Source organism: Brevundimonas sp. KM4 (assembly GCF_000964075.1).
GTDB lineage: Bacteria > Pseudomonadota > Alphaproteobacteria > Caulobacterales > Caulobacteraceae > Brevundimonas > Brevundimonas huaxiensis.
The window spans coordinates 55210-110118 of record NZ_JZRG01000014.1 but is presented as its reverse complement, the minus strand read 5'-3'; the positions used below and the strand labels follow the sequence as shown (position 1 = coordinate 110118).

Genomic DNA, 54909 nt, shown 5'->3' with positions numbered 1-54909 from the left:
TTGTCGCGCCGTCGCGGCCAAAGGTCCAGAGGACGGTTTGTCCATCGCCAAGGCCAAGCTGGTAAACAGCCCCTTAACCCTGTGAGTGCGACAAAGGGTACCGAACGTCAGCCGCCGGAAGGTTCGACCCTTCATGTCCACCGCCCTCGTCATCGGCCGTCAGGCCTGGATCAGCGCCCGCATCCTGTGGGACGCGCCCTTCGTGGTGCGGTTCAGAGGCGTCTTGCAGGCCCTGCTGGCGACCCTGCTGCTGATCGCCCTGATGTCGTGGAATCCGGCGGACGCCAGTCTGAATGCCGCCTCCAGCCTGCCGACGACCAACTGGCTGGGGGCGAACGGCGCCCTGTTCGCCGACCTGTTCATGCAATCGCTGGGCCTTGCGGCCTGGCCCGCCGCCCTGCTGCTGGTCGCCTTCGGCCTGGCGCGCGCGGTCGGCGATGCGATCCAGCAAAGGCTCAAGCCCACGCCGTTGAAAGCCCTGGCCGCGACGGGCGGGGTGCTGCTGCTGTCCAGCGCGCTCGCCGCCCTGGCCGCGCCCGCCGCCTGGCCGCTCGCCGCCGGTCTGGGCGGTCTGTGGGGAGATGCGGTGACGGGGCTGGCGGCGCGCGGCCTCGGAGCCCTGCACATTCCCGGTAGCCGCATAATAGCGGGCCTCGTGTTCCTGATCGCCGGGCTGTGGCTGGTCGGTTTCGCCATCGGCCTGCGCGCCATGGATTTCCTGGACGCCCTGCACTGGGGCAAGTCGTTGCGCGCGCCCGCGTCGGCTCAGCCGAAGCCCCAGGCCGCCCGCGAAAAGGCGCCCGCCAAGGCCCGAGCGCCCCGCGCCGCCCCACCGGAAGAGACGCCGCTGGCCCCGACCTATGCCGAAGAGCCGCCTCAGACCGCCTATGACGACCTGCCGCCGTGGGAGGACGACGCCGTCCAGCCCGCGCCCCGCCCCTCGGCCGCCCGCCCGGCCGAGCCGCGCGTCGCCGCGGTCAAGGCACCCAAGGCCCGCAAGGACGATGTGGACCAGCAGGCCTTCGACTTCACTCGACCCGAGGGTGATTTCGACCTGCCGCCGCTGGGCATATTGAGCAAACCCGGTCAGCGCACCGCTTCGGTCGACGAGGAGTCTCTGAAGCAGAACGCCAAGATGCTGGAAGGCGTGCTGCAGGAGTTCGGCGTGCGCGGCGTGATCGACCAGATCCGCCCCGGCCCTGTCGTGACGCTCTATGAACTGGTGCCCGCGCCGGGCGTGAAGCACGGCCGCGTGGTCGCCCTGGCCGACGACATCGCCCGGTCGATGTCCGCCCGCGCCTGCCGCATTTCCGTGGTCCAGGGCCGCAACGCCATCGGCATCGAACTGCCGAACGCCAAGCGCGAGACCGTCTATCTGCGCGACCTTCTGGCCAGCGCCGAATACGACAAGAAGGGGCATCTGCTGCCCTTGGCGCTTGGTGAGACCATCGGCGGAGAACCCTACGTCGCCGACCTGGCGCGCATGCCGCACCTGCTGATCGCAGGCACCACCGGCTCGGGCAAGTCGGTGGGTGTCAACGCCATGATCTTGTCGATCCTGTATCGCCACAGCCCGGCCGAATGCCGCTTCATCATGATCGACCCCAAGATGCTGGAGCTGTCGGTCTATGACGGCATCCCGCACCTGCTGGCGCCGGTCGTGACCGATCCGAAGAAGGCCGTCGTCGCCCTGAAATGGACGGTGCGCGAGATGGAGGATCGTTATCGCCGCATGTCCAAGCTGGGGGTGCGCAACATCGCCAGCTACAACGAGCGCGCCCGTGAAGCCCAGGCCAAGGGCGAGCATTTCGAACGCACCGTCCAGACCGGCTTCGACGACCAGGGCCGCCCGGTCTATGAGTCCGAGAAGATCCGCCCCGAGCCCCTGCCTTTCCTGGTCGTGGTCATGGACGAAATGGCCGATCTGATGCTGGTCGCCGGCAAGGACGTCGAGGGCGCGGTTCAGCGTCTGGCCCAGATGGCCCGCGCCGCCGGCATCCACCTCATCATGGCGACCCAGCGCCCGTCGGTGGACGTCATCACCGGCACCATCAAGGCCAACTTCCCGACGCGCATCTCCTTCCAGGTCACGTCCAAGATCGACAGCCGCACCATCCTGGGCGAACAGGGCGGCGAACAGCTGCTGGGCCAGGGCGACATGCTCTACATGGCCGGCGGCGGGCGCATCACCCGTTTGCACGGCCCGTTCGTCGACGACAAGGAAGTCGAGGACGTCTGCAAACATCTGAAGGCCCAGGCCGAGCCCGACTATCTGGATCTGATCACCGACGAACCGGACGGCGACGGCGACAACGGCTATGACGAGGGCGGCGGCGGCGGATTCGGCGACGACCTGTACGACCGCGCCGTCGCCGTGGTCACCCGCGACCGCAAGGCCTCGACCAGCTATGTCCAGCGCCGTCTCCAGATCGGCTATAACCGCGCCGCCTCCCTGATCGAGCGGATGGAGCAGGAAGGCGTGGTCAGCCCCGCCAACCACGCCGGCAAGCGCGACGTCCTGGCCGGCCCGCCGCCGATGGTGTGACGACAATCGAGGAACGGCTGCGGCTCGGAGCCGTTGTCTGACCCGCTATCGCGTCCAAGCTTCAGCATTTCGATGAACAGGGCTTCATCGCAGCGCCGGAATATGGTCAGGCTCGCGTCATTCCGACGCCAAGCCGACCGGGCAAGACGGCAGGATCGACAACCATCCCGAACGGGAGACGAACTTCATGACCTCGCGCGCCAAGACCGTGGCTATGGCCACCCCCGACCTGCACCGCCGCAGCCTGCTGCTGGGCGCCGGCCTGACGACCGGCCTGATCGCGTTGGGCGCCTTCGACGCCGCCCGCGCCCAGTCCAACCTGTCGGCCGAGGACCGCGCCGTGGTGCAACAGGCGCAGGGCTATCTGCAGGCCCTGACCTCGGCGCAGGGGACCTTCACCGAAACGGGCCCGAACGGACAGACGCGCCAGGGCCGCTTCTATCTGCAGCGTCCGGGCAAGATGCGGTTCGAATACACCAACCCGGCCGGTCTGCTGGTGGTGTCGGACGGCTATAACGTCAAACGCTACGACCCGCGTCTGAACAGCTTCCAGCAGGTGCCGCTGGGCCGCACCCCGCTGTCGACCTTCCTGGCGCGCAATGTGCGGCTGGACCAGGGCGTGCGCATCGAGCGCGTGACCCGGATGGCGTCCGGCGCCTTCGCCATCACGGCGCGGGATTCCAACCGCCCGAACGACGGTCAGGTCGTGCTGGCCTTCGCCGGCAATCCGATGCGTCTGCAAGAATGGACCATCACCGATCCGCAAGGCGCCCGCACCCGGACCCAGCTGACCTCGCTGCAACCGGCGTCCGGCCTGTCGGCGCGCCTGTTCCAGCTCAGCGATCCGACCCGCCGGCCCGGCCGCAACTAGGGGCTTTCGGGGGCGGGTGACCATTCCTCAACCCCTGTTCCCCTAGACTGGCCGCATGAGCGCGACCGCCCCGCCGTCCGGCGTCCCATCGCTGAAATGGATCGCGGCGGTCGGCGCGGGCGCCTTTGCTCTGTTCATGCTGGGCGCCCTGGTGGTCGAACCGGCCCTGGACCGCCTGATCGCGCCGACCGACGCCCCTGTTAGACCTCGCGCGTCCGGACAGGTCGAGGTCGGGGAGGTCGTGCTGTCCGGGCGCTACGTCGCGGCCGCTTCCGACATGGTGCTGGACGTGGACGGCGGCGCGCTGAGCACGACCACGGGCGGCCGCCTGACCTCGGCGCCGCATCGGCTGGTTCAGGCGGATCAGCCGGCCAGCGTCTCCAAAAGTTTCACCGACGCCATGGCCGTGCCGCCGATGGTCCAGATCGAGGTGCGGCGCGTCACGGCTGACGAAGACACGCGGCTGTGCGCCGGTCATCCCGTCGGATGGCTGGCCCTGGCGGTGCGGCGCGACGGTTTTGTCCTGATGCCGGTGCGACAAGGCCCCCCGCCGGGCGCCCTGTTGGCCGACGACCGCCTGTGCGCCGTCCTGGACCTCAGCCGATGATGCGAGCCCTGATGCTGGCGGCGCTGGTCGGATTGGCGGCGGCGCTTCTGACCTGGACCCGGCCGGGCGCGGAGGATCGTGAAGCGACGGATACTGTCGCCATTCTTGTGCTCGACAACGGCTTTCACACCGATATCGCCGTCCCGCGCGCCGCGCTGGAACGCCGCGGCGGTCCTCTAGCCCATGCGGTCCGATCCTTGGCGCCCGGCGACTGGATCCTGATCGGATGGGGCGATGCGAAATTCTACGTCGATCAGCGGCCGATTTCGGATCGATTGCCGGACGGGGCGCGCGCCTTCCTGCATCCCGGCAATCGATCGGTGCTGATGCTGGCCCCTAGACGCGACGATCCGCGCCTGACCTATGGCGAAGACAGCGCCGCCCTGACCCTGAGCCGCGCCCGGTTCGAGCGTCTGGCCGCGCGAGTCGAGGCCTCGCTCGATCTGTCGAACGGCCGGCCGCGCATCGCAGCCCTGCGGCCCGGCGACGACGCGCGCTTCTTCGCCAGTGGCGAGACCTTCTCCATCCTGCATCTGTGCAATCACTGGACAGCCGGCGTTCTGAACGCCGGCGGCGTCGCCATTCGTCCTGTGCCGGCGATCACCTCGGGCGAGGTGATGCGCTCTGTTCGCACGGCCGAACGGGCGCGAAAACTGGACAGACCCCCGCTGCGGGACTAGACCGCCCGACTTTCGCCTATCCGGCCGGGTCCGATCCCCAGCGGGCGAACAAGAAGGAGAGGCCGATGGCCCACAAGCAACACACCCGCAACGCCTCCGGTCCCGCCGGACCCAGCCAGCGCCAGTTGCGCGCCGGCGAGCTGATCCGTCACGCCCTGGTCGACATCCTGCGCGAAGAGGATATCCACGACCCGGCCCTGGTCGGCGTCTCCGTGACCGTGACCGAGGTGCGCCTGTCGCCCGACCTGAAGCACGCCACCTGTTTCGTCGAGCCGCTGGGGGCCGGCGTGGAGACCGCGCCGACGGCTGGACACGAAAGCGAGATCATCAAGGCGCTGAACGCCCACGCCAAGTTCCTCCGCGGCCAGCTGGGTCGTCGGCTGGACATGAAGTTCACCCCCGATCTGCGCTTCCGCCACGACGAAAGCTTCGACGCCGCCAGCCACATCGACCGCCTGTTCGACGACCCCCGCGTCCGCGCCGACCTGGAGCGCCGCGACGAAGACGAGGGCGAAGATTGATGCTGGCGATCCTCTCCCGTCCTTCACGGGGGAGGGGGACCGCGCGCAGCGTGGTGGAGGGGGCGACCCCAGACACCGGCCTTGCGTCCGCCCCCTCCACCACTTCGTGGTCCCCTTCCCCCGCTTCGCAGGGGAGGATCTGAGTATGGCCCGCAAGAAGAAGGGCGACATCGTCGACGGCTGGGTTTGCCTGGACAAGCCGTTCGAGATGGGATCGACCGAGGCCGTCAGCCGCATCCGTCGCCTGTTCAACGCCCAGAAGGCCGGTCACGCCGGGACGCTGGACCCCCTGGCCAGCGGCATCCTGCCCATCGCGCTGGGCGAGGCGACCAAGACCGTGCCGATGATGATGGAGGCGCAGAAGGTCTATCGCTTCACCATCAACTGGGGCGTCTCGACCGACAGCGTGGACCGCGAGGGCGAGATCATCGGCCGCTCCGACGTGCGCCCCACGGTCGATCAGGTGAAGACCGCCCTGCCCGCCTTCGTCGGCGAGATCGACCAGACGCCGCCCCGCTTTTCCGCGATCAAGGTGGACGGCGCCCGCGCCTATGACCTGGCCCGCGACGGGGTGGAGTTCGAGCTTCAGGCCCGCCGCGTCACCATCCATTCGGCCGAGGTGACCGATGCGCCCGACGCCGACCACGTGGAGCTGACCATCCGCACCGGCAAGGGCGTCTATGTCCGCTCGCTGGCCCGCGACCTGGCCGCCGCTCTCGGCGCCGAGGGTCATGTCAGCGCCCTGCGACGCGAGCGCGTCGGGCCGTTCAGCACGCAAAACGCCGTCACTCTGGATTCTCTGGAGGAAATGGTGCATAGGGGCGCCGCCTCGGAAGGCTTGCTTGCCGTCGCGACCGCTCTGGACGACATCCCGGAACTGGCCGTGAACGAACAGGACGCCTTCTCGCTTCGGCAGGGACGCCCGATCGTTCTGCTCCCCCGTCAGGTGGAAACCCTCAAGGATCGTCTCACCGGCGGTTCGCGCACGGTTTCAGCCTTTCAGGGCCAGACCCTCGTCGCGCTCTGTCAGTTGCGGGCCGGCCGGTTAGAACCCGACCGCGTTTTCAACCTCTAGGCCCGCGCCATCCGGCAAGGGCCGAGATTCCACGGCCTCAAGTCGCGCGAAAGCGCGATAGGCCAAGAAAGGACTCTTACGATGTCGGTTACTGCTGAACGCAAGCACGAGATCATCGCCGATAACGCCCGCTCCGCCGGCGACACCGGCTCGGCCGAGGTTCAGGTCGCGATCCTGTCGGAACGCATCGCCAACCTCACCGAACACTTCAAGACCCACAAGAAGGACAACCACTCGCGTCGTGGCCTTCTGAAGATGGTGTCGCAACGTCGCCGCCTGCTCGACCACCTGAACAAGGTCGACGCCGGTCGCTACCAGGCGCTCATCTCCAAACTGGGCCTGCGCCGCTAAGGCGTCGGATCAGTGTAGAATACGCTTTCGAGGCGCGGGCGGTCACGTCCGCGCCTCGTTGTGCAACTAAGCGCTTCCAGGCCAAGTGGCTGCCGGTTGGCCGCCCGGGAAGCGCGACTACAAGACACGACCTGTGCGCCGCAGGACTTACCGGCGCAGCTGCGAGGGCCATGATGGTCCTCTCCCGGTCGTCGCGATGGCGCGGCGGCCTCTGGATCGAAGGACTGAACGCCGACGCATCCGCCCCATGATGGGACCCCGCACGGAATACGCCGTCCGGGATACGAAAGACGAAATATGTTCGACATCAAACGCAAGACGATCGACTGGGCCGGCCGCCCGCTGACCCTGGAAACGGGCCGCATCGCCCGCCAGGCCGACGGCGCCGTGCTGGCGACCTACGGCGAGACCGTGGTTCTGGCCACCGTCGTCTATGGCCGCGCGCCCAAGCCCGGCCTGGATTTCTTCCCCCTGACGGTCAACTATCAGGAAAAGACCTTCGCCGCCGGCAAGATCCCGGGCGGCTACTTCAAGCGTGAAGGCCGTCCGTCCGAGAAGGAAACCCTGGTTTCCCGCCTGATCGACCGTCCGATCCGCCCGCTGTTCGTCAAGGGCTTCAAGAACGAGACCCAGGTCGTCGTGACCGTGCTGCAGCACGACATGGAAAACGACCCCGACGTTCTGGGCATGGTCGCCGCCTCGGCCGCCCTGACCATTTCGGGCGTGCCCTTCATGGGCCCCATCGGCGCCGCGCGCGTCGGTCTGATCGACGGCGAGCTGGTTCTGAACCCGGCCATCGACCAGATCCCGTCCTCGGACCTCGACCTGGTGGTCGCCGGTACGCAAGACGCCCTGATGATGGTCGAATCCGAAGCCAAGGAGCTGTCGGAAGAGAAGATGCTCGAGGCCCTGATGTTCGCGCATGCGGGCATGCAGCCGGTGATCGACGCCATCATCGAACTGGCTGAACACGCCGCCAAGGAGCCCTTCGACTTCCAAGCCGAAGACCACTCCGACGTCGTCGCCTCGATCAAGTCGCTGGTCGGCGAAGACATCAAGAGCGCCTACACCCACGCCGGCAAATACGAGCGCCGTTCGGGCGTCGACGCCGCCAAGAAGGCCGCCGCCGCCAAGCTGGTGAAGACCGACGAGAACCCCGACGGCGTCGACGGTTCCAAGTTCTCGGCCGCCTTCAAGGAGTGCGAAGCCGAGGTCCTGCGTCGCGACATCATCGAGAACGCGCACCGCGTCGACGGCCGCGCCCTCGACAAGGTCCGCGCCATCGTGTCGGAAGTCGGCGTCCTGCCGCGCACCCACGGTTCGGCCCTGTTCACGCGTGGGGAAACCCAGGCCCTGGTCGTCGCCACCCTCGGCACCGGCGAGGACGAACAGTACATCGACAGCCTGCAGGGCACCTACAAAGAGAACTTCCTGCTGCACTACAACTTCCCTCCCTATTCTGTGGGTGAAGCAGGCCGCATGGGTTCGCCCGGCCGTCGCGAAATCGGTCACGGCAAGCTGGCCTGGCGCGCGATCCGTCCGATGCTGCCGACCAAGGAAGACTTCCCCTACACCATCCGTCTGGTCTCTGAGATCACCGAGTCGAACGGCTCGTCCTCGATGGCCACGGTCTGCGGTTCGTCGCTGGCCCTGATGGACGCCGGCGTGCCGCTGGTCCGTCCGGTCTCGGGCATCGCCATGGGCCTGATCCTGGAGCCGTCGGGCGAGTTCGCCATCCTGTCGGACATCCTGGGTGACGAAGATCACCTGGGCGACATGGACTTCAAGGTCGCCGGCACGTCGGAAGGCATCACCAGCCTTCAGATGGACATCAAGGTCGCCGGCATCACCAAGGAGATCATGCAGCAGGCCCTGACGCAGGCTTCGGCCGGTCGCCTGCACATCCTGGACGAGATGTCCAAGGCCATGGATGCGCCGCGCGCCGAACTGGGCGAACACGCGCCCAAGATCGAAACGGTCAAGATCCCCGTCGACAAGATCCGTGAAGTCATCGGTTCGGGCGGCAAGGTCATCCGCGAGATCGTCGAGAAAACCGGCGCCAAGATCGACATCGGCGATGACGGCACCATCAAGGTCGCCGCCAACGACCAGGAGAAAATCGACGCCGCCAAGGCCTGGATCCAGTCCATCGCCTCCGAGCCGGAAGTCGGCACCATCTACTCCGGCAAGGTGGTCAAGGTCGTCGACTTCGGCGCCTTCGTAAACTTCTTCGGCGCCAAGGACGGCCTGGTCCACGTGTCCCAGATCGCTCTGGAACGCGTCGCCAATCCGGCCGACGTCCTGTCGGAAGGCCAGGAGGTCAAGGTCAAGTTCCTGGGCTTCGACGATCGCGGCAAGACCAAGCTGTCGATGAAGGTCGTCGATCAGGAAACCGGCGAAGACCTGACGGACAAGATCAACGCCGAGCGCGCCGAGCGCGGCGAGGCCCCGCTGTCGGAAGACACCGGCGGTCGTCCCAAGCGTGACGGTGATCGCGGCGGCGATCGCGGACGTCGTCGTCGCGACTAAGCGACTCTGGTAGCGAGACTGAAAGAGGGCCCGGCGGAGCAATCCGCCGGGCCTTTTTCTTTGGGTCCGCGCAACGGCTGTCCGCGATTTCACTTGCCGCTTCGGCCCATGCGGTTTCCATTGCCGCATCCAGTTTCGAGGGGCCGCTCCATGTTCGATCGTCGTCGTCTTCTTCAGTCCGCCGCCTTGGGCGCCGGTCTCGTCGCTGTGGGCGGCCCCGCCTTCGCGCGTCAGGCCGGGGCGTCTCAGGGCGACGCCGCCGCCCAGCTGAAGACCTTCATGGACGCCACGTTCGAGCAGACGCTGGACAAGAGCCCGGAGGTCGTCACCATGTTCGGCTTGGACAGGGGCGACCGCGCCGCCGCCAAGTCCAGGCTGACGGTTCCGACCCGCGCCGAGGAAGAAGACCAGCGCGCCTTCACCCGCCGCCAGCGCGCCGAACTGGCCGGCATCGACCGCTCCAAACTCGATGCGCGCAACGCCAACTACTACGACAGCCTGACCCAGAATCTGGACGGGGTGATCGCCACCTACGACATCCCTTACGGCCAGGGCGGCTGGCCCAATCCGTACCGCGTCAGCCAGCAGGGCGGCGCCTATCAGTCCACGCCCGACTTCCTGGCCAACCAGCACACGATCGAGACGGCCGCCGACGCCGACGCCTATGTCGCACGCGTCAACGCCTTCGCCGACGTGCTGCTGGCCGAGACGGATCGATTGAAGGAAGACTATGCGCTGGGCGTCATCCCGCCCGACTTCATTCTGGCCAAGGCCATCCGCCAGCAGGACGGCGTCCTGGCGACGCCGGCGGCGACCTCGCCCCTGACCCAGTCGGTCGTCGACCGGGCCCGCGCCAAGGGCCTGACCGGCGACTGGGGCGTGCAGGTGGAACGGCTTGTGACCGAGCGGGTCTATCCGGCCCTGGCCGCCCAGAACGCCGTGCTGAAGGCGGTCCAGCCGAACGCCGTGCACGAGGCCTCGGTGCGCCGCCTGCCGCAGGGCGAGCAGTATTACGCCAACAGCCTGCGCTACATCACCACGACCCGGCTGACCGCCGACGAGATCCACCGCACCGGCGTGGAACAGATGGCGGATCTGACGGCGCGCGCCGATGTCCTGCTGAAGGCGCAAGGCCTGACGCAGGGTTCGGTCGCCGAGCGGATCAAGGCCCTGGGGGACGATCCCAAATACGTCTATGCCAACACCGACGCCGGCAAGGCCGAGCTGATCGCCAAGCTGAACGCCCAGATGGCCGACATGCAGGCCCGTTTGCCCAACGCCTTCGGCCGCCTGCCCAAGGCCAAGGTCGAGATCAAGCGCGTCCCGCCCGAGATCGAGGCTGGTGCGCCGATGGGCTATTACAACTCGCCCAGCCTGGATGGGACGCGGCCCGGCATCTACTGGATCAATCTGAAGGACACGGCGGAATGGCCGTCCTGGACCCTGCCGACCCTGACCTATCACGAGGCGACGCCAGGCCACCATCTACAGATCAGCCTGCAGCAGGAAAGCGAGTCCGCGCCGCTGCTGATGAACCTGCTGGGCTTCTCGTCCTACGTCGAGGGCTGGGGGCTATACGCCGAACAGCTGGCCGACGAACTGGGCGCCTATGAGAACGATCCGGTGGGCCAGATCGGCTACCTGCAATCGCTGATGTTCCGCGCCGCGCGCCTGGTCGTCGACACCGGCATCCATTCCAAGGGCTGGAGCCGCGAAGAGGGCATCCGCTACATGATGGAGGCCTATGGCGATCAGGAGGGCGCGGCGACGTCCGAGGTCGAACGCTATTGCGGCTGGCCGGGCCAGGCCTGCGCCTACAAGGTCGGCCACAACGAATGGGTCCGCCTGCGCGAAAAGGCCAAGACCAGCCTGGGGTCCAGGTTCGATATCAAGGGCTTCCATGACACCGCCCTCGCCGCCGGCGGCGTGCCCCTGTCGGTGCTGGAACGGATCGTCGACGGCTGGGTCGCGACCCAGGCCTAGTCGGCGACGGTCAGGCCGTCGGCTTGGCGCAGGCGGTTGTGGATGTCGGTGGCGGCGACGGCGGCTTCGGCGGTCGCGACGGCGATCTGGTTGAGGCCGCGAACCACGTCGCCGGCGGCATACAGGCCCGGCACGCTGGTGGCCTGGTGCAGATCGACCTCCAACCGGCCGTCGTCGGCCAGACGCGCGCCCAGCCCCCGGGCCAGGTCGGCGTTCGGCGATGTGCCCAGCGCTGAATAGACCAGATCGAAGGCGCGGCGCTGGCCGGCATAGCTCAGGGCCGTCACCCGGTCGTTCTCGATGTCGATCGCGTCCAGCGGCGCCAGGATCAGTTCGACGCCCAGCCGTTCCAGTTCGTCATGTCGGCTCAGCGCGTCAGGCGCGCCGATATGGATCAGGGTCACACGGTCGGAATAGGTGCGCATGAAGGCGGCCTCGCGCGCGCCCTTGTCGCTCTGCCCGATGATGGCGACAGCCTTATCGGTCGCCTCATAGCCGTCGCAGATGGGACAGATGCGGACCAGCGCCTTGCGCACCGCGTCCTCGACGCCCGGCAAGTCGGGATGGTGATCGACGACGCCGGTCGCCAGCAGGACGGCGCGGGCGCGAACGGCGCGGTCATCGATCACAGCGACGAAGCCGTCGCCGTCTTGGGTCAGCCGCCCGACGCGACCCGGTTCGACGACCGCGCCATATTCCTCGGCCTGTTCGCGCATCCGCTTGAGGATGTCCGCGCCGGTGACGCCGGCGGGAAAGCCCGGCATATTGTGGCTGAGCGGAATCCAGCAGGCGCGCGGCGCACCGCCATCCACCACAAGGGTCCGCCGACGAAAGCGACCCAAGTACGTCGCCGCCGTCAGGCCGGCCGGGCCCGCGCCGATGATCAGAACCTCCGGGTCGTTCACCGCGTGCGCCAGCTGACGGGCCACAGGTCGGACGGCACGCCGGCGCATTCGCCCATCACGCTTTCCTGCGTCAGGGTGAAGCCTTGCCCCGTCCAGGCCCAGGTCTGCGCCGCGCCGCAATCGCCGAGGCCACGCGCCTTGGCGAAAGCCGACAGGGTGCGGGTCTTGGGATCATAGGCGCCGTTGATGGTCGAATTGTCGGGCATGACCGGATCGGGCCCAGACCCTTCCGATCCTGCAAGGACCGCAGGTCGCGGGTCACGACCGCCCGGCCCCGTCAGATACCAGTTGTGCGTCAGGTTGTAGGCGCCGGCGCCGCAAGGCACGGCCCACAGCTCGGTGCGGGCGTCCAGACGCGCGGACATGACCATGTCGCTGATATCGGGCGTGGCGGATTCCTTGAGGCAGTCGCCGACCTCGGTGCGAGCGCGCAGCGCCGCGGGCAGGCGCTGGTTCTGATCGCCGAAACCGGCCTGATCGACGGCCGGAGCGGGCGTCACCGTCGGCAGCGACGGCGCGATCGGCACAAGGGCGGCCGGGCGGTCGCCGCGTCGGATCATGGCGGTGGGCGTATCCAGACGTCCCTGCTTCTCGTCGATCCACAACAGGGCGGCGGCGGCGCCGTGCAGCGACACCTCTTGGGTCGAGGCGCCGCGAATGATCATGACCTTGCCCTGGGCCAGGGCGTCGAGGGCGGTGCGGGCGCCGTCGCGGATTTCACCGACGGGCGCCTCGGCGTCGCTCGTTGCGCCCAACACGGCCGGATAGGCGCGGCCGTCGATGGTCAAGCTGAGGGGGCCGGCGCCCTTGGCCTCGCCGTCGGGCCAATAGCCGAAGAGGATTTGCGGCTGGGCGTCAGGGCCCGGCGCCAGGCTGATACGCACCCAACCGGCGGCGAACTCTGGCGCAAAGCCGAAGGCCCAGCACGTCCCGTCGTTGCCGCAGGTGGCGCTCCAGTCCCGGAAGGTCTTGGTTTCAGGACGGATCTGCAGCAACGGCGCAGCGGCGGCCGGTGCAGATGGGTTGGCGGCCTTGGTCGCGGCAGGCGTCTCGGCCGCATCCTTGTCTCCGCATCCACCGATGGACAGCGCAGACAGGACAAGGGCCGAAAAGGCGACGCCGCGCGACAGGCCGTTCAGGGTCATGCCTTCTTCAACTCCGACGGCTTGTGCGCCGCGCGCGCGCCGCTCTTGGCGCTCTCGACGATATACTCCGGATTGTCCTTGGAAGCCGCAACCTTGTGGCCCTTGATCTTGGTTTCCGAGGTGACCTTCTTGACCACCTTGCCGGTCGTGGTGCCCTGGCTGTGATCCCACTTCACCTTGTCGCCGGCCTTGAACGTCTTTTCTGACATGACTGTGCTTCCTGCTGTGTCGCTTCCTGTTCAGCGATCAGCCTGCGCATCAGTTCCGCATCGATCACGGGCGGCGCCTCGCAGAAGGTGACGATCCAGCGATCCACCAGCTGGCGCTCTTCCTCCGTCATCCTGCCGTCCGTCTCTGTTGCTGGGCTCAAGAGAAGTCCGGGGGGCGGCAAAGGGTTCAGGACCGATCTGCGTTATTCCAGGCGGCGACGACGGGCGGCGGGGTTTGCGCGGGCGCGCGGCCTCGCTATACCGCCGCCACGACATTCCCTTCCCCACAGTCACAGGCGGACAGCACGCATGGCCAAGATCAAGGTCGAAAACCCCATCGTCGACATCGACGGCGACGAAATGACCCGCATCATCTGGCAGATGATCAAGGACAAGCTGGTCTTCCCGTTCCTGGATCTCGAGCTGGACTACTACGACCTGGGCATGGAGCACCGCGACGCCACCGACGACCAGGTGACGATCGACGCGGCCCACGCGATCCAGAAGCACGGCGTCGGCGTGAAGTGCGCCACCATCACGCCGGACGAAGCCCGGGTTCAGGAGTTCGGCCTGAAGAAGATGTGGAAGTCGCCGAACGGCACCATCCGCAACATCCTGGGCGGCGTGGTCTTCCGCGAGCCGATCATCTGCTCGAACGTGCCGCGCCTGGTTCCGGGCTGGACCCAGCCGATCGTCGTCGGCCGTCACGCCTTCGGCGACCAGTACAAGGCCACCGACTTCCTGATGCCCGGTCCCGGCACCCTGACGATCAAGTTCGTCGGCGAGGACGGCGAAGTGATCGAGCACGAGGTCTACAAGGCGCCGGGCGCCGGCGTGGCCATGGCCATGTACAACCAGGACGCCTCGATCCGCGAGTTCGCCCACGCCAGCTTCGCCTATGGCCTGCAGCGCAACTACCCGGTCTATCTGTCGACCAAGAACACGATCCTGAAAGCCTATGACGGCCGCTTCAAGGACCTGTTCCAGGAAGTGTTCGACGAACACTACGCCGCCGAGTTCAAGGCGCGCGGCCTGACCTACGAGCACCGCCTGATCGACGACATGGTCGCGGCTGCGATGAAGTGGTCCGGCGGCTTCGTCTGGGCGTGCAAGAACTACGACGGCGACGTGCAGTCCGACGTGGTGGCGCAGGGCTTCGGCTCGCTGGGCCTGATGACTTCGGTCCTGATGACGCCGGACGGCAAGGTGCTGGAGACGGAAGCCGCCCACGGCACCGTGACCCGCCACTATCGCCAGCATCAGAAGGGCGAGGCCACCTCGACCAACTCGATCGCCTCGATCTTCGCCTGGACGCGCGGCTTCAAGCACCGCGCCAAGCTGGACGGCAACGCCGCCCTGGATCAGTTCGCCGACACCCTGGAGAAGGTGGTCGTGGACACCGTCGAGGCCGGCTTCATGACCAAGGACCTGGCGCTGCTGGTTGGCGATCAGCAGGGCTGGCTGACCACCGAGGGCTTCCTCGACAAGGTCGCCGAGAACCTGAAGACCGCCCTGCCGGACGTGGGCTGAGGACAAGGGTGGACGTCCGTGCGGCGTCCGCCCCCTCCACCACGCTGCGCGTGGCCCCCCTCCCCCGCTTCGCTGGGGAGGAATGTCCTCAAGCAGCGCGAAGCGCGGTAGGACAAGCAAGAATGAGCCCCGTCGGATCGCTCCGGCGGGGCTTTTCGTTGTGCGAAGGGCCGGGGCGTGCATGATCGGCGGTAATGAGGATGCGTTCGTGAAGCGGCTGTTCGGAAACCTGGTGCTGGCGGCGGTGGTCGTGGCGGTGCTGTCCTTCTTCGCGGCGCCCGCGGTGGCCTTCTTCGCCATTCGGTCGGCGGCTGAGGCGAACGACGTGGCGGGGCTGGCGCGGCTGATCGACTTCAACGCGGTGCGCCAGTCGTTGCGGCCGCAGCTGGCGGGACGGCCCGAGGCGATGGCGCCCGCGCCGTCCTTCCTGGAAGACCCCATCGGCGCCTTCCGGCGTCAGATCGAGCAGAACCCGATCCTGGGCCAGCCGGACGTGGACGCCTATCTGACGCCCGCCGCCCTCAACGCCTTGCTGAAGGGCGAGGGCCGATACGCCAGCCAGCGCACCTCGGCGGGCGTGGCGCCGGCTTCTGAGCGCAGCCGCAAGCCCTGGCCCAGCCCCGCCTACTGGAGCGTCAACCGGGCGCGCATGGCGGTGACGGATCAGGGCGGGTCGCGCACCCTGTTCACCTTCGAGCGGCGCGGGCCGTTCGAGTGGAAGCTGGTTCACATCGGCCTGCCCGACGGGACGGCGCCGGCCGTCACCGTCACCCCGCGATAAACCCGGCAACCGACGCCGCCCAGCCTGCGTTGGCTTTCCTAGGAGACGACATGAGCCGCAAGATCATCACCGGAGCCCTGATCGCCGTCGTCATCGGCGTGGTCGTCGCCCTGTTCGTCTCGCCCTTCATCGCCGCCCAGGCGCTAGTGCGGGCCGCGCGGACCGGGGATGCGGACGGGCTGGAGCGGCAGGTGGACTTCCCGGCGTTCCGCACCAGCCTGAAGAGCGAGCTGAACGCGCGCGCCGCCCTGGAAATCCGCAACCGGACCAAGGGCGACACGGGCCTGGCGGCGCTGGGCATGCTGCTGGCCCCGTCGCTGGTCGAAGGCGCGGTCGACAACTTCGTCACGCCGCAAGGCATCGCCGCCATGGTCCGCTCCGGCGAGACGCCCGAACCGGAACGGCCCGTGCCCGCCGACGACACGCCGGCCGCAGACAAGGACAAGATCCGCCAGTCCTGGGCCTATCGCGGGCTCAACACCTTCGCCGTCACTCTGACGCGCGACGACCGGCCGGACGATGCGCTGGTGCTGATCATGGAACGCCGGACGCCCTTCACCTGGAAGCTGGCTGGGGTCGATCTGACGCCCGACCCGATGGGTTGAGACGGTCGGGGACAAAAAGACCGTCTAAAGTGTCTAATTCGTCTGATTGGACGGCGGGACGCCGATCAGAAAGTGAGTGCAATTGGTGCACTTTGTCTTGGGTGAGCGGCCTCCTCTGTGGTGAGCGCAGAGTATAGGCCGTCCCTACGGCATGCTCAGGAAGCGGACGCTGCGGCCGTCTAAGCCGCTGAGTTGCAAGGCTGTCAGGTTCGAAATTGCGATGGATTACCCTCTCCCTTCGGGAGAGGGCTTGAGCGCACGAGCGCGCAGCGATCGTACTTGCGCGAAAGGGTGAGGGTCGGCTGGTGCGTCATGGCCCGCCGACCGACCCTCATCCGGCCCTGCGGGCCATCTTCTCCCAACGGGAGAAGGGCACCGTATTTTACGCCAGCGCCGCGCGAACCGCCGTCAGACCGTCTTCGGCCTTGGAGCCGTCGGGGGCGCCGCCTTGGGCGAAGTCGGGTTTGCCGCCGGCGCCCTGGCCGCCCATGGCGATGACGGCGGCGCGGGCCAGGTCGGCGGCGTTGACGCGGTCGGCCCCAGTCCCGGCAAGGTCGGAGGTCACGGCGACGGTGACGACCGCCTTGCCCTCGGTGACGCCGATCAGGGCGACGACGCCGGTTCCGACCTGTTTCCTGAAGTCCTCGGCGACGCCGCGCAGACCCTTGCCGTCCACGCCGTCCAGCACGCGGGCCATCAGCTTGACGCCATTGATCTCTTCAGGCGCCGACGACGCGCCCGAGCCGCCGCCCAGGGCCAGCTGCTTCTTCAGCTCAGCGACTTGCTTCTCCAGCGTCTTGACCGAGGCGGTCAGGCTGTCGACCCGGGCGGGGACGTCGGCGGTCTGGACCTTGAAGCTCTGGGCCAGCGAACGGGCGACGCCGGCCTGGGCCAGCAAATACTGACGCGCGGCCTCGCCGGTCAGGGCCTCGATGCGGCGCACCCCGGCGGCGACGCCGGTTTCCTGAACGATCTTGAACAGGGCGATGTCGCCGGTGCGGGCGACGTGGGTGCCGCCGCACAGTTCGACCGAATAGGGGGCGTTGTCGCTGACGAGCGAGCGGCCCAGCGTCAGGACGCGGACCTCGTCGCCGTATTTCTCGCCGAACAGGGCGATGGCGCCGGCCTCGATCGCCTCCTGCGGGGCCATCAGTTTTGTTTCCGCCGGGACGTTCTGGCGGATGACCGCATTGACCTCGGTCTCGATGGCCGACAGTTCGGCCTCGGTAAGCGGGGCGCCGTGGCTGAAGTCGAAGCGTGCGCGCTCGGCATCGACCAGCTGACCCTTCTGGGCGACTGCGGGGCCGAGCACATTCTTCAGCGCCGTATGCAGCAGGTGGGCGGCGGAGTGGTTGGCGCGGCTGGTGCGGCGCTTTTCGGCGTCCACCAGCTGGGCCGCGCGGGTTCCGATCTCCAGCTTGCCGGCCGTGACCTGGGCCACCAGGACGTGCAGGTCGCCGGCGTGTTTGCGCACGTCGATGACCTCGGCCTCTCCGCCCGGCCATTCCAGGGTTCCGTGATCGCCGGCCTGGCCGCCGCTTTCGGCATAGAAGGGGGTGGTGTCGAACAAGACTTCGACGATATCGCCGGCCTCGGCCGTCTCGACCGGCGCGCCGGCGTTCATGATGGCCAGGACCTCGCCCGAGCCTTCGATATTGTCATAGCCGGTGAAGACGGTCGGCCCCATCCGGTCGCGGATCGCCAGCCATTCGTTGGTGTTGGCGGTCTGGCCCGAGCCCTTCCAGTTTTCGCGCGAACGCTGGCGCTGCTCGGCCATGGCGGCCTCGAAGCCGTCGACGTTGACTGAGAAGCCGCGACGACGGGCCTCGTCCTGGGTCAGGTCCAGCGGGAAGCCGTAGGTGTCGGACAGGGTGAAGGCCGTCTGGCCGTCCAGCATGTCGCCGGGACGGAAGCCCTGAACCGCCGTGTCGAACAGGGCCATGCCGCGGCCGAGCGTGGTGCGGAAGCGGATCTCTTCCTGCTTCAGCGTATCCTCGATGAAAGGCTGGGCGCGGGCGAGTTCGGGATAGGCGTCGCCCATCTGGGCCACCAGGGTCGGGACCAGACGGTGCATCAGGGGGTCGGCTGCGCCCAGCAGGTGGGCGTGGCGCATGGCGCGGCGCATGATGCGGCGCAGCACATAGCCCCGACCTTCGTTCGACGGGGTGACGCCGTCGGCGATCAGGAAGGAAGACGACCGCAGATGGTCGGCGATGACCCGGTGGCTGGCGGCCTGATCGCCGTCCGCCTTGGTCGAGGTGGCGTCTTCGGAAGCAGCGATCAGGGTCTTGAACAGGTCGGTCTCATAGACCGAATGCACGCCCTGCAGCACGGTCGTCATCCGCTCCAGACCCATGCCGGTGTCCACGCTGGGCTTGGGAAGGTTGCGAACGATCTGATCGTTCTCCTTCTCATACTGCATGAAGACGTTGTTCCAGATTTCGACGTAGCGGTCGCCGTCCTCGTCCGGCGAACCAGGAGGGCCGCCGGCGATCTTGTCGCCGTGATCCCAGAAGATTTCGGTGCAGGGGCCGCACGGACCCGAGTCGCCCATGGCCCAGAAGTTGTCCGAGCCGGCGATGCGGATGATCTTGTCGTCGGAGAAGCCGGTGACCTTTTTCCAGATCGCGGCGGCCTCGTCGTCATCGATATAGACGGTGACCAGTAGGCGTTTGGGGTCCAGGTCGAAATCCTGGGTGACCAGGTTCCACGCCTTCTCGATGGCGTGTTCCTTGAAGTAGTCGCCGAAGGAGAAGTTGCCCAGCATCTCGAAGAAGGTCAGGTGGCGGGCCGTGTATCCGACATTGTCCAGATCGTTGTGCTTGCCCCCGGCGCGCACGCATTTCTGCGAGCTGGTCGCGCGCGGATAGGGCGGCTTGGCGGCGCCGGTGAAATAGTCCTTGAACGGCACCATGCCGGCGTTGACGAAGAGCAGGCTCGGGTCGTTCTGCGGCACCAGCGGGGCCGAATGGACCTTGGCGTGGCCGTCCGCCGCGAAATAGTCGAGGTAGGTGGCGCGGATCTCGTTCAGGCTGGGCATTCGGCGTGTCTTCGGCTGGGGCGGTCGCTAGGAACCGGCGTCATATAGGGTTTTGGCGGGGAGCGCATCATCTCCGGGGGGCGGAGGTTTGGGCGCCACAAGATCCTCCCCCAAGAAGCGCAGCGGAAAGGGGGAGGGGGACCGCGCGCAGCGTGGTGGAGGGGGCGAAAATCGCACGGTGCTTGAATGAGACTTTCAACACAGATGATGCGGTCGCCCCCTCCACCGCTTCGCGGTCCCCCTCCCCCGCTGGGCGGGGGAGGATTACTTCACACCTTTGGCGGCGGGCCGAACTTGCCGGACTGGTAGTCCTGGATCGCCTGGATGATCTCATCGCGGGTGTTCATGACGAAGGGGCCGTGGCTGAAGACCGGCTCGCCGATGGGCTCGGCGTGGCCCAGAAGGACGACGGCGTCGGTGGTCGCCGTGATCTGGACCGCATCCCCGTCGGACAGGGCGGCGAGGTTCCATTGCGGCACAGGGGTTCCGGCGACGGCGATCTCACCCTTGACCCCATAGAGGAAGACGTTGCGGCCACGGGCGACGGGCGTCTCGAACGTCGCGCCGGCAGGCAGGCGCACGACGGCCAGATGGATGTCGATCAAAGACTGGATCGGCGCCTTCACGCCCAGCCAGTCGCCGGAGACCGGCTCGACCGTGACGCCGGCCTCGGTGGTAAAGGTCGGGATGTCGGATTTCTGCAGGCCGATATAGTCCGGCCTGGTCATCTTCAGCCGCGACGGCAGGTTGACCCACAGCTGCAGGATCTCCATCGGCCCGCCGTCGCGCTTGAAGGCGGCCGGGGACAGTTCGGCGTGGATCAGGCCTGAGCCGGCTGTCATCCACTGGACGCCGCCCGCCTTGATGATGCTCTCGCCGCCGCCGGAATCGTTGTGGGCCAGTTCGCCGTCCAGGATGAAGGTGACGGTCTCGAAGCCCCGGTGCGGATGCGGACCGAACGGCAGGCCGGCGTTGCCCGGCGCATAGGTCTGGGGCCCATGGTGGTTCAGGAACAGGAAGGGATCGATCTGGTCCACGCCGGGGCCGGGCACCGGACGCCGGGTGGTCAGGTCGCCGATGTCGTCGCGATGGGCGGGGTGCAGGCGAAGGACGGAACGGGGCTGGGTCATTCGCTACATATAGGGTGGCGGATCGCCGGTGGCGAGATCAGGGGTGGCGAGATCAGCCTGAACGGGAAGCCGTGACGGGACGGGCGCGGCCGTCGTGGATCCACTCTCCAGCCCAGCCATTCAACGCCGGATGCAGATGCAGTTCGCCCTCCGACAGGGGAATGACGACGACCTCACCCTGGGTCGAGACCGGGCCGGCGAAGCCCATTCGGTCGATCCCGGCCGGCGCGTCCAGACTTCGCCAGGCGCCCTCGACCCGACGGCCCTCGCCCCGGTCAGTCAGGGACAGCGACAGCAAGGGCTTTCCGTCCGGCTGGGCGATGCGCCAGCGGCCGTCCAGCGGGCCCATTGCGGCTTCGGCGTCGATCGCGGCCTGGGCGACGCCCTGATCGTAGGTCGTCTGGCTGTCGGAGGGACTGAACTCATAGTCGCCGGCGTAGTCATCGACCGCGACGGGGGCTGTCAGAGGGCGGCGATGCCGCTCGATCTCGCCGTCCCCCTCGGCCGTTTCGCGCCCGAAACGGGACGGCGGCTGATAGGGGCGGACGGCCGGCGCGCGATAGGTTTCAGGCGTCGCGTCCAGAAGCCCTGTCGTCTGGATGGCGGGCTCCAGGGCGACGGCGGACATCAGGGCGAGCAGCAACATATGCCCACCCTGCCAAATCGTCCGGCGCGTCGCCTAGCCGTCCAATGGGCGCGGAACGCAAACGTGATCCGTCGTGATGGAACCGACGTAATCCGCACAATCCGTCGATCTGGGTGTCTGTGCGTTGACACCGGCCCCACAGGGTCACAAAAGCCTTCGCAACCGCACACGGCGATTGAATTCATTCGCTTTTGAGAACCATTCGCATGAACCAGCCCAACCCGACGCCGGGTGGCGCCTCAAGCGACCGGACGGGTCGCTTCGTCACTCAACCGAACAGACATATCACGCCGCTGTCGCCCCACATGGGCGTCTGGCGCTGGCACGTCACCATGACGGCCTCGATCCTGTTCCGCGCGACGATCATCGCCGCCACGGTCGGCGTGCTGTTCGTCTTGGCTTGGTTGGGCGCGCTAGCGTTCGGGCCCGAGGCGTTCCAGAGCGCGCTCGATCTGGCCGGGTCGCCGCTGGGCCTGCTGGTCTTCTTCGGTCTGACGGTCGTGCTGTTCTCCTTCATCCTGAACGGCGCGCGCCACACCTATAACGACACCGGCAACGGGCTGACGGTGAAGTCGGCGACCGCCCTGTCGAACATCGCCGTCTGGGGGCCGATCCCGCTGGCCGTGCTGTTCTGGGTCGTGCTGTTCGCCACGGGGAGGGTTTCGCTGTGAGCGGCGCCGCAAAATTCAAGAACAACGTCAAGGTTTCCGAGCGTCACGGCGCCGGCGAATGGCTGATCGAGCGCATCCTGCTGGTGGCCCTGCTGCCGCTGGGCCTGTGGGTCGCCTCGACCGGCTTCACCCTGGCGGGCGCCGGCTATGACGCGGCGATGGCCTGGTTCGCCAATCCGCTGAACGCCGCCCTGATGGCGATCACTGCGGTGATCTTCTTCGGCTACGTCAGCCTGGCTTGGAAAGTCGTTCTGGAAGACTACGTACCCAACGTCGGAACGCGCGGCCTTCTGGTCCTGCTGCTGAACGTCGTCTTCCTGGTGCTGGCAGCGGCCAGCGTCTTCTTCATCGTGCGGCTGGCGCTGGGCTCGGCGCCGCTGCCCGCTGGTTTCGGAGCCTGATCAACTGATGGCCGCTTACGAACTGATCGATCACGAATACGACGTCGTCGTCGTCGGCGCCGGGGGCTCGGGCCTTCGCGCCGCGCTCGGCGCCGCCCAGCAGGGGCTGAAGGTCGCCTGCGTGACCAAGGTCTTCCCCACCCGCTCGCACACCGTCGCGGCCCAGGGCGGCATCTCCGCCTCGCTCGGCAACATGGGCGAGGACAGCTGGCAGTGGCACATGTACGACACCGTCAAGGGGTCGGACTGGCTGGGCGACCAGGACTCGATCGAATATCTGGTCCGTAACGCGCCCAAGGCCGTCTATGAGCTGGAACACTGGGGCGTGCCCTTCAGCCGCACCGAAGAAGGCAAGATTTATCAGCGCGCCTTCGGCGGCATGACCCGCAACTTCGGCGAAGGCCCGGTGCAGCGCACCTGCGCCGCCGCCGACCGCACCGGCCACGCCATCCTGCACACCCTTTACGGCCAGTCGGTGCGCCGCGAGGTGAAGTTCTTCGTCGAATATTTCGCGCTGGACCTGATCATGCAGGACGGCGCCTGCACCGGCGTGACGGCCCTGCAACTGGACAACGGCCAGCTTCACCAGTTCCGCGCCAAGATGGTGGTTCTGGCGACCGGCGGATACGGCCGCGCCTATTTCAGCGCCACCTCGGCCCACACCTGCACCGGCGACGGCAATGCCATGGTGCTGCGCGCCGGCCTGCCGTTGCAGGACATGGAGTTCGTGCAGTTCCACCCGACCGGCATCTATGGCGCCGGCTGCCTGATCACCGAGGGCGCACGCGGCGAGGGCGGCTATCTGACCAACTCGGAAGGCGAGCGCTTCATGGAGCGCTACGCGCCGACCGTGAAGGATTTGGCGCCGCGTGACATGGTCTCGCGCTCCATGACCATCGAAATCCGTGAAGGCCGCGGCGTGGGTCCGAACAAGGACCACATCTTCCTGCACCTGGATCACCTGGATCCGAAGATCCTGCACCAGCGCCTGCCCGGCATTTCCGAAAGCGCCAAGATCTTCGCCGGCGTGGATGTGACCAAGGAGCCGATCCCGGTCCTGCCGACCGTGCACTATAACATGGGCGGCATCCCCACCAACTATCATGGCGAAGTCCTGACGCTGCGCGACGGCAACCCCGACAGCGTGGTGCCGGGCCTGATGGCCGTAGGCGAGGCGGCGTGCGTTTCGGTGCATGGCGCCAACCGCCTGGGCTCCAACTCCCTGACCGACCTGGTGGTGTTCGGCCGCGCCGTCGGCCTGCGCTGCGGTGAAGTCGTCGATAAGGCCTCGGCTGTGCCGTCGGCCTCCAAGAGCCAGACCGACCAGCACCTGGCCCGCCTGGACCGCTTCCGCTACGCCGACGGCTCGACCCCGACCGCCGAGCTGCGTCTGTCGATGCAGCGCGCGATGCAGGCCGATGCGGCGGTGTTCCGCACCGGCGAGACCCTGCAACAGGGCATCGACAAGCTGCGCGCCATCGAAGCGGCCGGCGCCGACATCAAGACCACCGATCGCGGCCTGATCTGGAATACGGATCTGGTCGAGACGCTGGAATACGACAACCTGATCGCCCAGGCGCTGGTGACGATCGAGGGCGGCCTGAACCGCACGGAATCGCGCGGCGCCCACGCCCGCGAAGACTATCCCGATCGCGACGACGTCAACTGGATGAAGCACACCTTGGCGTGGAAGCGTCCGGGCGAGCAGGTCCAGATCGATTATCGTCCGGTCCACAACTACACCATGTCCGACGACATCGCGTATATCGAACCGAAGGCGCGGGTTTACTAAGATGGTCCAGCTGACTCTCCCCCGAGGCTCCAAGCCGACGACCGGCAAGGTCCACAAGGCCGCGCCGGGCTCCAAGGACGTGAAGACCTACAAGGTCTATCGCTACGATCCGGAAACCGACGCCGATCCGCGCTGGGACACCTATGAGGTGCCGACCGGCGACCACGGCCCGATGCTGCTGGACGCCCTGATCCACATCAAGAACACCATCGATCCGACCCTGTCGTTCCGGCGGTCGTGCCGCGAGGGCATCTGCGGCTCGTGCTCGATGAACATCGACGGGCGCAACGCCCTGGCCTGCACCAAGGGCTGGGACGAATGCGCGTCCAACACCATCACCATCTCCCCCCTGCCCCACCAGCCGGTGGTCAAGGATCTGGTGACGGACCTGAGCCTGTTCTACGCCCAGTACGACTCGATCCAGCCGTATCTGCAATCGGACGAGCCGGATCCCGAGAAGGAACGTCTGCAGACCCCGGCCGAGCGCGAGAAGCTGGACGGCCTGTACGAGTGCATCCTGTGCGCCTGCTGCTCGACCTCGTGCCCCAGCTACTGGTGGAACCAGGAAGAGTATCTGGGCCCGGCGGCGCTGCTGCAATCCTATCGCTGGATTTCCGACAGCCGCGACGACGCCACGCAAAAGCGTCTGGACGACCTGGAAGACCCGTTCAAACTGTATCGCTGCCACACGATCATGAACTGCGCCCAGGTCTGCCCCAAGGGTCTAAACCCCGCCAAGGCCATCGCCGAGACCAAGAAGCTGATGGTCGCGCCCAGCCGCAAGAAGGCGGCCTGATTTCAGAACCCCCCGAAGCGGCGCTTCGGGGGTTTTTTTCTGCGCCCTATTGCGCCAGCTTGAGCCCGCAATGGGCGGCGAAATGCCGAAAATCGGGATCGCCGGAAATCAAAGGGATTCCCGCATCGATGCAGGATTGGGCGATCAGGGCGTCGGCCAGCCGCGCTTTGAGGCCCCGCATCGCAAGCGCGCGTCGATTGAGCGCCGCCCGTTCCCAATAGCCGTCGATCACCGGCACGAGCGGCGCTGCGGCCAGAAGACCGTCGAGATCGCTTTCAGGCGATGGGGCGGACAGCAGTTCCGTCAGGACGAGGGGCGGCAACACCAGCCGTTCGTCGCGCAGCGCCTGGCGAACGGCGGGGCGGGACGGACCGTCGAAGCCGTGCAGGAAGTGCAGGACCGCGCTGGTGTCTGCGGCGATCAAGCCGTGCGGTCCGATCCGCCTGGCGTCCGGTCCTCGCGTAGGTCGTCCAGATCGACCTGCAAGGGCGCGCGGCCTTCCAGAGCCAGCATGCGGCGACTCCAGTCCGCGTGCGCCAGGGTTTCCAGCGCGCGGCGCAGGGTTTCGGTCACGCCCTGGCCCGTGGCATCCTGAGCGGCCGCGAGTAGGCGCGTGGGCAAAATGGCGGTGATCTTGCGCATGTCGTTCATAGGTCGATAATGCCATATAGAGATGCTGGCGCCAACTTACGGTCTTGCGCAGGCGGCATGGCTTGATAAGAGCGGCGCATGGCCAGCATCACCTATATCGAGCATGACGGAACCGAGCACGTCGTCGACGTGAAGCCGGGGCTGAGCGTCATGGAAGGCGCGATCCGCAACAATGTGCCGGGCATCGACGCGGACTGCGGCGGGGCCTGCGCCTGCGCGACCTGCCATGTCTATGTCGACGAGGCCTGGCGCGAGGCGACGGGCAAGCCGTCGGCCATGGAAGAATCGATGCTGGACTTCGCCGAAGAGGTCGAGCCGAACAGCCGCCTGTCGTGCCAGATCCGGGTGTCGGACGCGCTGGACGGCCTGATCGTGCGGTTGCCGGAAAACCAGCACTGAAATGATCGACGCGCGGCTGATCGACAGGATCGGCCGATGGATCGACCCGCGCACCGAGGCGATAGGCCGGGACGGTCCGCCGATCCTGGGGATCGCGGGATCGCAGGGTTCGGGAAAATCGACCCTAGCAAAAGCCGTCGCCGAGCGGTTCGGCGGGGCGAGCCTGTCGCTGGACGACGTCTATCTGACGAAGGCGGAGCGGGCGGCGATGGCGGCCCGGGTGCATCCGCTGTTCGCCACGCGCGGGCCGCCGGGGACGCACGACCTGGGGCTTCTGAACCATCTGCTGGATCGGTTGCAGGGGGCAGGGCCGGACGACCTGACGCCTCTGCCGCGTTTCGACAAGCTGGCCGACGATCGGGCGCCCGAGGCGGACTGGCCTGTCGTGCAGGGTCGGCCCCGGGTCATCGTGCTGGAGGGATGGTGCCTCGGCGCGACACCGCAGGCCGAGGGGGACCTGATTGCGCCGATCAACACTCTGGAGGCCCGGCAGGATGTCGGGGGCCAATGGCGCAGGACGGTCGATGCGGCCTTGGGTCAGCCCTACGCCCGCCTGCGCGCGCGTCTGGACGCCCTGATCTTTCTGAAGGCGCCGGGGTTCGATGTCGTGCTGGACTGGCGCTGCGAGCAGGAGGCGGGATTGATGGGGCAGGACGCCGTATCGCCCGAGCGACGCGCGGCCCTGGCGGTCTTCATCCAGCATTATGAGCGCCTCAGCCGGCATATGATGAAAGGCGGCGTGGAGGCGGACCTGATCGTCGCTCTGGACCGGGACCGCGGGGTTCGCCGTCTTGAAGGCGGGCTTGGCGCCTGAGCCGCATCTGTGCGTTATCGGACCATGAGCCTGTTTGGATCCAAGCCCGCCGTCGAGCCCGACCGCCGCATGGGCGCGCGCCGGCCCGCCAATGCACGCGGCGTCATCTGTGCGCCCGGCCTGGAGACGGCGTGTCTGATCGTCGATCTGTCGGACGCGGGGATGAAGCTGCGGCTGGACCGGGGCGGGGCCCTGCCGCGCGAGGTGGTCGTGGTCGATGTGGCCGCGGGCGTCGCCTATCCCGCCACTGTGGTGTGGCAGCGCGGGCAGGAGGCCGGGCTGAAACAGACCGGGGCCAAGTCGCTGAGAGGCCTGGCGCCGGCAAGGCTGATCCCCGCGCGCGACGCCTGGCTGAGAGCCGGGGGGCGCTGATCGGCCCGGTTAGTCCGCCGTATCGGCGGGCATGGAGCCGGCGTTGATGGCGATGCGGCCCACCAGCCCCTTGACGATCAGGTCCAGGGCCGAGCCCTCGCGATAGTCGGCGGCGGCGACGAAGTTCACCCGGTCCTCCGAAATCAGGGAATAGACCTTCTTCTGATCCCGCTCGTTCGAGCGCGGGTCATAGACGGCGATCGAGAAGCCGCCCTTGGTGTGCATCATCTTCATGGTCGGCACATCGGTGTCGCCGTCGCCGATGAAGATCATCCGGTCGAAGGGCACGGCGCGCTCGTCGTCGGGGATGAAGTGGTTGATGCGTTCGTGCTCCCAGTGGTTCTTCACGCCCTTGTTGATGCGGAACAGATACTGGGTCTTGGTGGTGTAGTTGACGCCGACCGCCGGCCAGGCGGCCTCGCCCTTGTCGTCATAGACGTAGTGGGAGGCGAAGACGTGGGTCAGGGCGGGGCGGATCGGCGTGCCGTCGATCATCTCCTCCAGTCCGGCGGAGATGATGTAATGCTCGATCTCCAGCCCGTATTTGGCCCCGAAGGCGTTCATCCGGTCGAACCAGCTGAGGTCCTTCAGACCCTCAAACAGGGCCACGGCCTCGCCGTGCTGGCGCAGGGTCTCGCGCGTCACCGGGGCGCCGTTCTGACGCGCGTGATGCAGCATAAGCTGCATGTACATCAGGATGCCGTCGCCGTCGGCGTCCTTGGTCAGGCGCTCGGCCTCTTCCCAGAAGGCGCCGATGCCCATGCCGACGGAGGGGATGAACGACACCTCCTGCATATTGCCGCGCGCCAGGGTGCCGTCGAAATCATAGATCAGGGCGGTCTTCAGCAGCGGGGTCTTGGGTTCGGCCGTATCGGGCATGGGGCGAGATCCTTGGTGGAAGCCCGCCCTCTATATCAGCCCGCCGCGCCCGTCGATTGCCGCCGCTGGCCGAAGGTGGGCGCCGCCGCCTTCTGCTCGGCCCAGTAGTCGGCGCCCGTCGTCGGCTTGAACATGGTGCGCGGCGAGCCGTTGCGGGCCACGACGGCGAAGGTGTTGGTCGAGGCCTGATAGATCAGGGTGTCGCCATTGGGTCGTTTGACGGTCTCGGCGTCGGCGGGCGGACTGGCGGTGAAGGCCTTCACCTTGGCGATATAGTCCTGGGGCGTTCGGGCGTCGAAGTCCGCGCCGTTTCGCGCGAACAGACGGGCCGTCTTGGCGTCGATGGTCTCGGTGCGGGTCACCGTCAGACCCGGCTTGATCTCTTGCGTCGTGGTCGTCTCGATCGTTTCGGACACAAGACCGGCCTTTGGCGCCGCCTCGGTCGTCCGATCCCGCGTCTCGACCGCCGAGCTGTTGTCGCAGCCGGCAAGCGCCAGCAGACCGCACAGAACCAGCGCGGCCCCTCCCCTCGTCAGCGTTCTCATTCTTCCCTCCAGATACCCGCTGCACGCGACGAAAGCACAACTTTATTGTTCGCGCAATGTTCTCGTCTCGACGCCGTCACGCGCGGCGGCTAGACCGTGGGCATGGACAATCGCCCCCTTTCGAACCGCAAGATCCTGCTGATCGTCGGCGGCGGCATCGCGGCCTACAAGGCGCTGGAGCTGGTGCGGCTGATCGCCAAGGCGGGCGGGCGGACGCGGGTGATCCTGACGGAATCCGGCGCCGAGTTCGTCACGCCTCTATCGCTGGCGGCGCTGAGCGGCCATCCGGTGCGGTCAGGGCTGTTCCACCCGGACGACGAGACCAGCATGGGCCATATCGAGCTGTCGCGCTGGGCCGATCTGGTGGTGGTGGCGCCGGCGACGGCGGGACTGATCGCCAAGGCGGCGAACGGCCTGGCCGACGACCTGGCCTCAACGACCCTGATCGCCACGGACAAGCGGGTGTTGCTTGCGCCGGCGATGAATGTGCGGATGTGGGAGCATCCGGCGGTCCAGGCCAATATGGAGCGGTTGAAGGCTTTTCCGGGCTTTCACGGCGTCGCGGTGGTGGGGCCGGACGACGGCGAGATGGCCTGCGGCGAATACGGGCCGGGGCGCATGGCGGAACCCGCCGCGATCCTGGAGGCCATCGAAGGGCTGCTGGCCGGCGCTGCCGGACGACCGCTCAAGGTACGCAAGGCCGTGGTCACGGCCGGCCCGACGTTCGAACCGATCGACCCGGTGCGGGGCCTGACCAATCGCTCCAGCGGCAAACAGGGCTACGCCATCGCCGCCGCCCTGGCCGAGCTGGGGGCCGAGGTGACGCTGGTGTCGGGCCCGACGGCGTTGGCGGCGCCAACCGGCGTGACGCGGATCGATGTGGAGAGCGCGCTGGAGATGCAGGCGGCGACGCAGAGCGCCCTCCCCGCCGACATCGCCGTGCTGTCGGCCGCCGTCGCCGACTGGCGCATCGACACCATCGCCGGCGGCAAGATCAAAAAGGGACCCGGCGGCCCGCCGACCCTCGCCCTGATCGAAAATCCCGACATTCTGGCCGGCGTCGCCGCGCCCGGTCCGAACCGCCCGGCCCTGGTCATCGGCTTCGCCGCCGAGACGACGGATCTGGAGGCCAATGCCCGCGCCAAGCTGTCGCGAAAGGGCTGCGACTGGATCCTGGGCAATGACGTATCCGACGACGTGTTCGGCTCGGACGGCAACGCCGTGCTGCTGGTCACCGCCGATCGGACCGAGACCTGGCCGCGCCAGTCCAAGACCGCCATCGCCCGGGCCGTCGCCGCCCGCATCGCTGATCATTTCAAGGCCGCCGAATGACCGAAACCGCCATCCAGATCCTGCGCCTGCCGCATTCCGAAGGTCTGCCCCTGCCCGCCTATGAGACGGCCGGATCGGCGGGCATGGACCTGCGCGCCGCCGTGCCCGAGGATCAGCCGCTGACCCTGGCGCCGGGTCAGCGGGCGCTGGTGCCGACGGGGCTGAAGATCGCCCTGCCGCTGGGGTATGAGGCCCAGGTGCGGGCGCGCTCGGGACTGGCTTTGAAACACGGCATCATCTGCCCCAATGCGCCGGGCACGATCGACAGTGACTATCGCGGCGAGTGCGGCGTGATCCTGGCCAATATCGGCGCCGAGCCCTTCGTCATCCGCCGCGGCGAACGCATCGCCCAGCTGGTGATCGCCCGGCATGAGCGGGCGGACTGGATCGAGGTCGAGACGCTGGACGAAACCGCACGCGGGGCGGGCGGGTTCGGATCGACGGGACGGTAACCCTCCCCCCCCCCATGACAGATTTTTCAAAGGCTATCGCTGACGCATCGAGCGGCAAGGGTCATCGTTGCATAGGTGTAGAGGCCCTGCTCGCCTTCATGGCGACGCTCCAACCAAAGCCGGGTTGGATCGATCTCATTGAAACTTATGAGATCGCAGGAAATCTTGAGGTTCCGCGAATAGACCTCAGCATCTACGGCGATCACGGCGCCTATGATCAACCTGCCCCGGAGCGCCGACGTTTGGCCAGAGAACGGGTTGAGGGGATGCTGGATGCAGTGTCTCGCGAGCAAAGAGAGTTCATTTTTCAGGTCTGGCTAGACAGCGCTGAATAAATGGCTCGTGGCTAAACTAGCGGCGCGGTCGGCTGGATGAGGCTGGCCTTGCGGCGGATGTGTTCGCGCCAGGCGGTGTAAAGGCCGCTGCTGGCGATCAGGGCGGCGCCGGCCAGGGTGGTGAGGGTGGGCGTCGCGGCCATCAGCCACCAGCCGAAGACGATGGCGCCGACGATCTGGAGATAGTCGAAGGGCGCGACTACGGCGACCGGGGCCTTTTGCAGCGAGGCGGTCATGAACAGCTGGGCCAGGCCGCCGGCGACGCCCGATCCGACCAGCAGTCCGAAGGTGCCGAGCGCGTGCCAATGGCCGACGAAGGGCAGCAGGATCGCCCCCACGACCGAGCAGGCGACGAAGAACCAGAAGACGATGGCGGCGACGTGCTCTGTGTCGCGCAGCTGGCGCAGGGTGATGGTCACGCCGGCCGTCAGCACCGCCCCGATCAGGGCGAAGGCCACGCCAGCCAGCGGCAGGACCGAATGGCCGACGCCCGGCCGCATGACGACGATCACGCCGATGAAGCCGACCGCGACGGCGGCCCAGCGGCGCGGGCCGACCGCCTCATTCAGCACGAAGAAGGACAGGATGGTGGCGAAGATCGGAGCGGTGAAGCTGAGCGTCGTCGCGTCGGCGAGCGGCAGCAGCGTCAGCGTTTGGAACAGGCACAGAATGGCCGCGACGCCCAGGGCGCTGCGTCCCAGATGAGCCAGGGGGCGGCGCGTCGACAGGGCCGAGAGGCCGCCCGGCTGGGTCAGCACCCAAGCCAACACCACCGGCAGGCCGAAGAAGGCGCGGTAGAACAGCATTTCCGGCGCCGCCACGCCGTCCTGCGACGCCAGCTTCAACGTCGCCGTCATGATGGAGAAACAGCCGGCCGCGGCGATGCGCAGAAGAATGCCGCGGACGACGTCCTCGCCCGCGGCTTTCGATGGATCAGGCGAAGGCCGCGCGGCGGCCATGTCGCGCGCTTAGGCCTGGCCGGTTTCGACCGGCTGCTGGGCGATCTGCTGCTGGCGCGCGATGTAGATGGCGGCGAAGTCGATGGGGTCCAGCTGGAACGGGGGGTAGAAACCGCCGTCGGCCGTGGCGCCCGAGATGATCTCGCGCGCGAACGGGAACAGGTAGCGCGGGCATTCGATCAGCAGCAGCGGCTCGATGTCCTGCTCCTGGACATTGGCCAGTTGGAACAGGCCGCCATAGACCAGTTCGACGTGGAAGACGGGCTGGTTCTCGTGCGTCGCCTTGATCGACAGCTTCAGGTCCAGTTCGAACAGGCCGTCGGGGCGGCCCTGGGCGGCCATTTCAACGCCCAGGTCGATCGCGGGCTTGCCGTCGATGCGCAGGGATTCCGGGGCGCGCGGGTTCTCGAACGAGAAGTCGCGGACGTATTGCGCCAGGATGCGGAAGCCGGGGCCGGCGGGCTGGCCCTGTTGGGCGTCGCCTTGCTGGGGCTGTTCGGCGGGAGGGGCGGCGTCGGTCATGAAACGGTCTTTGGCGCAGTTTGGGGCCGATGAGGCCGGAATGAGGCGCCGCGACTACCATGCCGGGACGCTTGGCCGCAACGTCGCGCGCGCGATTGGGGGCGCGCTTCGCCTTGCCTCACCCTATATGAGCCCGTAATCACGCCAGACTAAGTGTTTGGCGCACCCGTCGTTCGCTACAGGAATCTCCTCTTGAACATGCCGGTTCAGTTCCAGGTCGTCGTCTTCGCCTTCATCGCAGCCTTTGTTCTGTTCCAGCTCTACAATGTGCTGGGCAAGCGGGTGGGCCGTCAGCCGCAGGAAGACGCCAAGATCGCGCCGCCCGGCCCGGCCCAGCCCGAGACGCCCAAGGTCGCAGCGATCGACCCGGCGACCCTGGCCTCCATCGCCAGCCTGAAGGCACGCGATCCGGCGTTCGACCCGGCCCGTTTCCTGGACGGGGCGCGCCAGGCCTATGAGACCATCGTGCGCGGCTACGCTGCCGGCGACCGGGCCGCGCTGAAGCCGTTGCTGAAGCCGAACGTCTTCGCCTCGTTCGAGACCGGCATCGCAGCGCGCGAGACGCGCGGAGAGACCGAGACCGTCGAGTTCCTGTATCCGCCCCGGGCCGATCTGGAAGGCGCGGTCGCCGAGGGTGACAAGGCCGTAGCCAAGGTCCGTTTCCTGGCCGAACTGCGCAGCCGGGTGACCAAGGCTTCCGGCGAAACGGCGGACGCGACGACGGGCGAGCCGCTGGTCGAGGAACGCCGCACGGCCGAACACTGGACCTTCGAACGCACCCTGGGCGCGACAGACCCGAACTGGGTCCTGGCGCGCGTCGAGCCGGCCAACGCCTGATGGCGGTTCGCGGCCAGTCGGGCGGACTGGCGACGCTGACGGCCGCCCTGGCTGTCGCGGCCTGTTCGACCGGGCCGATGACGCCGACGGGGACGACAGGGCCGCAGACAGGGCCGGTACCCTATACGCCTTCGCCGAACCCGGCACCGCCTCCCGCGCCGTCCGACGCCCTGAGCCCCGCCGTGTTGCCGGGCTGGAGCCAGGAGGATCACCTGGCCGCCTTCCGGGCCTATGTGGACGGGTGCGGCGCGGCGCGTGAGGCGGTTGCAAGCCGGGTCTGCGGACGCGCCAAGGCCATGGCCACGACGATGACGATCACGCCGTCGCAGGCGCGCGCCTTCTTCGAAGCCAGCTTCAGCGCGATCCCGGCCCAGACGACGGACGGGCGACCGGGGCTGCTGACCTCCTATTTCGCGCCCGAATATCCGGCGCGGCGTCGGCCGGACGCCGAGTTCTCGGCTCCCGTCCTGCCCAAGCCCGCCAATCCCCGCGCCGCAGGCGACCGGGCCTATATCGAATCCGCCGCTCGGCCCGAGCAGGCCCTGGCCTGGATGCGGGCCGAGGACCTGTTCTTTCTTCAGATCCAGGGGTCGGGGTATCTGACGTTTGAGGACGGCACGCGCGGCCGCGCCGCCTATGCCGCCGACAACGGCAAGCCGTTCGTGGGCATCGCCCGACCGATGGCGCAGCAGGGGCTGTTGCCGCAAAACGGCACCTCCGGCGATGCGATCCGGGACTGGCTGGCCAGCCACAGGGGCTATGAGGCGCAGGCGGTCATGGCGCTGAACCCGCGCTACATCTTCTTCCGACTGGACCCCGACGATGACGGCCATCCGGCGGGGGCGGCGGGCGTGCCCCTGACCGAGCGGCGGGCGATCGCGGTCGACCCGGCGCACTGGCGCTATGGCGAACTGGTCTGGCTGGAGGCCGACGGGGGCAATCTGCGCGGCGCGACGGCCAGCTATCGCGGTCTGGCCATGGCGCTGGACACCGGATCGGCCATTCGCGGACCGGTGCGCGCCGACCTCTATATGGGTCGCGGGGACCGCGCGGGGGCCGAGGCCGGGACCGTGCGCCATCCCTTGCGGATGTGGCGCCTGGTCCCGAAGAGTTAGACCCCTGCCCGGCTAGGCCAGGTCTTCGATCTCGTCTTCGGTCAGTTCGCCGGGGACGATGGTGACGGGCAGTTTGCGGCCGCCGATCTGCGCGCCCTGTTTGATGATGGCCGAGACCAGCGGGCCGGGGCCGCGCGAGCTGGTTCCGGCGGCCAGGACCAGGATCTTGATGTCGGGATCGGCGGCAACGACCTTCTTGATCGCAGCCTGGGCCTCGCCCTTTTCGATCAGGAAGACCGGCGCGGCGCCGGAACGGGTTTGCGCCTCCTCGCCCAGGCGGTTCAGCAGGATTTCCGCCTCCTGGCGCTGCTGGCGTTCGATTTCCTCGCGCACGCCCGACCAGTGGGCGTCGCTGTCGGTCGGCAGGACGCGCAGCATGACCACGCGCCCGCCCGTCGATTTCGCCCGGCGCGAGGCGAACCGCAGGGCGGCCTCGAACTCCGGACTGTCGTCGACGACGACGAGGAACTTTCTCGGCATTGCGGCCTCCCCAGCCTGATCAGCGGCTGAAGAGGCCGTGCGACGACGGCTTCGTCAAGCGATCACGTGCTCAAGCCGGCCGAGTCCGATAGCACGACTAACCATTCACGGCTGCCGTCGCCAGATCGCGGATCGTCGCATTGGCGATGGTCAGTTTGGCAAAGGTCCAGCCCGAGCCGGACTGTTCGATCTCGTCCACCGAAGCGCGCACACCCTCGACCGTCGCCTGTTTGGAGCCGATCCAGGCGTCCACGGAGGCCTCGGCCGCGTCCTCGCTGACGCCGACCGACGGATCGGAGGCGCGGGCGACGGCGCGGGTCAGGGCCGCCTGCTCGTTCATCAGGTCCTCGATCAGACGACGGACGGCGAGACGATCGAAATGATCCGCAGACGGAATGGAGCCGGCGGCTGCGCGCAGACGGTCGAAGTCGAAAGCGGCCCCAACTTGGTGATACAGGCGCGCCATGGCCGCGACCGGCCAGTTCGCCTCCTGCGCCAGGTCCCCGATGTCGGCGGCGGCGACGAGGGGGCGCATGATGGCGATGCTGCGGGTCAGATCTTCAGGCGCGCCGTGGTCGGCAAAGCGTTTGACGCGCGCATCCAGACGCCCCTGTTCGAAGCGCGACAGGACCGGCGCGCCCTCGGCCTGCAAGGCGTCGGCGATCGGGCGGTAGCGGTCGATCAGGGCCTGGACCGACAGACCGCCCTTGGCGCGGCGGGCCAGCCAGAAAGTCTGACGACGCAGGACGACGGCGATCTCCTGATAGAGGGCGATCTGGGCCTCGGCCGAGATCTTCAGGTCGAGAGCCGACACGGCGTCCCAGGCCTCGTCCAGACGGAAGACGCGGCGCGCCGCCTCGAAGGCGATGATCAGGGCGGTGGTGTCGCATTCCGCCGAGCCGCGCAGGCGGTCGGGGAAGGTCGGGCCGCACATGTTGACGACTTCATTGGCCATGACGGTGGCGATGATCTCGCGCCGCAGACGGTGGCTCTTCATCTCCGGCTCGAACCGGGCCAGGGCCTCGGGGAAGTAGCGGACCAGGATCTGTTCGAAGAAGGGATCCTCGGGCGCCTGCGAGGCGACGATATCGTCCGACAGCTCCAGCTTGGCGTAGGCCATCAGGACGGCCAACTCGGGCCGGGCCAGCGGGATGCCCGCCGTCATCAGCTCCTTGACGCGAGCGTCGTTGGGCAGGCCCTCGACCTTGCGGTCCAGCTTTCCGCGCGCCGAGAGGCTCTGCATGAACCGCTGCTGGGCGTCCAGGGCGCCGACGCCCTCGGCCTGCTGCAGGGTCAGGGCCAGGGTCTGGTCGTAGTTGTGGGCCAGCACCTTCAGGCCGACCTCGTCGGTCATGGAGGCCAGAAGCGGCGTGCGCTCCTCGGCCGGCAGGACACCGTTGGTCACGGCCGAGCCGACCAGGATCTTGATGTTGACCTCGTGGTCGGAGGTGTCGACGCCGGCGGAGTTGTCGATGGCGTCGGTGTTGATGCGACCGCCGGCCTGACCGAAGGCGATGCGCCCGGCCTGGGTGAAGCCGAGGTTTGCGCCCTCGCCCACCACCTTGACCCGCAGTTCGTCGGCGTTGATGCGCAGGGCGTCGGTGCCCTTGTCCCCGACCTGGGCGTCGGTTTCGGCCGCCGATTTCACATAGGTGCCGATGCCGCCCAGATAGAGCAGTTCGACCGGCGCCTTCAGGATGGCGCGGATCAGGCTGACCGGGTCCAGTTCGTCCTCGGCGATGTCCAGGGCCGCCTTGATCTGCGGCGTCAGCTGGATCGACTTGGCCGAGCGCGAGAAGACGCCGCCGCCCTCCGAGATCAGCGCCTTGTCATAGTCCTGCCAGGACGAGCGCGGCAGGTCGAACAGCCGCTTGCGCTCGACCCAGCTGGTCACATGATCCGGGTTCGGATCAATGAAGATGTCGCGGTGATCGAAGGCGGCGACCAGGCGCGTCGCCTTGGACAGAAGAACGCCGTTGCCGAAGACGTCGCCGGACATGTCGCCGACGCCGACCATGGTGAAGGGCTGGGTCTGGATGTCCTTGCCCATTTCGCGGAAGTGGCGCTTGACCGCCTCCCACGCGCCGCGCGCGGTGATGCCCATGGCCTTGTGGTCATAGCCGATGGAGCCGCCCGAGGCGAAGGCGTCGCCCAGCCAGAAGCCGTAGGAGGCCGAGACGCCGTTGGCGATGTCGGAGAAGGTCGCCGTGCCCTTGTCGGCGGCCACGACCAGATAGGGGTCGTCGCCTTCCCAGGCGATGACATTGGCCGGATGGGTCACCGACCCGTCGGCGGCGATGTTGTCGGTGATGTCCAGAAGGCCGGACAGGAAGGTGCGATAGGCGCGGATGGCCTCGCCCTGAATGGCCTCGCGGTCCGTCGTGCGGGGCAATTGCTTGGGATAGAAGCCGCCCTTGGAGCCGACCGGCACGATGACGGCGTTCTTGACCTGCTGCGCCTTGACCAGGCCCAGGACCTCGGTGCGGAAGTCGTCGCGACGGTCCGACCAGCGCAGACCGCCGCGCGCGACGGGACCAAAGCGCAGGTGCACGCCCTCGACGTGCGGCGCCCAGACGAAGATTTCGCGATAGGGTTTGGGCAGGGGCAGGTCGTCCAGCTCGCGCGAGGCGATCTTGATCGAAATGTGCGGCTTGGGCTGACCGTCGGCGTCCAGCTGGAAATAGTTGGTGCGCTTGATCGCGCCGATCAGGGCGGCGATGCGGCGCAGGGCCCGGTCGTGATCCAGGCTCTTCACGTCCTGCAGCAGGGTGACGATCTTGGCGTCCAGCTCGGCGACGGCCGGCGCGCGGTCGTCGGCGGTGTCGCCCCCCGAAACCTCAGAATGGGGCGCGAACTTGGCCTTGAACAGCGACAGCAGGGCGCGCGCCACGTCGGGATATTCGCGCAGGGCCTCTTCCTGCACCGTCTGGGAGGGGTCGAGACCCGTCTGCTGGCGATAGTGGGCCAAGGTGCGGATCAGGGCGGCGTCGCGCCATTCCACGCCCAGTTCGATCACCAGGCGGTTGAAGCCGTCGCTTTCGTTGCGGCCGGTCCAGACGGCAGCGAAGGCGTCTTCGAAGGGGCCCTTCACATCATCGAAGACCAGCGCCTCGCCGCGCGGATCCTCCATCAGGAACTCGTGGACGTGGATCTCCTCCTCGCCCATCGGGCGGATCGGATAGCCGTATTCCTCCAACGTCTTCAGACCCATATCGGCCAGGATCGGCAGGACATCGGACAGGGGCACGGCGGGGCCGCGACGATACAGTTTGAAGCGGAACTGAAGGCGGCTGTCGTCCGGCGTGCGGAAGGCGCGCACGGCGACGGCCTTGCCCTCGCCGGGCAGACCGGTCTCGTTCAGCCGGTTCACATATTGCAGGTCGGTCGCGGCTTCGTCGGCGTCATAGCGATCGCGATAGGCGGCGCCGAAAGCCTTGGCCCACTGGGCGCTGAGCGGCCCGACGGCGACTTCCTCGACGCCCGAGCGGCGCAGGGCGCCTTCGAAACGATCGACCCAGCCGCGACCGGCCTCGGCGACGTCGGCTTCCAGCTGGGCGGCGTCCGGGATCGGGTGGGCGCCGGGCTCGACGCCGATGATGTAGTGGATGCGCACCAGGGGCGCGTCGGACAGCTCCGGATACCAGGCCGAGATGCGGCCGCCCCAGGCGCGGGCGATGATCTGGCCGATGCGTTCGCGCACGGCGGAGTCGAACTTCTCGCGCGGGATGAAGCACAGGACCGAGACGAAGCGGTCGAACGGGTCCTGGCGCGAGAACAGACGGATGCGCGGCCGGTCGTAGAGGTGAAGGATGCCCAGGGCGATGGACAGCAGCTCGTCCTCGCTGACCTGGAACAGCTCGTCGCGCGGATAATTCTCAAGGATGTTCTTGAGGCGTTTTTCGTTGTGGCTGCCAGGCGCCTTGTCGGCGCGGGCCAGGGCGTTGGCCACCTTGCGACGCAGCAGCGGCACCTCGGTCGTCAGCTGGTCGTAGGCTTCCGACGTGAACAGGCCGACGAAACGGGTCTCGCCCGTCGCCTTGCCGTCCGGGCCGTAACGCTTGACCCCGACATAGTCCATGTAGGCGCGGCGGTGGACGCGCGAGCGGGCGTTGGCCTTGGCCACCGTCACCGGTTCGCTAAGGTCCAACTGGCGGCGCATCTGGCGCGTCAGGACGGCGGGTTCCGACGCGCGGCGCAGCACGGTGCGCTCGGGGTCGGCCAGGATCCCCAGGCCGTCGGTGGACAGGCCCAGCGGCGCCTCGGCCTCATAGTCGCCGTCGGCGTTCAGCGGATAGTCGTAGTCACGCGCGCCCAGGAAGACGAAATGGTCGCTCTTCAGCCATTTCAGGAAGGCGATGTTCTCGGCCAGGACGGCGGGATCGACCGGGGGCGGGGTCTCTTCCAGACGCTGCACGGCCTGGCGCATCAGGGACGTCATGGCGTCATGATCGGCGACGGCGGCGTGAACGTCCGAAAGGCTTTGGGCCAGGCCCTCGCCCAGGGCGTCGCGCCGCTCCTGCGGCACGCTGTCGATGACCAGCATGATGATCGACAGGCGGCGGCCGTCCAGCTCGACCACCGGGTGGAACAGGGCGCGCACGGACACGGCGGCCTCGGCCAGTGCGCCCATGACGCTGTCGACCAGGAAGGGCGCGTCGGACTGGACGATGCGCACCAGATCGTAGTCCAGAACCCTTTCCGACGCGCCATGCAGCGGGCCGACGGTAATGGCGGGAGCGGCCGCGTCGGTCGGATAGGCCTTGGCGGCGGTCCAGGAGGCGGCGAGCAGGGCGGCCAGATCCTCGCCGCTCAGCTCGGGCGTCTCATCGGCGGAATAGTCTTCGTGCGCCTGGGTCAGATAGGTCTGTTCGACTGCGCCGGGCCCGGTCCCCACGATCTTGGCGAAGGCCGCCTCCAGCGCGGCCTTGGTGATCGGCTGAACGGGTTGGCGCAGATCGTGGGCGGTCATGGACGAGCAGTCTCGAACGACGCGGCAGGGCCGCAAGGGATGCGGCGCGACGGGGCGCCACCCCCGCTGACTAGGCCAGGTCCGGTCGCTCGGGAAGCCCCCGGCGACCGTTCATTGTAATGATCAGTGATCAGGTTGGAATTATTGTGCAGCGCCACAAAGCAGAAAGCCGCCGGACTGGGGGAGTCCGGCGGCCTGCGCGAGCGGCGCCTGGAGGGGAGGGGAGGGCGCCGGCTTCGCTTCGCTGCGGTTCGGAGGGGAGTGTCCCGCAGCGTCAACATCGGAAATGGGAAGCCGCCTGCGCCGTTCAAGAGCGCATCGGGCGGAATCTTTCGCGACATTTTGGCGCCTCCGAGCGGCTTCGAAGACGTCGGCGGATGCGGGGGACAACGGATTCCGATGCTATGCGTTAGGAGGGGTCAACGGTGAAGCTGGAGCACCCGATTACATGCGTCGCTTTTTGATGGGTTCGATCGTGGCGGCCGTGGTCGGCCTGCTGCTCGCCGGCGCCGGATACTGGGCCTATTGGAACTTCTATTCGCGGTTCCAGCCGGTCACGATCAGCCGCAATCAGGCGGAGGTGCAGCAACTGCTGGACGAGGCGTCCTGGGTGTCGGACGGCAGCGGGGGGCAGGCCCTGTATATCGTCACCTATCGCGACAGCGCCTCGGCCCTGCGTTATGCGCGCGACGAGGCGCCCAAGCTGAAGGCGGCGGGGATCGAGACGCGCTACATCCTGTTCGCCCGCCCCGATCTGGAAGGCGCGGCGCAGTCGACGGCCGCGGAGCGGGCGACGGTCGCGGAGCTGTGGCTGACGCGAGACTGGCCGCTTTATCAGCGCTGGATGGCGACGCCGGCGAACAGTTGGACCGCCGCCGGCGTGCCGCAGGCGGATGGCAATCTGGCGCGCACCGCCGTGGTCGAGGCCGGCCGTCGCTTCAACGAGCGGCTGAGCCAGCTGCTCAAAGAGTCCGGCGTCGACATCAGCTATCCGCTGATCCTGTGGCGCGACAAGCAGGGCTTCCTGAAGGCCTGCGGTTGCTCGGATCGGCAGGCCTGGGCCTTCATCCGCGACGATGTCGGCGCGCCGGACCGGTTGGGCCAGTCCGACGCCGAACCGATCGCGCCCGAAGAAGCGGCGCCCGCGCAGGACGCCCGCCCTTCGGCCATGCCCTATCCAGATTTGCCGGCGATACCTCCGGTCGATGCGCCGACGAGCGGGACCACGCCGACGCCGTCCTCGCCTGAAGCCCGCCCGGCGACCCCGCCCGCATCGAACCGACCGGCGCCGTCGCCGCGCACGGCCCCGGCGCCCAGCAAGCAGGACGACACGACCTTCTATTGATCAGAGCGTTCGGCAGGCCGCGATCACGCGATCGACATCCTCGGCGTCCTGATACAACCCAAAACCGAAGCGGATCACGTCTTCGCGCACATCGGTGACGATGTTCGCCGCCCGCAGACCCGCGCACCAGGCCTGGGCGTCGGGATGACGCAGGGCGAGGAAACGGGCGCGCGGCGCATCGCCCTCGACGGGATTGAGGATTTCGGCCTGAGACAACACCCCGGCCCGTCCACCCTGAACGGCCTGCTGGAACCGGGTCGCCAGATCGCGCGCATGGGCGGCGATGGCGGCGGTGTCGAGCCCCTGCTGATCCAGCAGTCGGCGCACGGCGTTGAAACGATACAGCGGCGTACAGTCGAAGGTGGCGCCCCAGAAACGACCGCCGTCGCTGCGATACTGAACACCGCCGGGCGGTCCCGACAGGTCTCCGAACTCCGCGAACCAGCCGGTGACGACAGGACGCGGGCAGAAGTCGGGCGGGGCGTGCAGGAAGCAGACGCCCTCGCCCGACATGGCGTATTTGTAGCCGCCGGAGACATAGAAGACCCGGTCCGCCACCGCCGACAGGTCGGTCGGGGTCGCCATGAAGCCGTGATAGCCGTCGATCAGCACCCAGGGGCCTTCGGGTCTCGCCAGGGCGGCGAGCTCCTCGATCCGGTCGAACAGGCCCCCGGTGCGGAAGAAGACCTGGCTGACCACGATCCAGTCGTAACCGCCCCTGGACGCCTCGGCGACGAAGCGATCGGCGAAGGTGTCGAAGGGCGCGAGCGGAACGCGCGTGACCACCGTCGCCCCGACCTCTTCCCACCGTTCGGCCTGACGACGGAAGGAGTGAAATTCGCCGTCGGTCGCCAGAATGCGGACCGGCTTGGTCTCCACGCCCGAAAACAGGCGCAGCAGGAAGTCGTGGGTGTTGGACGAAAAGACGATGCTGTCGGGCGAAGGCAGGCGCAGCTCGGCCGCAACATGGGCCTGGGCCTCGGGAATCACATGGCCGAAGACGAGATCCCACTTGTGGTCAGCATGCAGATTGGCGTCGAGCCAGGTCTGCTGCTGCGCCTCAAAACTGGCGTCGGGCCACAGGTGATGGCTATGCGCGGCGAAATGCAGCCGACCGGGCGCCGCCGACAGGGCGCGGGAGAAGAGGGACTTGTAGCTCATCGCTTGACCAGATCGAACAGAACGGCGTCATCCGCCCGCGAACCATGAATGATGGCCAGGAAGCGGAGTTCGCCCGGAAGAACGGCGTAGTAGAGATTATAGGCGCCATAGACGGAGCGGCGGATACGCGGATCGAAGGTCGCCTTGGGACGGCTTTCGGGATCCAGCGCCAAGGCGCGGGCGGCGACGCGAAGTTCGCGGACGAAACTCAGGGCGCGGCGCGGGTTGTCCTTGGCGATATGATCGGCGATCTGTTCGAGATCGGTCTCGCAGCCGCGCGAGAAGACGACCCTCATCCCTTGAGTTGATCCGCCGCGACAAGGGCGCTGTATTTGGCTTCGAGACGGTCGAACACCGCGTCGGCGTCATTTCCAGGACCGTCCCGCTCAGTCTGCAGCCGATGGCGAAGTTCATCCATGGCCATCGGCGTTGTGGAACGCGCGATGAACCAGTGCATCAGGGCCTCTCGCACCGCCTCGTCGGTCGAAGCGAACTCTCCAGCGTCCACCGCCGCGCGCAGTTCGCCGACCATATAGGCTGGCAGATCTGTCGATATCCGTTCGTGCCTGCCCATCGCGGTCTCCTTTCGATCAGGATCGTCCAGAGACCGCCTCGAGGCAAGCGGCGCGGTTTAAACCAGAGCGCCGTGGCAGTGTTTGAACTTGCGGCCCGAGCCGCAGGGGCAGGGGGAGTTGCGGCCGGTCATTTCCCAGCCGGGCGGCAGGGCCTCGACGGGCAGCTTGGAGCGGTCGTCGCCGATCAGCATGCCTTCGGGGTTCTGGGCCGACGGATTGGCCATCTCGTTCTCGCCGGTGCCGGGGTTCAGGTGGATTTCCTGGAACTCGGGCAGTTCGGGCGGCGCCTGGAAGCGGAACTCCACCGTCATCAGCCAGCGGGTCACATTGTGGCGCAGGTCGTAGAGCAGGTTCTCGAACAGCGAGAAGGCTTCGGTCTTGTATTCGTTCAGCGGGTCGCGCTGGCCATAGCCGCGCAGGCCGATGACGCCGCGCAGGTGGTCCAGGTGGACCAGGTGCTCGCGCCACTGCATGTCGATCATCTGCAGCATGAACTGCTTTTCCAGACCGCGCGTTTGTTCGGCCCCGATCATCTCCAGACGTTCGGCGGCGCGCGCATCGGCGGCGGCCAGCAGCCGCTCCTCGATCTCCTCGTTCGACACGCCTTCCTCGGCGGCCCAATCGTGCAGCGGCAGCTCAAGACCCAGGGTCGAGCGGACCTTTTCGTCCAGACCGTCGATGTCCCACTGCTCGGCATAGGCCTTGGGCGGCATGTAGCGTTCGACCAGGTCGGACACGACGTCGCGGCGGAAGTCGCCGACCAGTTCGGACAGGTCCTCGGAGTCCATGAACTCCTGGCGCTGCTCGAACACGGCCTTGCGCTGGTCGTTCACGACGTCGTCGTATTTCAGCAGATTCTTGCGGATGTCGTAGTTGCGGGTCTCGACGCGCTTCTGGGCGGTCTCGATGGCGCGGTTGAGCCAAGGGTGGGTGATCGCCTCGCCCTCCGCCACGCCGAAGGTCTTCATGATCGAGTCGAGGCGGTCGCCGGCGAAGATGCGCAGCAGGTCGTCCTCGCAGGACAGGTAGAATTTCGAGGTGCCGGGGTCGCCCTGACGGCCGGTGCGGCCGCGCAGCTGGTTGTCGATGCGGCGGCTTTCGTGCCGCTCGGTGCCCAGAACGAACAGGCCGCCGGCGGCCAGAGCCTTTTCTTTCTGGACGGCGATCTCAGCCTTGAACTCGGCCTCCTTGGCCGCTTCCATTTCCGGCGTGACCTCGACGGCCATATTGCGCTGTTCCAGCAGCCACTTCTGCATCTTCATCTCGAGGTTGCCCCCGAGTTGAATGTCGGTGCCGCGGCCGGCCATGTTGGTGGCGATGGTCACCGCGCCCGGCAGGCCGGCGTCGGCGACGATATAGGCTTCCTGCTCGTGCTGGCGCGCGTTCAGGACACTGTGCGGAATGCCGCGCAGCTTGGTCTCGTAGGTGATGTCATAGGCGGCGTCGCCGATCTTCTCGGCTTCCTTGGCCTTGCCCGCATATTCCGGCTTCAGCGTGCGCGAGGTCTCGACCTTGTACTCGAAGCGGTTCAGCAGGTCCGACAGCTGTTCCGAACGCTCGATCGACACGGTGCCGACCAGGATCGGCTGACCGGCCAGGTGGCATTCGGCGATCTGGCGCGCGATGGCCTGGTTCTTCTCGGCGTGGGTCCGATAGACCTCGTCGTCATAGTCCTTGCGCTGGATCGGCCGGTTGGTCGGCACCTCCAGCACGTCCATCTTGTAGATGTCGCCGAATTCCTGGGCCTCGGTCGCGGCGGTGCCGGTCATGCCCGACAGCTTTTCATACAGGCGGAAGTAGTTCTGGATCGTCACCGAGGCCAGGGTCTGGTTCTCGGGCTGGATCTTGACGTCTTCCTTGGCCTCGATGGCCTGGTGCAGGCCTTCGGACAGGCGGCGGCCGGTCATCATGCGGCCGGTGAACTCGTCGATCAGGACGATCTCGCCGCCCTTGATTATATAGTCCTTGTCGCGCTGATACAGGGTGTTGGCGCGCAGGGCTTGGTTCGAGTGGTGCACCAGACTGATGTTGGCGGCGTCGTACAGGCCGGTGGTGTCGGCGGCGAAATGGCCGCCCTGTTCCAGAGCCTGTTCCAGACGCTCGGAGCCCAGCTCGGTCAGCAGGACCTGCTTCTGCTTCTCATCGAGCTCGAAGGTGTCCTTGTCCTTGATCAGGTCTTTGATCAGGCCGTCGAGGATCTTGTAGAGATCCGAACGGTCCTCGGTCGGGCCCGAGATGATCAGAGGCGTGCGCGCCTCGTCGATCAGGATGGAGTCGACCTCGTCGACGATGGCGAAGTTGTGCGGACGCTGCACCATCTCGCGCCGGTCATAGACCAGGTTGTCGCGCAGATAGTCGAAGCCGAATTCGTTGTTGGTGCCGTAGGTGACGTCGGCGTTGTAGGCCTGCTGGCGCTGGCCCTGGCTGAGGCCGTTGACGATGACGCCGACCTCAAGACCCAGGAAACGATAGACCTTGCCCATCGTCTCGGCGTCGCGGCGGGCCAGGTAGTCGTTGACGGTGATGACGTGCACGCCCTTGCCGGGCAGGGCGTTCAGATAGACCGGGGCCACGGCGACCAGGGTCTTGCCTTCGCCGGTCCGCATCTCGGCGATGCCGCCTTCGTGCAGGATCATGCCCCCGGCCAGCTGAACGTCGTACTGACGCTGGCCCAGCACGCGCTTGGAGGCTTCGCGCACGACGGCGAAGGCTTCGGGCAGGATCTTGTCCAGGGTTTCGCCGTTCGCCAACCGATCGCGGAAGGCGTCAGTCATCATCCGCAGCTCGTCGTCGGACAGGGCGGCGAACTTGGGCTCCAGCGCATTGATGCGCTGGGCGTGGTCCTGGAAGGCCTTGACCTTGCGGTCGTTGGAAGAGCCGAAAAGTTTCTTGGCGAAGCCGAGCATATTGGATCCGGTAAGCGGTCGAGCGTCTGCGAGCTGAGCGGCTCTGAAATCCCGTGAGGGGCGGCGATACGGACGCCGTGAGAGAGGCCCTGACCGATCGCAGCCCCGGAGCGCCGCATCAGGCGCGCGCGAAGGGCCGCGCAGACGATCAAAACCCCTCGACTTGGGCGCAGGCGGGACTTAAGCACCGGCCTAACCCCTGTCAACGCGAGGGGCTTTCGGCCGCCTTCGACGGAGCGCCCCCTTGACCCCATTCCGGCGATCTTCACGCATCCTGACGGCGGCCTTGCTGACGGCGACGCTTTCGACCGCCGCCTGTTCGCGCAACGGCGACAACCGACCGCCCGAACAGGGGGACCAGGCCGTCGCCACGGTTCAGGACGAGACCATCTGGGCCTCGGACGTGAAGCGCGAAGCGGTGGCGCAAGGCCTGATCGGCGAGGACGAAACGCTGGACGTGACGTCGGATCTTTTCCGCCGGGTGCTGGACGAGGTGATCGATCAAAAGCTGCTGGCCGGCGAGGCGCAGCGGCGACGGCTGGATTCCTCGCCTCTGGCGCAGCGGCGTCTGGAAGCGACGCGCGAACGCATCCTGGGCGACATGCTGGTCGAGAGCGTGGTCAACAAGGCCGTCTCGGACCAGGCTGTACAGACCCTGTATAATGAGCAGCTGCGGCTGGCGAAGACCTCGGAAGAGATCCGCGTGCGGCTGATCCTGTCGCGCACCAAGCCCGAGGCGGACGCCGTGATCGGCATTCTGGGTCAGGGCGCCGGCTTCGAGGCGGTGGCGGCGGAACGGTCGATCGACGAGGCGACGCGGTTTTCCGGCGGCGATCTGGGCTATTCGACGCTGGACGTGATGCCTCAAGCCTATGCCGACGCCCTGCGCGACAAGCCGGCCGGTTCGACCGTCGGGCCGTTCCAGACCGAGGGCGGCTGGGCCGTTCTGAGGGTCGAGGACCGGCGCAAGGAAAACCCGCCGACGCTGGAACAGGCCCGACCGCAGATCGTGCGCTATCTGACCTATGAGGGCGTGCGGCAGTTGCTGGAACAACTGCGCGGCAAGGCCAAGGTGGATGTCCGCCTGCCCTCCCAGACGCCGCCCGCATCGCCCGCTCCTTCCGCTCCTCCGGGCGCCTGACATGACCAAGCCTCCCTCCACGACCGGCCAGAAGATCGAGCATGCGTTCGAAAAGGCGCTGGACCCGTTCGCCACGGCGCTGAAGCGCGCCACCCGCACGCCGGGATCGGATACGGCGCCAGCCGCCGCGCCTGCGCCGGCCGCCGCCGGCAAGCCGGGTCTGGCCATCTCGCCCCTGGCCGTGCCGTTCCCGACCATTCCGCCGATCGGCGGGGTCGAGATCGCGACCGCGCGCGCCGGCTTCTACAAGCACGAGCGCGACGATCTGGTGGTGTTCCGGTTCGCGAGGGGGACCAGCTGCGCCGGGGTCTTCACCCGTCACAAGATCGGCTCGGCCCCCGTCGATTGGTGCAAGAAGCATCTGGCCGGGGCCGAGGGCGGCAAGGATGTGCGCGCCCTGGTGATCAACGCCGGCTGCGCCAACGCCTTCACCGGCAAGGCCGGGGCGGACGCCGCGCGGCGCACGGCCTCGGAGGTCGCCAAACGGTTCGGCTGTCGCCAGCGCGATGTGATGCTGGCCTCGACCGGCGTGATCGGGGTGGTGCTGGACGACAAGAAGATCGTCGCCAAACTGCCCGAGATCGAGAACGGACTGGAGGCGGACGCCTGGGCCCGGGCCGGTCGCGGCATCATGACCACCGACACCTTCCCCAAGGGTTCCTACGCCGAGGCCGAGATCGAGGGCTACAAGGTCCGGATCGCCGGCATCGCCAAGGGATCGGGCATGATCGCGCCGGATATGGCGACCATGCTGGCCTTCATCGTCACCGATGCGGACATCCATCCGAACGTGCTGCAGGCGCTGCTGGGCCTGCATGTCCGCACCACCTTCAACAGCGTGACGGTGGATGGCGACACCTCGACCAACGACACGGCCCTGCTGTTCGCCACCGGAACCTCGGGCGCGCCGCGCATCGGGCGGGTCGGCGATCGCCGCCTGAAGAGCTTCTCGGCCGCCCTGGACAAGGTCATGCTGGACCTAGCGCACCAGTTGGTGCGCGACGGCGAAGGCGCGACCAAGTTCGTCAAGGTGACGGTGGACGGCGCCGCCAGCCCCGCCTCGGCCCGCAAGCTGGCCAAGTCGATCGCCGACAGTCCGCTGGTCAAGACCGCCATCGCCGGTCAGGACGCCAACTGGGGCCGGGTCGTCATGGCGGTGGGCAAGACCGAGGAACCGGTCGATCGCGACCGCCTGGCCATCAAGTTCGGTCCTCACCAGGCCGCCGTCGACGGCGCCCCGTCCCCGACCTACGACGAGGCCAAGATGACCGCCTATATGAAGAACCCCGAGATCGACATCACCGTCGATGTGGGTTCGGGCCGGGCGTCGGCGACCGTGTGGACCTGCGATTTGACCAAGGGCTACATCGAGATCAACGGCGATTATCGCTCGTGACCGACACGGCGCTTCCCACTGTCCTGGTCGTCGCCGTCGCCCTGATCGATGTGGATGGGCGCGTCCTGATCGCCAAACGTCCCGAGGGCAAGAAACTGGCCGGCCTGTGGGAGTTTCCGGGCGGCAAGGTGGAGCCCGGAGAGCGGCCGGAACAGGCCCTGATCCGCGAGCTGAAGGAAGAGCTGGGCATCGACGTCAGCGAAAACTGTCTGTCGCCGTTCGTTTTCGCCAGTCACGCTTACGATTCGTTTCACCTGTTGATGCCATTGTATCTGTGCCGACGGTGGGACGGCGTGGTCACGGCGCGTGAGCACGACGGTCTGGCCTGGGTGAAGCCGAGCAAGCTTTCGGACTATCCCATGCCGCCGGCGGACGAACCTCTGGTCGCCTGGTTGCGCGACCTGCTCTGACCACCGCCGACCAGGGAGGCCGGCCATGCGACGTCTTATCGGCCGGTTCCTGCGCAATGAGAGCGGGGCCACAGCCATCGAATACGGCCTGCTCTGCGCCCTGATCTTCCTGGCGATCGTGACTTCGATCAGCGCCTTGGCGAACAGCCAGAATGGCGGCCTGGCCGCCACGGTGAACAAGCTGAGCGCCGCCATACAGGCCGCGATCAGCTAGTCCGTCTCTTCGCCCGTCATTTCCTTGACGCCCAGCGCATCGGCCAGCCGCGTCTTGGCCGAGCCGCGCGGCAGGGGCTTCTGCTGGCTGTCGTGAGGTTTCCAGCCAGCCAGATGAATGATCTCGAAGGTCGCCGGGATGCGGCCGTCGTCGAGACCGTATCGCTCGGCATAGAGGGCGGCGGCGCGCGCCACGATGCGGCGGCTTAAGGGTCGAACAGGCCCGTACAGCACATTGGTCTCGCCCATGGCGCGCAGGTCGCGGATCAGGGCGAACAGGTCAGTATATCGGACGGTGAAGCGGTCCACGTCCGATACTGGAAGGGCGAACCCGGCGCGCTGCAACAGGGCCGCCCCGTCATAGCCGTCGGCGAAGGGCGAGACGCGCGCCTGGGCGCCGCCGCGCTCCTCCAGTTCGACCTCGGTCAGAACGGCGCGAAGTTCTTTCAACGTGCCCGCGCCGAATAACGTGCCGATGAACAGACCGTCCGGTTTCAACGCGCGCCGAATCTGGGCCAGGGCGCCGGGCAGGTCATTGGCCCAGTGAAGGGTCAGAAGGGAGACGATCAGATCGGTCGAGGCGTCGGCCAGCGGCAACGCGTCCGCTCCCGGCGCTGCGCGCTGGGCCAGGGAGGCGGGCGTCTGGACGGGGCCGACGCGTCCAGCGGCGTCGCTTGACCGGACCGCCGCATCGAACACCCCTGGATGGGCGGACAGATCGACCGCAACGGGAAAATCGCGCAATATAGCTTCCAGGCTCTCGGCGGCGTTGGCGGCGGCGCGGGCGTGCAGGAAGTCTGCCTGGGGGAACCGGGCGGCGGACCGCACAAGCCGCGCCTGACGTCGAATGGCGTCGAAGATGCGCGGGGGGCCGTCGGAAGGGGATTGGGGGGCGGTCATGGACGCACAGGATGGGGGCTGGCGACGTGCCTGGGAAGGGGCGGGGCGTCACTTGCGCGGAGCGGGCCGGGGACTGGCCGACCTGATCCTGCCGCCGATGGCGCACGACAGCCGTGAGGCGACGGCCGCGGCCGGCCTGACGCCCGATGCCTGGAGCCGGATCAGATTTCTGGAGGCGCCGGTCTGCGACGGCTGCGGAGCGGCCTTCGACTTCGACGGCGGCGCCTTCGCCGAGGATCGCTGCGCCGCCTGTATCGCCAAGCCCTACGCGTTCGAAAGGGCGCGGGCGGCCTGCCTGTACGACAAGGCGTCGCGCGGTCTGATCCTGAGGTTCAAGCACGGGGACCAGCAGCAGTTCGCTCCGCTGTTCGCGCGCTGGATCGGGCGCGCCGCCGCCGATCTGCTTGAAGACGCGAACGTAATCCTGCCCGTGCCGCTGCATCGGTTTCGCCTGTTGTCGCGACGGTTCAACCAGGCGGCCGAGATCGCCCGGCCGCTGGCCCGGCACGCCGGCCGCGACTATTTGCCCGACGCCCTGGTCCGCGCGACCCACACGACCAGCCAGGGCGGCAAGAGCCGGCGCGGGCGGCGGCTGAACGTCAAGAAGGCCTTCGCCGTGACCGAGGCGGGCCGGCGTCGTATCCGGGGACGACGCATCCTTCTGATCGACGATGTGTTGACCACGGGCGCGACCGGAGAGGCCTGCGCGCGCGCCCTGATCGACGCCGGAGCGCGCGCCGTGGATCTCGCCGTCATCGCGCGGGTGCGAAACGCCCGTGAACTGACTATGTGAAGAGCGCCCTATCGCTCGCCGCGCGGCGGCTCGCGGCTTGAGGGCGCTGGATTTATATTGGAGATCTGAACTTGGCCGACGTCGTCATCTACACCAAGCCTGGCTGCCCCTACTGCTTCAGCGCCATGTCGCTGCTGAAGAAGAAGGGCGTGGACTATACGGAGATCGTCGCCTCCAATGATCCCGACAAGAAGGCCGAGATGGTCGAGAAGTCGGGCGGCCGCATGACCTTCCCGCAGATTTTCATCGGCGGCCAGCACGTCGGCGGTTCCGACGACATCCGCGCGCTGGATCGCGACGGTAAGCTGGACGGACTTCTGGCCGCCTGATCCATGAGCAGCGGGCTCGACATCGCCCTGATCCAGACGCGCACGCCGGCGACGGCGCGAGCGGCGCTGGCCCATGTCGAGCCCCTGATCCGCGAGGCGGCGTCGGACGGGGCGAAGTTCGTGCTGACGCCCGAGGGGACCAATGTCCTGGAGCAACGCCGGGACCGGCGTGAGGCGGCGATCACGACCGAGGACGAGGACGTATCCGTTCTGGGTCTGCGTCGTCTGGCGGCGGATCTGGGCGTGTGGCTGCTGATCGGTTCGGCCATCGTCCGGTCAGGCCAAACGGGAGACGGCCGCGCCGCCAATCGGTCGCTGCTGATCGATGCGTCGGGCGGGATCGTGGCCCGATACGACAAGCTGCATGTCTTCGACGTGAACCTGCCCAATGGCGAGACCTATCGCGAAAGCGCGACGGTGCGGCCCGGCGACGGGGCGGCGGTGGCGGATACGCCCTGGGGCCGGCTGGGTCTGACCATCTGCTACGACATCCGCTTTCCCCATCTGCATCGCCAGCTGGCCAAGGCCGGGGCGGCGATGATCGCCGTGCCGGCCGCCTTCACCGCCCCGACCGGAGAGGCGCATTGGGAAACCCTGTTGCGCGCCCGCGCCATCGAGACAGGCGCCTTCGTCCTGGCCCCGGCGCAGGGCGGACTGCACGAGGACGGTCGCCGCACCTGGGGGCGATCCACCGTCGTCGGACCCTGGGGCGAGATCATCGCCAGGGCGGATCACGACGAACCTTGCATCGTGCGTGCGAAACTGGACATGGAAGCCGTGGCCAGGGCGCGCGCCGCCGTGCCCAGCCTGACCCACGATCGCGATTTCCTGCCCGCCACCTGACCCCCCATGATCCGCTACGCCCTGAAATGTGACCAGGCCCACGCCTTCGAAGCCTGGTTCGGCTCCTCGACCGACTATGACGATCAGGCGGCGCGGGGGCTGGTGGAATGCCCTTTCTGCGGTTCGCACGCGGTCGAAAAGGCAATCATGGCCCCGGCGGTCAGCGGCGCCCGCAAGGCCGATCCCGCCTCTGACGTCGCCGCCAAGATGCAGACGATGATGATGGCCGCCGCTCGCGAGGTCCGCGTCCATGTCGAGGCCAACTTCGACTATGTCGGCGACGCCTTCGCCCGCGAGGCGCGCGACATCCACGAGGGCCGGTCCGAGAAGCGCGAAATCTATGGCGAGGCCACGCCCGCCGAGGTCCGGAAACTGAAGGACGACGGGGTGCCGGTCTCGGCCCTGCCGGCTGCGCCCGTCGATCCGGCAAAGGTGAACTGATGACCCGGCAATGGCGACCCATGCGGCCGACGGACATCGATGCGGTGGTGGAGGTGGCGCGGCTGTCGTTTCCCGACCATTTCGAGGATCGGGCCTGTTTCCAGAACCGGCTGGCGCTTTATCCACGCGGCTGTTTCGTGCTGGCGGAGGACGAGGGCGCCGCGCGGGGCTATTTGATCGCCTATCCGTGGAAGACCGAGAGCGCGCCGCCCCTGAACACGGTGATCGAGGGCCTGCCGGCCCAGCCGGACCTGATCTATCTGCACGATCTGGCCCTGCACCCCGAGGCGCGAGGCGGGGGCGTGACCGGCGTCATCGTCGAGCGACTGGCCGAACAGGCGACGGAGGACGGTTGGCCCGCCATCGCCCTGGTCGCCGTCAATGACGCCGTCGGCTTCTGGTCGCGACACGGTTTCGTCGAGCAGCCCGCCGAGACCATGGCGGCCAAGCTGGCCAGCTACGGCGCCGACGCCCGCTATATGCTGCGGCTGCTCTAGCGGCGATTGAGCGCGGTCTGGCCGCCCGCGCGCACGAAATGGATGCGTTGAGGACGCGGCAGGGCGACATAGGCCCGGCGTCGCATTTCACGCTCGCAGACGCTGGGGTCGCCAAGACTGTCAGGCGTCAGGACCGCGCGATGGACGGCGCACCAGTCATGGCTGGCGGCGCGAATGCGGCCGGCCAGGATCATCGCCTCGCCGGGTCGGGCCATGTTCAACCCCTCGGCGTTCACATGCATGTCCGGCGCTTGGCCCGCGGCAAGGGCGGCGGCAAGCGCGGCTGCGATCATCAAACCCATATTCATCTACCCTTCGGAATGGGCCTGCGCCAGGCCCGTCGTGGGAAAGAGGCGTCCGTCGGCGGCGTCGGATGCGGCGTCGGGGATGAAATATCGGTAAGGCGGCGATCGGCGCGACGAACGCCCGCTCTGGTCTTTCTGTCCACATGCCTGTAAGAGGCGCGCGCCTCCCGCATGCCTTTTCATGACCAGCGGCCGCCCGTATGCCGGCCGCGCCTTTTCGCGATACTCAAATGAACCTGCGCAACGTCGCCATCATCGCCCACGTTGACCACGGCAAAACGACCCTGGTTGACCAACTGCTCGCCCAATCCGGCGTGTTCCGAGCCAATGAGGCGACGACCGAGCGCGCCATGGACTCCAACGACCAGGAAAAAGAGCGCGGCATCACCATCCTGGCCAAGTGCACGTCCGTGCTCTGGAACGGCAAGGCGGGCGAAACCCGCATCAACATCATCGACACCCCCGGCCACGCCGACTTCGGCGGCGAGGTCGAGCGCATCCTGGGCATGGTGGACGGCTGCGTCATCCTGGTCGACGCCGAAGAGGGCGTCATGCCCCAGACCAAGTTCGTGCTGACCAAGGCGCTGAAGATGGGCCTGCGCCCGATCCTGTGCATCAACAAGGTCGACCGCGCCCACGCCGATCCGGACCGCGTCCACAACGAGACCTTCGACCTGTTCGCCGCCATCGGCGCGACGGACGAGCAGCTGGACTTCCCGCACATCTACGCCTCGGGCCGCAACGGCTGGGCGACGCTGGACCTGAACCAGCCCAACGATAATCTGGCCCCGCTGTTCGACCTGATCGTCGATCACGTCCCGCCGCCCGCTGTTCAGGCCAACAAGGACAAGCCGTTCCGCATGCTGGACGTGCTGATCGAAAGCGATCCCTTCCTGGGCCGCCTGCTGACCGGCCGGATCGAGAGCGGCAAGGCCGTGCCCGGCATGGCGATCCACGCCCTGGACCGTGAAGGCAAGGAAATCGAACGCGGCCGCATCACCAAGGTGCTGGCCTTCCGCGGCCTGAAGCGCCAGCCGCTGGACGAGGGTTCGGAAGCGGGCGACATCGTCGCCATCGCCGGCATGTCCAAGGCGACCGTGGCCGACACCCTGTGCGCCATGGAAGTGACCGAGCCGCTGGACGCCCAGCCGATCGATCCGCCGACCATCTCCATGACCGTCTCGGTCAACGACAGCCCCCTGGCCGGCCGTGAAGGCGACAAGGTCCAGTCGCGTGTCATCCGCGACCGCCTGCTGAAGGAAGCCGAGGCCAACGTCGCCATCCGCGTGACGACGACCGAAGGCGGCGACGCCTATGAGGTCGCCGGCCGCGGCGAACTGCAGCTGGGCGTTCTGATCGAGAACATGCGTCGCGAAGGCTTCGAGGTTTCGATCTCGCGTCCGCGCGTCGTGTTCAAGGAAGGCGAGAACGGCGAAAAGCTGGAGCCGATCGAAGACGTCATGATCGACGTGGACGACGAGTTCACCGGCGTGGTCATCGAAAAGCTGTCGGCCCGCAAGGCCGAGCTGGCCGACATGGGCCCGTCGGGCGCCGGCAAGACCCGCATCAGCCTGAAGGCGCCGTCGCGCGCCCTGATCGGCTATCAGGGCGAGTTCCTGACCGACACGCGCGGTTCGGGCGTGCTGAACCGCGTGTTCAGCCATTATGAGCCGCACAAGGGCGCTATCGCCGGCCGTCTGAAGGGCGTCCTGATCTCGAACTCCGACGGTGAAACCGCCGCCTTCGCCCTGTGGAACCTGGAAGACCGCGGCGTCATGTTCGTCGGCGCCGGCGAAAAGACCTACCAGGGCATGATCATCGGCGAGAACGCGCGCTGGGACGACCTGGACGTCAACCCGATCAAGGGCAAGCAGCTGACCAACGTCCGCGCCGCCGGCAAGGACGAGGCCGTGCGCCTGACCCCGCCGCGCCAGATGTCGCTGGAACAAGCCATCGCCTATATCGACGACGACGAGCTGGTCGAGGTGACGCCAAAGTCCATCCGCCTGCGCAAGCAGGTGCTGAACCCGTCGTTCCGCAAGAAGCGCGTTCGCCCGGAGTAGTCAGCAATCCCTGACTGACGCGGGGTGGGATGCGGCCTATAGACGGCTGACATGAACGCCTCGCCCAGTCTGGATGACCGCCTTGACGAGGCCGCCCGCGCGGAAGACCCGCGCGCG

At 67.5% G+C, this 54909-nt stretch carries 57 protein-coding genes (1 of these 57 only partly in view); 36 read left to right on the top strand and 21 right to left on the bottom strand.

Going from position 1 to position 54909, the window contains the following annotated elements; all coding sequences use genetic code 11:
• The first annotated feature begins 133 nt into the window (after positions 1 to 133).
• The 9 genes from VH88_RS09380 (at position 134) to VH88_RS09340 (ending at position 11162) form a co-directional block, all read left to right on the top strand.
• Positions 134 to 2545 (top strand): DNA translocase FtsK, encoded by a 2412-nt coding sequence (locus tag VH88_RS09380; RefSeq protein ID WP_045811014.1) that lies wholly within the window; start codon positions 134 to 136, stop codon positions 2543 to 2545.
• A gap of 187 nt (positions 2546 to 2732) precedes the next feature.
• The gene (locus tag VH88_RS09375) at positions 2733 to 3416 is read left to right on the top strand and encodes an outer membrane lipoprotein carrier protein LolA (protein ID WP_045811013.1); all 684 of its coding nucleotides are present in this window, start codon (positions 2733 to 2735) and stop codon (positions 3414 to 3416) included.
• 55 nt (positions 3417 to 3471) lie between these two features.
• Positions 3472 to 4023, top strand: a complete 552-nt coding sequence (locus VH88_RS09370) for a hypothetical protein (protein ID WP_045811012.1) — start codon at positions 3472 to 3474, stop codon at positions 4021 to 4023.
• Positions 4020 to 4703, top strand: coding sequence for a DUF2459 domain-containing protein (locus tag VH88_RS09365; RefSeq protein WP_045811011.1), 684 nt, complete (start codon positions 4020 to 4022; stop codon positions 4701 to 4703). Before VH88_RS09370 ends, VH88_RS09365 begins: the two co-directional genes overlap by 4 nt.
• A gap of 65 nt (positions 4704 to 4768) precedes the next feature.
• Positions 4769 to 5224: a 30S ribosome-binding factor RbfA gene (gene rbfA / locus VH88_RS09360; RefSeq protein WP_045811010.1), complete on the top strand. Its 456-nt coding sequence runs from the start codon at positions 4769 to 4771 to the stop codon at positions 5222 to 5224.
• Between the two features lie 145 nt (positions 5225 to 5369).
• Positions 5370 to 6299, top strand: coding sequence for a tRNA pseudouridine(55) synthase TruB (truB, locus tag VH88_RS09355; protein ID WP_045811009.1), 930 nt, complete (start codon positions 5370 to 5372; stop codon positions 6297 to 6299).
• Positions 6300 to 6380: 81 nt separating this feature from the next.
• On the top strand, positions 6381 to 6650 hold the full coding sequence (gene rpsO / locus VH88_RS09350; protein WP_017506665.1) for a 30S ribosomal protein S15: 270 nt from the start codon (positions 6381 to 6383) through the stop codon (positions 6648 to 6650).
• Positions 6651 to 6947: 297 nt separating this feature from the next.
• Positions 6948 to 9179 (top strand): polyribonucleotide nucleotidyltransferase, encoded by a 2232-nt coding sequence (gene pnp / locus VH88_RS09345; protein ID WP_017506664.1) that lies wholly within the window; start codon positions 6948 to 6950, stop codon positions 9177 to 9179.
• 150 nt (positions 9180 to 9329) lie between these two features.
• Complete coding sequence (locus VH88_RS09340) at positions 9330 to 11162, top strand: DUF885 family protein (protein WP_045811008.1); 1833 nt, start codon at positions 9330 to 9332, stop codon at positions 11160 to 11162.
• Here the strand turns inward: VH88_RS09340 and VH88_RS09335 are convergent.
• The 4 genes from VH88_RS09335 to VH88_RS16005 are packed head-to-tail and all read right to left on the bottom strand — an operon-like array spanning position 11159 to position 13552.
• A complete protein-coding gene (locus VH88_RS09335) occupies positions 11159 to 12067 on the bottom strand; it encodes an NAD(P)/FAD-dependent oxidoreductase (RefSeq protein ID WP_255360418.1) in 909 nt (302 codons plus the stop codon). The two genes, VH88_RS09340 and VH88_RS09335, sit on opposite strands and share 4 nt — an antisense overlap.
• Positions 12064 to 13212 (bottom strand): DUF1176 domain-containing protein, encoded by a 1149-nt coding sequence (locus tag VH88_RS09330; RefSeq protein ID WP_045811006.1) that lies wholly within the window; start codon positions 13210 to 13212, stop codon positions 12064 to 12066. The genes VH88_RS09335 and VH88_RS09330 overlap by 4 nt, the downstream gene beginning before the upstream one ends.
• Positions 13209 to 13421, bottom strand: a complete 213-nt coding sequence (locus tag VH88_RS09325; protein ID WP_045811005.1) for a DUF2945 domain-containing protein — start codon at positions 13419 to 13421, stop codon at positions 13209 to 13211. Before VH88_RS09325 ends, VH88_RS09330 begins: the two co-directional genes overlap by 4 nt.
• Positions 13385 to 13552 carry a hypothetical protein gene (locus VH88_RS16005; protein WP_156146789.1) on the bottom strand — a complete coding sequence of 56 codons (168 nt, stop codon included), beginning with the start codon at positions 13550 to 13552 and terminating at the stop codon, positions 13385 to 13387. The genes VH88_RS09325 and VH88_RS16005 overlap by 37 nt, the downstream gene beginning before the upstream one ends.
• Before the next feature lie 178 nt (positions 13553 to 13730).
• Between VH88_RS16005 and VH88_RS09320 the strand changes: the two genes are divergently transcribed.
• The 3 genes from VH88_RS09320 (at position 13731) to VH88_RS09310 (ending at position 16337) form a co-directional block, all read left to right on the top strand.
• Positions 13731 to 14951: an NADP-dependent isocitrate dehydrogenase gene (locus tag VH88_RS09320; RefSeq protein ID WP_039246750.1), complete on the top strand. Its 1221-nt coding sequence runs from the start codon at positions 13731 to 13733 to the stop codon at positions 14949 to 14951.
• A gap of 208 nt (positions 14952 to 15159) precedes the next feature.
• Positions 15160 to 15732, top strand: coding sequence for a DUF2939 domain-containing protein (locus tag VH88_RS09315; RefSeq protein WP_197071043.1), 573 nt, complete (start codon positions 15160 to 15162; stop codon positions 15730 to 15732).
• A 50-nt stretch (positions 15733 to 15782) separates the two neighbouring features.
• Positions 15783 to 16337, top strand: a complete 555-nt coding sequence (locus tag VH88_RS09310) for a DUF2939 domain-containing protein (RefSeq protein WP_045811003.1) — start codon at positions 15783 to 15785, stop codon at positions 16335 to 16337.
• A 382-nt stretch (positions 16338 to 16719) separates the two neighbouring features.
• On the opposite strand, the gene alaS is transcribed toward VH88_RS09310, so the two are convergent.
• From alaS to VH88_RS09295, 3 genes are all read right to left on the bottom strand, one after another.
• Entirely contained in the window at positions 16720 to 19377 is a 2658-nt protein-coding gene (alaS, locus tag VH88_RS09305) for an alanine--tRNA ligase (protein ID WP_045811002.1), read from the bottom strand.
• A gap of 269 nt (positions 19378 to 19646) precedes the next feature.
• The gene (locus tag VH88_RS09300; RefSeq protein ID WP_045811001.1) at positions 19647 to 20507 is read right to left on the bottom strand and encodes a pirin family protein; all 861 of its coding nucleotides are present in this window, start codon (positions 20505 to 20507) and stop codon (positions 19647 to 19649) included.
• Between the two features lie 52 nt (positions 20508 to 20559).
• The gene (locus tag VH88_RS09295; protein ID WP_045811000.1) at positions 20560 to 21153 is read right to left on the bottom strand and encodes a hypothetical protein; all 594 of its coding nucleotides are present in this window, start codon (positions 21151 to 21153) and stop codon (positions 20560 to 20562) included.
• A gap of 206 nt (positions 21154 to 21359) precedes the next feature.
• Between VH88_RS09295 and sdhC the strand changes: the two genes are divergently transcribed.
• From sdhC to VH88_RS09275, 4 genes are read left to right on the top strand one after another with little or no spacing between them, the layout of a single operon-like run.
• A complete protein-coding gene (sdhC, locus tag VH88_RS09290) occupies positions 21360 to 21824 on the top strand; it encodes a succinate dehydrogenase, cytochrome b556 subunit (RefSeq protein ID WP_197071042.1) in 465 nt (154 codons plus the stop codon).
• On the top strand, positions 21821 to 22225 hold the full coding sequence (sdhD, locus tag VH88_RS09285; protein ID WP_045810999.1) for a succinate dehydrogenase, hydrophobic membrane anchor protein: 405 nt from the start codon (positions 21821 to 21823) through the stop codon (positions 22223 to 22225). The genes sdhC and sdhD overlap by 4 nt, the downstream gene beginning before the upstream one ends.
• A gap of 7 nt (positions 22226 to 22232) precedes the next feature.
• Positions 22233 to 24017: a succinate dehydrogenase flavoprotein subunit gene (gene sdhA, locus VH88_RS09280; RefSeq protein WP_045810998.1), complete on the top strand. Its 1785-nt coding sequence runs from the start codon at positions 22233 to 22235 to the stop codon at positions 24015 to 24017.
• Between the two features lies 1 nt (position 24018).
• Positions 24019 to 24813 carry a succinate dehydrogenase iron-sulfur subunit gene (locus tag VH88_RS09275; protein WP_045810997.1) on the top strand — a complete coding sequence of 265 codons (795 nt, stop codon included), beginning with the start codon at positions 24019 to 24021 and terminating at the stop codon, positions 24811 to 24813.
• 46 nt (positions 24814 to 24859) lie between these two features.
• Here VH88_RS09275 and VH88_RS16260 read toward each other — a convergent pair whose 3' ends face one another.
• Both VH88_RS16260 and VH88_RS16255 read right to left on the bottom strand, forming a co-directional pair.
• Positions 24860 to 25237, bottom strand: coding sequence for a PIN domain-containing protein (locus tag VH88_RS16260; protein ID WP_045810996.1), 378 nt, complete (start codon positions 25235 to 25237; stop codon positions 24860 to 24862).
• Positions 25234 to 25455 (bottom strand): hypothetical protein, encoded by a 222-nt coding sequence (locus VH88_RS16255; RefSeq protein ID WP_045810995.1) that lies wholly within the window; start codon positions 25453 to 25455, stop codon positions 25234 to 25236. Before VH88_RS16255 ends, VH88_RS16260 begins: the two co-directional genes overlap by 4 nt.
• A gap of 87 nt (positions 25456 to 25542) precedes the next feature.
• Between VH88_RS16255 and VH88_RS09260 the strand changes: the two genes are divergently transcribed.
• Genes VH88_RS09260 through VH88_RS09250 form a run of 3 tightly spaced genes read left to right on the top strand, consistent with a single transcriptional unit; the run spans position 25543 to position 27049 of the window.
• Positions 25543 to 25863: a 2Fe-2S iron-sulfur cluster-binding protein gene (locus tag VH88_RS09260; RefSeq protein WP_045810994.1), complete on the top strand. Its 321-nt coding sequence runs from the start codon at positions 25543 to 25545 to the stop codon at positions 25861 to 25863.
• A 1-nt stretch (position 25864) separates the two neighbouring features.
• Positions 25865 to 26677, top strand: a complete 813-nt coding sequence (locus VH88_RS09255) for a kinase (RefSeq protein WP_082064430.1) — start codon at positions 25865 to 25867, stop codon at positions 26675 to 26677.
• 9 nt (positions 26678 to 26686) lie between these two features.
• On the top strand, positions 26687 to 27049 hold the full coding sequence (locus VH88_RS09250; RefSeq protein WP_231576633.1) for a PilZ domain-containing protein: 363 nt from the start codon (positions 26687 to 26689) through the stop codon (positions 27047 to 27049).
• A 9-nt stretch (positions 27050 to 27058) separates the two neighbouring features.
• Here VH88_RS09250 and VH88_RS09245 read toward each other — a convergent pair whose 3' ends face one another.
• Together VH88_RS09245 and VH88_RS09240 are read right to left on the bottom strand one after the other, a co-directional pair.
• The gene (locus tag VH88_RS09245) at positions 27059 to 27928 is read right to left on the bottom strand and encodes an HAD family hydrolase (RefSeq protein WP_045810993.1); all 870 of its coding nucleotides are present in this window, start codon (positions 27926 to 27928) and stop codon (positions 27059 to 27061) included.
• Positions 27929 to 27963: 35 nt separating this feature from the next.
• A complete protein-coding gene (locus VH88_RS09240) occupies positions 27964 to 28473 on the bottom strand; it encodes a hypothetical protein (RefSeq protein ID WP_045810992.1) in 510 nt (169 codons plus the stop codon).
• Positions 28474 to 28575: 102 nt separating this feature from the next.
• On the opposite strand from VH88_RS09240, the gene coaBC reads away from it, so the two are divergent.
• The 3 genes from coaBC (at position 28576) to VH88_RS16000 (ending at position 30592) form a co-directional block, all read left to right on the top strand.
• On the top strand, positions 28576 to 29805 hold the full coding sequence (gene coaBC, locus VH88_RS09235) for a bifunctional phosphopantothenoylcysteine decarboxylase/phosphopantothenate--cysteine ligase CoaBC (RefSeq protein ID WP_045810991.1): 1230 nt from the start codon (positions 28576 to 28578) through the stop codon (positions 29803 to 29805).
• The gene (gene dut, locus VH88_RS09230) at positions 29802 to 30257 is read left to right on the top strand and encodes a dUTP diphosphatase (RefSeq protein ID WP_045810990.1); all 456 of its coding nucleotides are present in this window, start codon (positions 29802 to 29804) and stop codon (positions 30255 to 30257) included. Before coaBC ends, dut begins: the two co-directional genes overlap by 4 nt.
• Positions 30258 to 30355: 98 nt before the next feature.
• On the top strand, positions 30356 to 30592 hold the full coding sequence (locus VH88_RS16000) for a hypothetical protein (protein ID WP_197071041.1): 237 nt from the start codon (positions 30356 to 30358) through the stop codon (positions 30590 to 30592).
• An 11-nt stretch (positions 30593 to 30603) separates the two neighbouring features.
• Here the strand turns inward: VH88_RS16000 and VH88_RS09220 are convergent, their stop codons facing one another.
• Together VH88_RS09220 and secB are read right to left on the bottom strand one after the other, a co-directional pair.
• Positions 30604 to 31551, bottom strand: coding sequence for a DMT family transporter (locus tag VH88_RS09220; RefSeq protein ID WP_045810988.1), 948 nt, complete (start codon positions 31549 to 31551; stop codon positions 30604 to 30606).
• Between the two features lie 9 nt (positions 31552 to 31560).
• Positions 31561 to 32073 carry a protein-export chaperone SecB gene (gene secB / locus VH88_RS09215; protein WP_017505358.1) on the bottom strand — a complete coding sequence of 171 codons (513 nt, stop codon included), beginning with the start codon at positions 32071 to 32073 and terminating at the stop codon, positions 31561 to 31563.
• Between the two features lie 198 nt (positions 32074 to 32271).
• Here secB and timA point away from each other — a divergent pair, with 198 nt between their 5' ends.
• Both timA and VH88_RS09205 read left to right on the top strand, forming a co-directional pair.
• The gene (timA, locus tag VH88_RS09210; protein ID WP_045811028.1) at positions 32272 to 32910 is read left to right on the top strand and encodes a TIM44-related membrane protein TimA; all 639 of its coding nucleotides are present in this window, start codon (positions 32272 to 32274) and stop codon (positions 32908 to 32910) included.
• Entirely contained in the window at positions 32910 to 34025 is a 1116-nt protein-coding gene (locus VH88_RS09205; protein WP_045810987.1) for an MltA domain-containing protein, read from the top strand. The genes timA and VH88_RS09205 overlap by 1 nt, the downstream gene beginning before the upstream one ends.
• Positions 34026 to 34037: 12 nt before the next feature.
• Here VH88_RS09205 and VH88_RS09200 read toward each other — a convergent pair whose 3' ends face one another.
• A complete protein-coding gene (locus VH88_RS09200; protein WP_017505361.1) occupies positions 34038 to 34505 on the bottom strand; it encodes a universal stress protein in 468 nt (155 codons plus the stop codon).
• A gap of 97 nt (positions 34506 to 34602) precedes the next feature.
• Complete coding sequence (locus VH88_RS09195; protein WP_045810986.1) at positions 34603 to 39474, bottom strand: NAD-glutamate dehydrogenase; 4872 nt, start codon at positions 39472 to 39474, stop codon at positions 34603 to 34605.
• A 448-nt stretch (positions 39475 to 39922) separates the two neighbouring features.
• Between VH88_RS09195 and VH88_RS09190 the strand changes: the two genes are divergently transcribed.
• Positions 39923 to 40819, top strand: a complete 897-nt coding sequence (locus tag VH88_RS09190) for a hypothetical protein (protein WP_045810985.1) — start codon at positions 39923 to 39925, stop codon at positions 40817 to 40819.
• On the opposite strand, the gene VH88_RS09185 is transcribed toward VH88_RS09190, so the two are convergent.
• From VH88_RS09185 to secA, 4 genes are read right to left on the bottom strand one after another with little or no spacing between them, the layout of a single operon-like run.
• A complete protein-coding gene (locus VH88_RS09185; protein WP_045810984.1) occupies positions 40820 to 41980 on the bottom strand; it encodes an aminotransferase class V-fold PLP-dependent enzyme in 1161 nt (386 codons plus the stop codon).
• On the bottom strand, positions 41977 to 42276 hold the full coding sequence (locus VH88_RS09180; RefSeq protein WP_045810983.1) for a type II toxin-antitoxin system RelE/ParE family toxin: 300 nt from the start codon (positions 42274 to 42276) through the stop codon (positions 41977 to 41979). The genes VH88_RS09185 and VH88_RS09180 overlap by 4 nt, the downstream gene beginning before the upstream one ends.
• Positions 42273 to 42554 carry a hypothetical protein gene (locus VH88_RS09175; RefSeq protein ID WP_045810982.1) on the bottom strand — a complete coding sequence of 94 codons (282 nt, stop codon included), beginning with the start codon at positions 42552 to 42554 and terminating at the stop codon, positions 42273 to 42275. Before VH88_RS09175 ends, VH88_RS09180 begins: the two co-directional genes overlap by 4 nt.
• 57 nt (positions 42555 to 42611) lie before the next feature.
• Positions 42612 to 45461 carry a preprotein translocase subunit SecA gene (gene secA, locus VH88_RS09170; RefSeq protein WP_045810981.1) on the bottom strand — a complete coding sequence of 950 codons (2850 nt, stop codon included), beginning with the start codon at positions 45459 to 45461 and terminating at the stop codon, positions 42612 to 42614.
• 244 nt (positions 45462 to 45705) lie between these two features.
• Here secA and VH88_RS09165 point away from each other — a divergent pair, with 244 nt between their 5' ends.
• The 4 genes from VH88_RS09165 to VH88_RS09150 are packed head-to-tail and all read left to right on the top strand — an operon-like array spanning position 45706 to position 48622.
• A complete protein-coding gene (locus VH88_RS09165) occupies positions 45706 to 46602 on the top strand; it encodes a peptidylprolyl isomerase (protein WP_369796282.1) in 897 nt (298 codons plus the stop codon).
• Position 46603: 1 nt separating this feature from the next.
• Positions 46604 to 47998 carry a bifunctional glutamate N-acetyltransferase/amino-acid acetyltransferase ArgJ gene (gene argJ, locus VH88_RS09160; RefSeq protein ID WP_045810979.1) on the top strand — a complete coding sequence of 465 codons (1395 nt, stop codon included), beginning with the start codon at positions 46604 to 46606 and terminating at the stop codon, positions 47996 to 47998.
• Positions 47995 to 48408 carry a (deoxy)nucleoside triphosphate pyrophosphohydrolase gene (locus tag VH88_RS09155; protein ID WP_045810978.1) on the top strand — a complete coding sequence of 138 codons (414 nt, stop codon included), beginning with the start codon at positions 47995 to 47997 and terminating at the stop codon, positions 48406 to 48408. Before argJ ends, VH88_RS09155 begins: the two co-directional genes overlap by 4 nt.
• Positions 48409 to 48433: 25 nt before the next feature.
• Positions 48434 to 48622, top strand: coding sequence for a Flp family type IVb pilin (locus VH88_RS09150; protein ID WP_039246696.1), 189 nt, complete (start codon positions 48434 to 48436; stop codon positions 48620 to 48622).
• Here the strand turns inward: VH88_RS09150 and VH88_RS09145 are convergent.
• The gene (locus VH88_RS09145) at positions 48619 to 49521 is read right to left on the bottom strand and encodes a methyltransferase domain-containing protein (protein WP_045810977.1); all 903 of its coding nucleotides are present in this window, start codon (positions 49519 to 49521) and stop codon (positions 48619 to 48621) included. The genes VH88_RS09150 and VH88_RS09145 overlap by 4 nt on opposite strands.
• On the opposite strand from VH88_RS09145, the gene VH88_RS09140 reads away from it, so the two are divergent.
• The 5 genes from VH88_RS09140 to VH88_RS09120 all read left to right on the top strand — a co-directional run bounded on the left by VH88_RS09140 (position 49520) and on the right by VH88_RS09120 (position 52424).
• Positions 49520 to 50314, top strand: coding sequence for a ComF family protein (locus tag VH88_RS09140; RefSeq protein WP_045810976.1), 795 nt, complete (start codon positions 49520 to 49522; stop codon positions 50312 to 50314). The genes VH88_RS09145 and VH88_RS09140 overlap by 2 nt on opposite strands.
• Positions 50315 to 50385: 71 nt before the next feature.
• The gene (gene grxC, locus VH88_RS09135) at positions 50386 to 50643 is read left to right on the top strand and encodes a glutaredoxin 3 (RefSeq protein ID WP_045810975.1); all 258 of its coding nucleotides are present in this window, start codon (positions 50386 to 50388) and stop codon (positions 50641 to 50643) included.
• A gap of 3 nt (positions 50644 to 50646) precedes the next feature.
• Positions 50647 to 51486 carry a carbon-nitrogen hydrolase family protein gene (locus VH88_RS09130; protein ID WP_045810974.1) on the top strand — a complete coding sequence of 280 codons (840 nt, stop codon included), beginning with the start codon at positions 50647 to 50649 and terminating at the stop codon, positions 51484 to 51486.
• A gap of 6 nt (positions 51487 to 51492) precedes the next feature.
• Complete coding sequence (locus VH88_RS09125; RefSeq protein ID WP_045810973.1) at positions 51493 to 51927, top strand: DUF1178 family protein; 435 nt, start codon at positions 51493 to 51495, stop codon at positions 51925 to 51927.
• Complete coding sequence (locus VH88_RS09120; RefSeq protein ID WP_045810972.1) at positions 51927 to 52424, top strand: GNAT family N-acetyltransferase; 498 nt, start codon at positions 51927 to 51929, stop codon at positions 52422 to 52424. Before VH88_RS09125 ends, VH88_RS09120 begins: the two co-directional genes overlap by 1 nt.
• Here VH88_RS09120 and VH88_RS09115 read toward each other — a convergent pair.
• Positions 52421 to 52726 carry a UrcA family protein gene (locus VH88_RS09115; protein WP_185224868.1) on the bottom strand — a complete coding sequence of 102 codons (306 nt, stop codon included), beginning with the start codon at positions 52724 to 52726 and terminating at the stop codon, positions 52421 to 52423. The genes VH88_RS09120 and VH88_RS09115 overlap by 4 nt on opposite strands.
• A 233-nt stretch (positions 52727 to 52959) precedes the next feature.
• On the opposite strand from VH88_RS09115, the gene typA reads away from it, so the two are divergent.
• Together typA and glnD are read left to right on the top strand one after the other, a co-directional pair.
• Positions 52960 to 54792 (top strand): translational GTPase TypA, encoded by a 1833-nt coding sequence (gene typA, locus VH88_RS09110; RefSeq protein WP_039246805.1) that lies wholly within the window; start codon positions 52960 to 52962, stop codon positions 54790 to 54792.
• Between the two features lie 51 nt (positions 54793 to 54843).
• Positions 54844 to 54909, top strand: partial view of a [protein-PII] uridylyltransferase gene (gene glnD, locus VH88_RS09105; RefSeq protein WP_045810970.1) — the start only. 2640 nt of this gene lie beyond the right edge of the window; only the first 66 of its 2706 coding nucleotides appear in the window; its start codon is at positions 54844 to 54846; its stop codon lies beyond the right edge, outside the window.

Bases quoted from the DNA above. Each gene is read 5' to 3' on its own strand.
- sdhA (WP_045810998.1), top strand. From the start codon at position 22,233: ATGGCCGCTTACGAACTGATCGATCACGAATACGACGTCGTCGTCGTC.
- VH88_RS09120 (WP_045810972.1), top strand. From the start codon at position 51,927: ATGACCCGGCAATGGCGACCCATGCGGCCGACGGACATCGATGCGGTG.
- VH88_RS09140 (WP_045810976.1), top strand. From the start codon at position 49,520: ATGGACGCACAGGATGGGGGCTGGCGACGTGCCTGGGAAGGGGCGGGG.
- VH88_RS09275 (WP_045810997.1), top strand. From the start codon at position 24,019: ATGGTCCAGCTGACTCTCCCCCGAGGCTCCAAGCCGACGACCGGCAAG.
- VH88_RS09205 (WP_045810987.1), top strand. From the start codon at position 32,910: ATGGCGGTTCGCGGCCAGTCGGGCGGACTGGCGACGCTGACGGCCGCC.
- alaS (WP_045811002.1), bottom strand. From the start codon at position 19,377: ATGCCCAGCCTGAACGAGATCCGCGCCACCTACCTCGACTATTTCGCG.
- argJ (WP_045810979.1), top strand. From the start codon at position 46,604: ATGACCAAGCCTCCCTCCACGACCGGCCAGAAGATCGAGCATGCGTTC.
- VH88_RS09370 (WP_045811012.1), top strand. From the start codon at position 3,472: ATGAGCGCGACCGCCCCGCCGTCCGGCGTCCCATCGCTGAAATGGATC.
- VH88_RS09190 (WP_045810985.1), top strand. From the start codon at position 39,923: ATGCGTCGCTTTTTGATGGGTTCGATCGTGGCGGCCGTGGTCGGCCTG.
- VH88_RS09365 (WP_045811011.1), top strand. From the start codon at position 4,020: ATGATGCGAGCCCTGATGCTGGCGGCGCTGGTCGGATTGGCGGCGGCG.
- VH88_RS09240 (WP_045810992.1), bottom strand. From the start codon at position 28,473: ATGAGAACGCTGACGAGGGGAGGGGCCGCGCTGGTTCTGTGCGGTCTG.
- VH88_RS09200 (WP_017505361.1), bottom strand. From the start codon at position 34,505: ATGCCGAGAAAGTTCCTCGTCGTCGTCGACGACAGTCCGGAGTTCGAG.
- secB (WP_017505358.1), bottom strand. From the start codon at position 32,073: ATGACCGACGCCGCCCCTCCCGCCGAACAGCCCCAGCAAGGCGACGCC.
- dut (WP_045810990.1), top strand. From the start codon at position 29,802: ATGACCGAAACCGCCATCCAGATCCTGCGCCTGCCGCATTCCGAAGGT.
- VH88_RS09310 (WP_045811003.1), top strand. From the start codon at position 15,783: ATGAGCCGCAAGATCATCACCGGAGCCCTGATCGCCGTCGTCATCGGC.
- typA (WP_039246805.1), top strand. From the start codon at position 52,960: ATGAACCTGCGCAACGTCGCCATCATCGCCCACGTTGACCACGGCAAA.
- VH88_RS09125 (WP_045810973.1), top strand. From the start codon at position 51,493: ATGATCCGCTACGCCCTGAAATGTGACCAGGCCCACGCCTTCGAAGCC.
- VH88_RS09195 (WP_045810986.1), bottom strand. From the start codon at position 39,474: ATGACCGCCCACGATCTGCGCCAACCCGTTCAGCCGATCACCAAGGCC.
- VH88_RS16255 (WP_045810995.1), bottom strand. From the start codon at position 25,455: ATGCGCAAGATCACCGCCATTTTGCCCACGCGCCTACTCGCGGCCGCT.
- secA (WP_045810981.1), bottom strand. From the start codon at position 45,461: ATGCTCGGCTTCGCCAAGAAACTTTTCGGCTCTTCCAACGACCGCAAG.
- rpsO (WP_017506665.1), top strand. From the start codon at position 6,381: ATGTCGGTTACTGCTGAACGCAAGCACGAGATCATCGCCGATAACGCC.
- VH88_RS09245 (WP_045810993.1), bottom strand. From the start codon at position 27,928: ATGCCCGATACGGCCGAACCCAAGACCCCGCTGCTGAAGACCGCCCTG.
- VH88_RS09380 (WP_045811014.1), top strand. From the start codon at position 134: ATGTCCACCGCCCTCGTCATCGGCCGTCAGGCCTGGATCAGCGCCCGC.
- VH88_RS09260 (WP_045810994.1), top strand. From the start codon at position 25,543: ATGGCCAGCATCACCTATATCGAGCATGACGGAACCGAGCACGTCGTC.
- rbfA (WP_045811010.1), top strand. From the start codon at position 4,769: ATGGCCCACAAGCAACACACCCGCAACGCCTCCGGTCCCGCCGGACCC.
- pnp (WP_017506664.1), top strand. From the start codon at position 6,948: ATGTTCGACATCAAACGCAAGACGATCGACTGGGCCGGCCGCCCGCTG.
- VH88_RS09375 (WP_045811013.1), top strand. From the start codon at position 2,733: ATGACCTCGCGCGCCAAGACCGTGGCTATGGCCACCCCCGACCTGCAC.
- truB (WP_045811009.1), top strand. From the start codon at position 5,370: ATGGCCCGCAAGAAGAAGGGCGACATCGTCGACGGCTGGGTTTGCCTG.
- VH88_RS09175 (WP_045810982.1), bottom strand. From the start codon at position 42,554: ATGGGCAGGCACGAACGGATATCGACAGATCTGCCAGCCTATATGGTC.
- VH88_RS09255 (WP_082064430.1), top strand. From the start codon at position 25,865: ATGATCGACGCGCGGCTGATCGACAGGATCGGCCGATGGATCGACCCG.
- VH88_RS09320 (WP_039246750.1), top strand. From the start codon at position 13,731: ATGGCCAAGATCAAGGTCGAAAACCCCATCGTCGACATCGACGGCGAC.
- VH88_RS09300 (WP_045811001.1), bottom strand. From the start codon at position 20,507: ATGACCCAGCCCCGTTCCGTCCTTCGCCTGCACCCCGCCCATCGCGAC.
- VH88_RS09295 (WP_045811000.1), bottom strand. From the start codon at position 21,153: ATGTTGCTGCTCGCCCTGATGTCCGCCGTCGCCCTGGAGCCCGCCATC.
- VH88_RS09115 (WP_185224868.1), bottom strand. From the start codon at position 52,726: ATGGGTTTGATGATCGCAGCCGCGCTTGCCGCCGCCCTTGCCGCGGGC.
- VH88_RS09330 (WP_045811006.1), bottom strand. From the start codon at position 13,212: ATGACCCTGAACGGCCTGTCGCGCGGCGTCGCCTTTTCGGCCCTTGTC.
- VH88_RS09145 (WP_045810977.1), bottom strand. From the start codon at position 49,521: ATGACCGCCCCCCAATCCCCTTCCGACGGCCCCCCGCGCATCTTCGAC.
- VH88_RS16005 (WP_156146789.1), bottom strand. From the start codon at position 13,552: ATGACGGAGGAAGAGCGCCAGCTGGTGGATCGCTGGATCGTCACCTTC.
- timA (WP_045811028.1), top strand. From the start codon at position 32,272: ATGCCGGTTCAGTTCCAGGTCGTCGTCTTCGCCTTCATCGCAGCCTTT.
- VH88_RS09325 (WP_045811005.1), bottom strand. From the start codon at position 13,421: ATGTCAGAAAAGACGTTCAAGGCCGGCGACAAGGTGAAGTGGGATCAC.
- VH88_RS09185 (WP_045810984.1), bottom strand. From the start codon at position 41,980: ATGAGCTACAAGTCCCTCTTCTCCCGCGCCCTGTCGGCGGCGCCCGGT.
- VH88_RS09150 (WP_039246696.1), top strand. From the start codon at position 48,434: ATGCGACGTCTTATCGGCCGGTTCCTGCGCAATGAGAGCGGGGCCACA.
- VH88_RS09340 (WP_045811008.1), top strand. From the start codon at position 9,330: ATGTTCGATCGTCGTCGTCTTCTTCAGTCCGCCGCCTTGGGCGCCGGT.
- sdhC (WP_197071042.1), top strand. From the start codon at position 21,360: ATGAACCAGCCCAACCCGACGCCGGGTGGCGCCTCAAGCGACCGGACG.
- VH88_RS16000 (WP_197071041.1), top strand. From the start codon at position 30,356: ATGGCGACGCTCCAACCAAAGCCGGGTTGGATCGATCTCATTGAAACT.
- VH88_RS09130 (WP_045810974.1), top strand. From the start codon at position 50,647: ATGAGCAGCGGGCTCGACATCGCCCTGATCCAGACGCGCACGCCGGCG.
- VH88_RS09220 (WP_045810988.1), bottom strand. From the start codon at position 31,551: ATGGCCGCCGCGCGGCCTTCGCCTGATCCATCGAAAGCCGCGGGCGAG.
- coaBC (WP_045810991.1), top strand. From the start codon at position 28,576: ATGGACAATCGCCCCCTTTCGAACCGCAAGATCCTGCTGATCGTCGGC.
- VH88_RS09180 (WP_045810983.1), bottom strand. From the start codon at position 42,276: ATGAGGGTCGTCTTCTCGCGCGGCTGCGAGACCGATCTCGAACAGATC.